Below are 57,671 nucleotides of genomic sequence, written 5' to 3'. Positions count from 1 at the left end.
TTGCTAATTGTGACAGTGATGCAACAATTCTCTTTAAAACAGCACCAAATAGAATAGCATCTGCTAATAATCCTAACGATAGCGGCCTGATAAAAACAAATGCAAATAATATATATTTTTACGTAAAATACCTTGGAAGTGGAAAAAGTAATCCTGAAAATAAAAAATTAAGTTTAAAGGATATAGGTGAAGTACAGGTGTACCTTTACCAAGATGGAGATTTAACACCAGGAGATAAATTAAAAAAAGGATTAATTTCATCTTTATCAACATATGATAATAAAGAGTTAATAAGAATCAAATATGACAAAGAAAATGTCATTGAAAATACCAGTTGTATGACATCAACACCATACCGGAAACTGGTTTTAGGCCGCCATAAAATTTCTGATTTCAATGGGAAATGGCAAGCAGCAAGTAAACGTTTTTCCTTTTATAAATAAGATTTCATAATAGTGCTACACTCATTTTTTGTCTTCCTGGTTTTTGCTGTGATGAAAACGATGCCAAAAAGGCATCAACATAATTAAGCAACTGTCACATAAATTGACAACGGTGATTTCGCGTTATTGTCTCATGGAGCGATTGCCATAACCGTTCTATTTTATTTAGCCACGGTGAATAGACGGGTAAAAACAACAGGGTAAATTTGGGATGTCGTGCCAGCCACTCCTTTACCTTCTGACTTTTATGAATACCGTAGTTATCTAAGATTAATGTGAGAGTTTCCGCATGGGGATATTGATGATTCAGTTCATCTAACATTTTGATAAATAAATCAGAGTTCTTTTTTATTCCTTTAACATAGGTGACTTGCTCTGTCTGAGCATTGAGGCAACCCGCAAGGTAATGTTTTTCATTTTTTCCCGGGGTGATAACCCGTTTTTGTTGTCCTTTGAAACACCAGTCCGCGCCGATTTTCGGGTTGAAATCAATATCCACCTCATCTTCATAGAAAACGGGATGTTTTTCTGAAATATTCGCTTTGGCTTCTGCGATCTTTGCCATTTTCTCCTCATGTTCAGGATCAGGTTGTTTTACCGTGGGCGCCGCTCTGCGCCAGACAATTCCCACCTGAGCAAAATAACGATAGAGGACACTTTGTGTCAGAGAGAGGTTGAGTAATTCATTAAGAGTATGAGTCATAAGCTCAAGGCTCCAGCGAGAGCGAAGATAGCCGAATTCTTGGGGAGATTGCTGTAATAAGAAAAGCAACAGGCTATAGAGAGGGGTGAGATCCCAGACAGCAGGTCGGCCAGCCGGTAAACTGTTGAGTCCTTCGAGTCCATATAATGTAAACCATTCAACCCAACGATTGATGGAAGAGCGTGCGGCATGAAGGGTTTTGGCGACATAAGTCACCGTCAATCCCTCATTGAGCATCAATAACGCCGTCAATCGACGGGAATAGTTCTTATCACGGGTTTTGTGGATAAGTTTTCTCATTTTCTGGCATTCATTTTGAGGTATGGGTGCTATGATAGGCATCACTCAGTCCGTGTTGAGGTTTGGGATTTTTGGCAATTGATCAGATCGCAAAAATCGGACTGAGTTCCCTTCCAGTGATCTATTATTTTGAAAATTTATTTATATCGATTGAATGCAAAGGTAATATTCTTCCTACCATAGTTTTTTCAGGAGAAACCATTGCAGAAGTACCTGACAAAGATAAGGATAGTGTTATTAGATTAAACAAATACGGTTCAGGAAAAGAAGCTAAAGGCGTTGGTGTTCAAATGATCCATAAAGGAGTACCTGTTGCTATGCGAAAACCGATTACAGTCACTCCTTCCGGTAGGATCGGGGTTTATTCTATTCCCCTTTCCGCTCATTACTATCAAACTGATGATACCATAACAGGTGGAACCGCTAATGCATCAGTGCAATTTACAATTGAATACAAATAGCTTTACAAACCATATAATTTAACTTAAATTATTAACATCACGATAACATGAGAAACAAGAGACATTTTCCTCAGTGATGTTAATAATACAGCAGAATTAAAACCTGATTTAGACACTAGATAAAGCTGCCATATTAATTTCACTAATAAATTATATCGGGAAGATAATGGCGCTACTCTCGCTTCGTTGTATTATTAATAAATCGCGTTATTAGTAAATTGCGTTGTCAGTAATTAAGAATAAATCTCAACAGGCATAGATATGAAATCTTATTTACGGTTATTAATTTCTGCTGTTTTACTGTTTAATATCAATAAAGTACATGCTGCTTGCATCTCAGAATCTACAACGAGTAGCGGCACTGTATATTTTGATTTAAATTCACTTAAATTAAACTTAAATACATCAAATACTAAAAGTATTCATGTCGCCAGATTTAGTGCTGAACAGTTAGCTAGCAGTATGGGGCTAAATATAAATGATCCTATTTTTTCATGTGATGACAACGGATATTTGGTTTTTGGTGAAAGTGTTTATCCCAGCATAGCCGGTAGTACAAAGCATGGGACCGGAAAGTTAACAACAGGCATAGATAATCTCTATTTATATTTTGTTGCTTCTACCGGTAACTTAAATAATATGAAATATCCCACAATGGATGGCAGAAGTTATATCTATTACCCGCCAGAAAAGAAAAAAATCACCTGGAAAGATATCGGTGATATTGATGTTTATCTCTATAAAGAAGGCGCAATTAAATCGGGAAGATCACTACATGCTGGAATAATTTCCCTATTACAAACATCGAACGGCATCCGTCTAATAACAATAAGAAACAAAACAAGATATCATGTTACTGCTCAAGGCTGCATGGCGCTATCTGGCGATCAAACCGTTAGATTTCATGATGTTTATAGTTCTTCGTTTAAAGGAAAAGGAACAACTGCCGGCCATGCTGATTTTAATATCGGCATTGAATGCACAGAAAAAATCGAACCTACCATTACATTTTCAGCAAGAACAATCAATGGCGCCCCAGAGAGTATTATTCAATTAAACAGCGCTAATGCAACGAATACAGCAAAAGGGGTTGGTGTGCAAATCTTATATATGGGAACACCCGTTCCTATTGGAAAACCATTTGTCGTCGGTCATTCTGACAGGAATGCTCGTTATAATTTACCTTTCAATGCCCGCTATTACCAAACCGATGATAGAATAACAGGTGGAAAAGCTAATGCAATAGCACATTTTACCGTTCAATATGAGTGATATTAAGTATAGACTGTAGGATATTTTATTATCAGGATAATCAACATGGAACAGACAGTTATACACACCAATCAAGCGCCGCTGCCAGAATATGACAACGGATTTATCACTCAAATCGAGTATGGAACGGTTGTTAATAACCCCCAAGTGCATTTCTGGCAAGCTCGTTTTGAACTTTCACATTATCACGATGAATTGTTCAATCAATTAAATCTCCCCTTCCCTGCTACATTAGCTAAAGCCGTCAAGAAGCGGCGGGCTGAATATCTGGCGGCACGTTATTGCTCCAGACAACTTTTAGCGCAATTAGGGCAACCGGAATTTAATTTGATCTCCGGTAATGATCGCGCTCCAATCTGGCCGGAAGGTATTTGCGGTTCTGTTTCTCATTCAACTCATTGTGCAATTGTGCTGGCTGCGCCGCAAATTCATAACCGATTAATTGGTGTCGATGTAGAAGCTATCGTCGATCGTCAAAATATGGATGAAATCACAAGAATGATTGTCAATGACAGGGAAATTCAACTTCTGAAACATTGTCATTTACCACTTGAACAAGCGTTTACCCTCGCTTTTTCTATAAAAGAGAGTTTATATAAAGCGCTATATCCACAAGTAAAACGGTTCTTTGGCTTTGAGGCGGCGGAGATTATTGACCTATCACTTGAAAATAATGAAATAACATTAGCGTTGCGGGAAACTCTCACTCATCATTACCCAACAGGTACAATATTTCGCGGGCAATTTATTATCTACCCACAGGAAATATTAACGTTAATTATTCAATAGGTTAAAACAATAATTTCTGATGCTGACCTTGATCTGCAATTTAACCAATGAAATCAAGAACAGTAGTAGATTAACTGATTAATTATTCTATTATCTACCAATAACTCATCGAATTGATTTACAAATAGCTAAATTTTGCGACAACATCGAAATAATAAAAGAAGATAGTTGAATTATTATAAGACCTTGCTGGATAAGGCGGGTTTATGCAGCGCCGACTGGCGCTGCAACAATGGCAACAACTAAGCGGAGGGTTGAACATCCGACCAGACTGAAATAACCGCGACAGCTCGAGCCAGCCCGCCGGCGCCGTCAGTCTTCAACAGAATCGGTACCACAGACACTTGTGTCGATGCCGTGTAGCTATCGCCCGCTTGTTTAACGTATCTTGCGTTCTCCCCTTCTCCTCGGTGCCCGGTACTGAGTGATAAGGGGTTGTTGGCCGCATCAGTAAACGCGAAAGCGACATCTTCTATTGACGAGGCCAGGGCATTCGGTTTCCCCGGCACAAAGGGTCCATCGATCCGGTAGAGCAGGCGTGAATTTTGAAAGACATCTTCATCGCCGGAACAGGTGCTGCTTATCCCTATCTGCCTGGCTGACTCTAGTGGATCTCCCGCCTGTTTACCCGCTCTTTTCACTGTTCCCCAATCCACCGATGACGGAGTAAGGACAACGGCACAGGTGGACGGTTTTTTAACGGATGAGAGGATGACAGTGGTCCACAGGGGTTTCAACATGCTGTTAGAACCGGATATTGCTGTCGGAGTCCAGCCGATCGCGCCCACGGACAAATGACTGCCGCCCGGTTTCGCATTGAAATTGCCGTCACTGTCCGGGTAAATCGCCCCGGTCACCGAGCGGACACTGATATCAACCAGACCGTTGGCATCCGGGACGCAGGGAATGCTGACGTCGGTATTCCCTTTGACCAGACTAGTTGATTGATAGGTTCCGGGTGAACCGTGCGTCTGGCAAGAGAGTGAAGATTGCCCGATATCAACCATAAAGTCGCCAGCCTTTCCTACCCGGACACTATTCGATGGAAACAAAGAGATCGATGAGCCGGTTCTCGAATCCACGGTGTAGGCCATCCGCTGCGTATCGGGGGAGACGCGACAGGTTGTCGACCAGTCAAGAGGGCCGCTGGTGGTATATCCCACTATTTCATCCCGTGAATAATCACGCTTATCTTTGTTGTTCGGCATCATGGCATAGCCGGTGACGGTTACATTGCTAACCTTATTCATCAGTTCAGTTTCGCAGTCCTGATAAGTCTCCGCCGCCTGGAGGGGTAACGCGGTCAATAAAAAGAGCAGCGACGCCCCCAGTCCCATGATAGTTGGCGCGGGGTTGGCCGCATGACCGCCCCACAAACGTTCAGTGTTTAACATCCTTCTCTCTCCAAATTACTTATCTGTTCACATTGCTCTTTCACTGCCGGGGCTAACCTCGCTTTAGGGGGCGCTCCAGATGTTAAAACGATATCGGTGATATCTCATCGGGCATACCGGTCAGGCTGCCCATATAAGGGTCACGCTTATAGACACACGGCATCGGCCTGCACCAGTTTCCCGGGGGAATCGGACGACACCTGATAACGGGTGGTGCATTGTTGATCTACCCCGTTTCCCCATTTAACTTTCACATGACCGGCGGACGGCATGCCGCTCAGATAAACCCGGCCGTTATCGCCCACAATGCCGCTGCCGGCCTGAGTTGCGTTTCCTGCCAGCGTCGCGGCGGCGCCAAAGGGCACGGGTTTGCCATGATGTGTCAGGGTCAACAGCAACTGGCTGCCCAGCCGAACCTGATAGTTGGCCAGCGTTACCGCCCCTTTGGTCGGGTAAACGTTGCGGCTGGTCTGGTCAATATCCACGCCTTCCGGCAGGGTGGACGGGTCCAGATTGATGGTGTTTTTGTGGTAGACCGATCCGCCCGGCAGCACAGCGTAGCCACGCCAGTCGGTCTGTACGTTGCCGTTGCTGACCGTCACCCCTTTCGCACCGGGGGCGCGAACCAATACCGCGGTATCCCCCAGCGAGCGTGACAGCGTTATTCCGTAAGGATGGATCAACAGGGCGCCGGAAGTGCCATAGGTCAAATGCTGACTGTCTGCATTGTCATTGTAGCCAAGATTGGCGCTTCCCTGACTGCCCTGATAGCCCAGCGACAACGCGCGACTGTTTTGCTGGCCGCTGTTCCCCCAGCCTTGCTGGAGGTTATAACTCAGGCGGTTATCCCATAACATGCCGCTGATGCCGGTCTGCTGAGAGAGGTTGCCCTGCGAGTCGCGCGAGGCGGTATAGCGGGCATAAACGCCCCGTAACGCCGACGATGACCCAAAGAGACTGAACGGGACTTGCATATTGAATGAGACCTGACGGTTCTCCGGCCAGTGACCCTCGCCCTTTATCCGAGAAATGTTATAGCTCAGGTTATAGCTGATCCCCATCAGCATCGCGTTGTAACCCAGGCTCAAGTTGTTGTCGGTACGGCCATTCCAGTAATCGTTGCGCGTCCCGGAGGCGTAAAGACTACCCCAGCGTCCCAGTGTCTGACGCAGGTTCACCTGCCAGGTGTTCTGACGCCGGTCAAGCGCCCACGGCGCCTGATATTCATTCAGGCTGTAGCCCATGCTGTTAGCATCACTGAAACTGTAGTAATGCTCAGTGGAATAGCGGTAGGCGGCCAGATCAATGCCGGTGCCGGTACTGATCAGGTTCTTGGAATATTTCACGCGATAAGACTGGCCGAATTGCCCGCCCTCTTCCTGATCCTTGCTCCCCTGCAACTGTGCGCGGGCCAGCGTCACATCCGCAGACAGTGCGCCGAACGCCCCCAACGAAATCCCCGAGCCTAATACACTTGACTGATAGTTGCCTGCGACCAATCCCCCGCCATACAGGGTGATACTGTGGGGCAAACCATAGACCAGCGTACCCATCGTAAATACCGGGGAACGGTTGCCATTGGTAAGGCTGCCGCCGTGATATTGACCGGCCGTCAATTCATATTTAACGCCCCCGGGACGCTGCATCACCGGGACAGATGAAGAGGCTATTGTCGAGACGCGGGTGCGGCCATTTTCCTCTTTGACGGTTACCGTCAGGTCGCCCGCACTCCCGGTGGTATAGAGGTCGGTGAACCGAAACGGCCCCGGCGCCACCGTAGTTTGATACACGATATTGCCATTCTGGGATACCGTCACCTGCGCATTGGAGTTCGCCACACCGGTTATCTCCGGGGCGAAACCGCGCTGACTGTCGGGTAACATCGCCTCCTCCGAAGCCAGTTTCATGCCCCGAAACGGGATGCTGTCAAAAATATCGCCGCCAGTATAGGTTTCACCCGCCGTGAACTCACTGCGCAGTGAGGGAATATCACGTTGTAGATAGGTATTGCTCACCTGCCATTGGGTCTGTGCCGGCGTGGAAAAACCGGAGGCGCCCTCATTGCGCTGACGATTGTAACTGTAAGTTTGCGTGCTGCGCAGACGCCACGGCCCCAGATTCAACCCGTTACGAAAAGAAGCAAACAGATTACGGGAACGTGATCCTTCCCCGTTTCCCTGGCGGTCATAACGTCCTTCCGAACCGTTGACAGTGTAGTTCATTAAAAAAGCCGGGATTCCAGAATCCCAGAGTGATGGGTCAACCGTTCCAGAGTAATGAGGCTGCATGGCGACCTGCGGGACACTGAGATCCAGACGCAACCGGGCGAAATCCAGAGTCGCGCTGGCGTGCGGGATCTTTTTCGCCAGATCCGTGATGAGGCTGTCGTCCGCTTTACCCTTAAAAGCCGGTAATCCGCGGGTATTGACCCCGTACCCTTCCAGTTGTGCGACGGTTAATACTGGTTGGAGATGGCCGTTAACCAGCCTGAATTCAATCTCGCGGTTGTCCACCTTATTCTGGTTCAAGTAGACATCGACCAGATAGCGTCCGGGGGCGACATAGCCCGCGTTTTCATACGCCGAGAGATCGACATGGCTGCGTTCACCGTCAGCGCCCATCAGGAATGCGGGATTAAAGTATTCCCGCGCCGAGGCGGGCAGGGCCGTTGCCGTCAGTGAACACAGCAGACATAGGTAGACCGGACGGGGCCGGAAACCGCCCGGTTGACCGGACGCGCGTTGGTTACCCGCCCGCAGTGCAGACGGAAATAAAGTGTTTATTGCCATAGCTCATCTCTGCTTCTAATTAAGCCTGTGCTTGTTGATATTGAGGTCACTCTGCCGGTACACCGTCCGCCGATGCGGCGGGGTTATAACGGGACGTGGCGATCCTGACTGTCGCCGGGAAAACGCCAGACCAGCGGTCCCGCTCCCCCGGCGGTAAACGAATAGGTTTGTATGCCTTTTGGCGGCACCATCGTCTGGCGAGTATGGTCATCTGCATGCTGTGTGCCTACTTTCAGGACCGAAAAGGTCAGAAAATAGGGCGTGGGATTTTCCACCCGCAACTGCGTTCCTTGAAGGGAAAATTTCACCTGTTTAGCCACCGTGGCGTTATCCCGGGCGGGGACGCCTTGAGGACGATAAAACAGCCGAATATTCATCTGTAAGGCGACCTGTACTTGCGAGTTTTTGCCGGTTTGGTGTTTAGAGGCTCCCATCTCCGGCACGGCGACGCCGGGGATAGCCCGCAGCGAGATCACAAAGGCCGATTCCCGATCCGGCGGTAACGACCCGCCAAGCTGGCGAATACGGAACGAAAATTTCCCACCGGCTTCGACCCGTTTTAACGGCGGCAGGACAACAAAAGGGGGAACGTGCCCGGTTTTGGTGTCAAAGCGACCGGTATCGGGGTCCATCGGGCTGACAAATCCCTGTACCAGATAGCCCTGCGCCGTGTGATTGGTCATACTGAGGGTCACGCCGCCCGGACTGTCTTTAGCCACATAAGACAACTGCATCGGGGAGAACGATAATCCCTGATTCTCAGCCGCCTGCGCCTTAAACAGGCTTCCTAGCAATAGGGCGAAACAAAAGGGAGACATCATGACCGCCCAATGCGCCCGTTTATGCCCGTTACTGACTCTCTTCACTTTCCACCTCTGGATAAAACAAGGGCGAATTTAACGCGCCACGTTGGCGGTAAACCGGTTTGAAGCCGCGCCGTAATCATTAATCATCGACCAGCTCACCGATTTTTTGTCCTGCTGTCCGGCATAGGTCACACAATCCCGTGGCGCTATCATGGAGGGATAGCGATTCAGATCGAGCGCCTGTCCGTCCAGCGTGAGGCTGTCCAGTGACAGGAAATACGGCGTGGGATTGCACGCCTTAACGCCATCGGATTGCGACTGAAAGCGGAGCTGTCCATACGCCTCTTCCGGCAACATCGGCAAGCCCTGCGGTCGCCAGAAAAACTTAATTCGCATGCCCACGCTCATCGATGCTTGATCCCGAGTATGCTCATTCGCCATCTGATGGGCGGCGGGGATAGCGTTCATCTGGACATACCCGAGCGATTCCCGATCCACCGGAAAGGGGGACCGATTAAACGTCGGCAAAATACGCAGACTGTTCTGACTGTTGGCCTCCAGCCTGAACAGCGGCGGCGTCACCACAAACGCCGGGGCGGTTTTCGCCTGATCGCCCGTGATTCTCACCTGAACCAGCCACGCCTGAGACGTGGTATTGACCACTGTCAGCATCTGCGCCCGCGCCCCCTGGGTAAAAATCACCCGGGTTTTATTCAGGCTGATACCGGCGGCCTGACAGGGTTCTGCGCTGATCACGCCTAACCCCAGCCAGAATAATAGTAGTGGCGCCAACCTGTACCGCGTTGTGCGTACCCGACCTGTTTCCACAACGCCTCCTGATACCTGAACGACACTCAGTGGTAGTCAAATTGAAATTGAATGTGCGCGGTCAGTTCACCGGGGGTGGGGACAGCCGTGCCGGATTCATGTCGCATATCCATCTGGAAGGTGATTTGACCGTCTTTAACGGCGCTACCCGGTGATGCCAAATCCACATAATCGCCATTTTTCAGGTAGCTTCCCAGTCCGCCTCCCGGTGATTGATAGCGCAGGCCAAATCCCACGTTTCCCGCCACAGAGGAAGATTTATCCCGAAATAACGTCGGGTGGTTTTCCGGTGTGGGGCCGGCTATTTTAATCGCTGGGGTACGGCCCGCTCGGGCTGATCCCGCGCAGCCTGACAATGCCAACGTAACAGGCTTGTTGTCCGCCGCTGCGATATGTTCCGTACTACGTTGCACTTCGTTAAGCGGAATGGATGAAAACTCGACACGGGATGTCTGCACGTTGAGTTCACAGGTTGGCTGTTCCAGCGTTAATGCCAGCGTCAGTTCTGCCGTGTTGGTGCTCGCACCTCCGGGCAGGGGGGCGGTACAGAGCAAACCGGCCAGGGTTGTCCGTCTGATAAAAGTCCACGATTTGCGCATTACGGTATCTCCCCTTTATAGGATGATGATCCTCCGAGGTCATTAATCACCGTCCAGCTTACTTTGGCCGGGTAATGTACCCCCTTGAGCGGGAAAGACAGGGCCGAAAACGGAGAAACCATGTTCTCTTTCTGTTGCTTTGTCATCAGCTCTTGCCCGCCTATTTTCAGGGAGGCGAAGGTGATGTAATAGGGTGACGGATTCGTGACCGTTATCCCCTCGGCTGTCGGTTTGAAGCGCAGTGAACCAAATCCTTGCTCCGAAGAAACCGGCAGCCCTGACGGGCGATACATCAATTTAATTGTGTGGGCCAGAGCAAACTGTATTCCGCCGGAAACACTCTGCCGGGAATGTTTGTCGGATTCATGGCTTAATGGGATGGCTTTCGCGGTAAACCAGAATAGGGATTCCCGGTCGGTCGGCAGGGTCTGACCAGTTTTGATGATACGCACCTGATTTTGGCTGCCTGGCTCCATACGAAACAGGGGAGGTGTTATTACAAACGGAGCGGCCTTTTTCCGCTCAGGAGCAGTACTGACTGCCACTTGCATCAGATAGACGGTCTCTTTACTGCTGTTACGCAGTGAAGCGGTGGCGGCGTGACGGTCCGCCGGGTAGATAATGCGAGTGGCATCAATACTTACCCCTCCAGCCTTCGCGGCGGTGACCGTGCCGCCTAATAGACTGGCCACCATCATTGCTGTCATGAATTTTTTCACTGAGTCACCTGAATGTGTCTGTGTTGGTGATACGTAAGCAAGAATTGGACCTCCCTGTCCAATTCCACAGCTATGTGTCCCTAGTGCCTAACGGAGTTGATTATTGATAGGCTATTGCTACAGTTAGGTTCGCAGAGGAGGTTGCTGCTGTTACCGATGTTGAACCAAGCTTGACCAGTCCTGCCTTAAGTGTGATGGTATTATCAGCAGCATCAGCTAGCGCATCGTTATTTTTTAGGTTAATTACTGCGTTTGGTTTCACTTCTGCATTACCAGCTTTCAGGCTAACCGCATAATCAGTGATTGGAGTAACACCATTTTTAAGCTGAAAGAAATCAGTATCTACTGCTGTACCGCTAACCGTCAAATTAACGTTTGAAATACCGCCATTGCTCTTCCACTGAGGGCAGTTTTTCACTTTAATCTGGACATCTTGCTCACCTACTACAGCCTTATTAACAACATTATTCAAGTCTGATGCCAGAGCCTTAAGATTGACCGGAGGCATTGCGTCAAATTCACAAGTTGGCGCGGTCACTTCTGAGTTCACTGTCAGGGTATTACCAGCACCACCAACATTAATTGCCAACGCCTGCGACATTCCCCCTAAGCACAGTGCTGCTGCCACACAAGTCTTCAAAATTTGCTTTTTCATTTCATCTATTCCTTATCTACATCTACTGAATACATTTTGCCTAAAACAACACCATGACAGATTAAACAATCGGACCGCCAAGGCGGTGCGTTTACTGGTCATTTAGAGTTATTTTGTTCGGTTATTAACTTGATGAAATATATGAATATAAATATTCACTTTATGAAATCACTTCTGACTTATGCCATTTGGTTTCAGGATTTCTGCCTTTGGCATAAGAAAATGAATATTAAATCGCTCAGAAAAAGAGCTTTTAACAGGCCACAATATTCGTAATGAAAGAAATAATTTCTATTTGAAATCAAAAAATTAAGTAATTTTTTACAAAAAAATACAAAAAATCTCTTTTAAGTGATGAAATTTTCCGTATACTGCCCCGGCGGTTGAAGATAACCGAACAAAATAACTCTAAATGTTCGGTTTTTTGTCCCATGTCAAAACCTGATGTCATTGAAAGCCACGCCACTACTTTGAGTAAGGCTTTTCCTTGCTCTTACGCTTTCTTACCCTTGCGCAGAAACACGGGTTCCCAGAATTGCAAAAGCATTACATTAATTATTCTTATTGATTTCCAGTGTTGAGGGGATTGGTTAAGCTCCGATATCAAGTTCGTTTTGAACCATCATGTTCAATCTACGCGGTATTAAAACCGTTCTGTATTGAATATATTGAGTGTTGAAGAGGTGTCCTGCGTAAATCGTATCTAGATACCTATATAATTTAAGCCTCGAATTCATCTAAAATAGAATTAATTTTCTTAAAAAATCCAAATTAATCCGCCAAATAGTGCTTCAAGTCATCCTTCATTACTTCATTAAATTTAAAAAAAATCAAATAATTATATAGCCTATAGATTTAAAGAATTCCGATAATCTAGGAAATTCCGAAAAACTCAGGAAAAAAGAATGTAACAACATATTGCTATCCAACTATTGATACAGCGGTATATCCGACTGTATTGCGGAGGATATCTCCTTATTCGGCGTTGAACTAAAACAAAATGCATAATTTTATCTTATTACGCCATTTAGAGTTTAATTTAGAAAGGAAACAACAGTTCTCTATCAATAAATAAAACCACTCTTTGGGTTTTAACCAGCGGAAATTATTGCCTTATCCCTCAAGAATAATGAAATCACATTACGATTGAGGGAAACTCTCATCTATCATTTTCAATAAAAATTCTATTTACTTAATATCCTTTTCCGTATTTATCTGTGAGTTATTGCCCACAGCAATTAATTCTTCCAACAAAGCTGAAAGCTGAACCAGTTTTTCCGGTGAAAAGGCTTTTTCAATAGCCTGATATCCCTGTTCCACCTGCTCTTTCGCCTTTTCATAAAGTTTCTGACCATCCGGGGTTAAAGAAACATAAAGTTTTCGTTGGTCATTCATCGGTTTAAGACGAAAGATCAAGCCATCACGCTCCATGCGAGTCAATATCCCAGTCAAACTTGGGCGAAGAATACAGGTCTGGCAAGATAAATCATAAAAATCGATCGACCGATTATCAGACAGTACGCGGATAATACGCCACTGCTGTTCAGTCAAATTATGACTCTTAAGGATTGGGCGGAAAAAACCCATCGCGGTTTCTCGCGCTTGAAGTAATGCAATTGTCAGAGATTCATGCATGGGTAATGAAGGCTCTTATTTAGTTAATTACTGATTTACGAGTGCTATCTCACTCTATAACCACAATAAAAAAGACTAGCACGTCCCTCAGTCAACCACAAAGAAAAAATCATAAAAATATTAATAAGTAAACAAAAATAAACTCTGAAAATCAGGTTAATAAAAGGTTAATACAGGAGCAATCACTTTATCCACAAAAAGATTAATACACTGATCAATAACGATAAAAAATAAATTTAGTAGAGATATTGTTACTGAGATCACAATTAAAATTAACAAACACATTAACATATTGCAACAGTGCGCCTTGTGGTTTATTAATATATTAATAAATGCATCTTAAAACCACCAGTTTAAGTTCATGAGGAATCGTTAATGAAAGGCACTGTCTTCGCCGTAGCCCTCAACCATCGGAGCCAGGTAGATTTCTGGCATGACTCATTTCAGCAAGCACCTTATAGCACTTTACCTAAGACACCAGTGTGGTTTATTAAACCACGGAATACCGTTATCACCTGCGGTGAAGCGATTCCCCATCCGGTAGGTGAAGAGGTTCAAAGCGGTGCGACGCTGGCATTAATAATAGGTAAAACCGCCCGCAAAGTTGCTATCGAAAACGCAGCCGAATATATCGCAGGTTATGCATTAGCTAATGAAGTCAGCCTGCCTGAAACCGCTTTTTATCGTCCGGCAATTAAAGCTAAGTGTCGTGATGGCTTTTGCCCCATAGGCCAAATGGCTCATCCTGAATCCATTGATGCGTTAGATATCATTACCGAAATCAATGGTCAGGAAGTCGATCGCTGGTCAACCGCCGATCTGGTGCGTTCAGCCACGGAATTAGTCGCAGCATTAAGTGATTTCGCAACCCTCAAAGAGGGGGATGTCATCCTGCTTGGGACGCCACACCAACGTGTCGCTATCAAACCGGGCGATAAAGTTGTTATTCGGGCAGCAGGTTTCCCATCACTGGAAAATCAGGTTGTGCAAGCGGGAGAAAAAGCATGAAACACGCAAGAGTTCACTATCAAGGTTGCGATTTGATTGTTACTGTCGATGAACAGGAAAATGTCTGTCTGACAGATGGCAGCAAAATCAGCGGCGAATCCGTCCAATGGTTGCCCCCCGCAAACGGTACCCTGTTCGCCCTCGGTTTGAATTATGCTGATCACGCCACCGAGCTGGAATTTAAGCCCCCCAAAGAACCGCTGGTTTTTATCAAGGCCGCCAATACGCTGACCGGTCATCGTCAGGTTTCCGTTCGCCCTGATAATGTGGAATACATGCATTATGAAGCTGAGCTGGTTGTTGTCATCGGCAAAGCCGCCCACAAAGTCACCAAAGAACAGGCGATGGATTACGTTGCCGGGTACACCGTCTGTAACGATTACGCAATCCGTGACTATCTGGAAAATTATTATCGCCCTAATCTCCGGGTAAAAAGCCGCGATACATTGACTCCCATCGGTCCGTGGTTCGTCGATAAAGAAGATGTACCCGATCCGCATAATCTGACACTAAGCACTTGGGTTAATGGTGAATTGCGTCAACGCGGTACAACCGCTGATCTGATCTTCAATATTCCATTCTTGATCGCTTATCTAAGTGACTTTATGACGTTGCAACCGGGAGACATGATCGCCACCGGGACGCCAAAAGGATTATCCGATGTGGCGCCGGGAGATGAAGTTATTGTTGAAGTTGAAGGTGTTGGACGTCTGGTCAACCGTATTGTCAGCCAGCAAGAGTATGAGGAGAGTCTGTAATGACCATAATTAACCATTGGATCAACGGCAAAAACGTCAGCAGCAAAACCTATTTTGAAACAACAAATCCTGCTACCGGCGAAGTGCTGGCAGAAGTCGCTGCCGGTGGTCAAGAGGAGATTGATCAAGCTGTCGCCGCCGCCAAGGAAGCATTCCCCAAATGGGCAGATCTGCCGATGAAAGAGCGTGCACGCCTGATGCGCCGTTTGGGTGAGTTGATCGATGAAAATGTGCCTGAAATCGCCGCAATGGAGACCAAAGATACCGGTCTGCCCATTCATCAAACACAAAATGTCCTGATTCCACGCGCTTCTCACAACTTCAACTTCTTTGCTGAAATTTGTCAGCAAATGAACGGCCATACCTATCCCGTTGATGACAAGATGCTCAACTATACGCTGGTGCAACCCGTTGGCGTTTGCGCGCTGATTTCTCCGTGGAACGTGCCATTTATGACCGCCACCTGGAAGGTTGCTCCCTGTTTAGCGCTAGGTAACACCGCAGTGCTGAAAATGTCAGAACTCTCCCCATTAACCGCAAACCGTTTAGGCGAATTGGCACTAGAAGCCGGTATCCCTGCCGGTGTGCTGAATGTGGTTCAGGGATATGGCGCTACCGCCGGTGACGCGCTGGTGAAACATCACGATGTACGCGCGGTTTCGTTTACCGGCGGTACCGTAACCGGCCGTCAGATTATGAAAAACGCCGGCCTGAAAAAATATTCAATGGAGCTAGGAGGAAAATCTCCGGTTCTGATCTTCGAAGATGCTGATATTGAACGGGCACTGGATGCCGCCCTGTTTACCATTTTCTCTATCAACGGTGAACGTTGTACCGCAGGTTCACGTATTTTTATTCAGCAAAGTATCTACCCTGAGTTTATTAAACGTTTTGCTGAACGCGCTAATCGTTTACGGGTAGGCGATCCACAAGATCCAAACACTCAGATCGGCGCACTTATTAGCAAACCGCATTGGGAAAAAGTCTCCGGCTATATCCGTCTGGGGATAGAAGAAGGCGCCACGTTGCTGGCTGGCGGCCCAGATAAACCGATTGACTTACCGGCGCACCTAAAAGAGGGCAATTTCCTACGCCCAACGGTTCTGGCGGATGTTGATAACCGTATGCGGGTGGCTCAGGAGGAGATCTTCGGCCCTGTCGCCTGCCTGCTGCCATTCAAAGATGAAGCAGAAGGTCTGCGCCTGGCAAATGACGTGGAGTACGGTCTAGCTTCTTATATCTGGACGCAAGATGTCAGCAAGGTATTGCGTCTGGCCCGTAATATTGAAGCCGGCATGGTATTCGTCAACACCCAGAACGTCCGTGACCTGCGTCAACCATTCGGCGGCGTGAAAGCTTCCGGCACCGGCCGTGAAGGCGGTGAATACAGCTTTGAAGTGTTTGCTGAGATGAAAAATGTCTGTATCTCTATGGGGGATCATCATATCCCGCGTTGGGGAGTCTAACCGTTTCATCAGCGTTAACCACGGCGAATTCCGGTTCGCCGTCCTGATATCAAATGAGGATTTTATGGGTAAGTTAGCGTTAGCAGCCAAAATTACACATGTACCATCCATGTATCTGTCTGAATTACCGGGAAAACATCACGGTTGCCGTCAGGGAGCCATTGATGGTCACAAAGAGATTAGCCGCCGTTGTCGCGAAATGGGGGTCGATACCATTATTGTGTTTGATACGCATTGGCTGGTGAATAGTGCCTATCACATCAATTGCGCCGACCATTTCTCCGGTATTTACACCAGTAATGAATTACCCCACTTCATCCGGGATATGAGCTATGAATATGACGGCAATCCTGAATTGGGACAAATGATCGCAGAAGAAGCACGCAATGTCGGCGTACGTGCTCAGGCGCATGAAATCCCAAGCCTGAAACTGGAATACGGCACGCTGGTACCCATGCGTTACATGAACAGTGACCGACATTTTAAAGTTGTCTCTGTCTCCGCGTTCTGCACCGTTCATGCTTTTGAAGATAGCCGTCGTCTTGGGGAAGCGATTCTGAAAGCGATTGAGAAATATGATGGCACCGTGGCGGTACTCGCCAGCGGTTCCCTTTCTCACCGTTTTATTGATGATCAGCGTGCCGAAGAGGGCATGAACAGTTACACCCGAGAATTCGACGAACAGATGGATCATCGGGTGGTTCAGCTCTGGAAAGAGGGCAAATTCAAAGAGTTCTGCAAAATGCTGCCGGAATATGCAGATTATTGTTATGGCGAAGGCAATATGCACGATACGGTGATGTTATTAGGCTTACTCGGTTGGGATAAGTATGACGGTAAAGTGGAATTTCTGACTGAACTGTTTGCCAGTTCCGGCACCGGGCAAGTCAACGCCGTATTCCCTCTACCTGATTACATCACCAATAAACCCGCTATCGCCTGATTTGGAGCAACCTATGCCACATTTTTATGCTGAATGTACAGAAAACATCCGTGAACAAGCCAATCTGCCAGAGTTGTTCGCCAAAGTGAATCAGGCGCTGGCAGATACCGGCATTTTCCCATTAGGCGGCATACGCAGCCGCGCCATCTGGCTGGATACCTGGCAAATGGCCGACGGTCAACATGATTATGCATTCGTCCATATGACACTAAAAATCGGCGCAGGACGCAGCCTTGAAAGCCGTCAACAGGTTGGTGAGATACTGTTTCCTCTGATCAAACAACATTTTGCCTCGCTGATGGCCCAACGTTACCTTGCTCTCTCTTTTACAATGGAAGAATTAGACCCGGTACTGAACTACAAACAAAACAACGTCCACGCCCTGTTTCGTAAGGAGTAGTGATGCCGAAATCTTTTCATCAGCATCCTCCTCGTTGGTTAATCCCTTTATTAGGTGCACTGGTGGCCTTCGGGCCTCTGTCGATTGATATGTACCTGCCAGCCTTGCCGGAAATGGCAAGGCAATTACAGGCAACACAAGGGCAGATGCAACATACCTTAGGCGTATTTTTCGCCGGTTTCTGTATTGGCATGCTGTTATACGGCCCACTGAGCGACCATTTAGGGCGCAGAAAACTGCTGCTTAGCGGTATCGCATTATTTGTCGTCGCCAGTGCGTTGTGCACCTTGGTGACACAAGTTGAACAGCTGATTTTACTACGCGCATTACAGGCATTCGGCAGCGGCGCCGCGGTGGTCATGGGCAGAGCTATCGCCCGTGATATCTATAGCCCACAGGAATTACCACGTGTGCTATCGCTCATGACTTTAGTGACCATGATAGCGCCACTTATCGCCCCATTACTCGGTGGCTTCTTGTTAACCTATTTCAATTGGCAGGCCATATTTACTCTATTGGGCCTGTTCGGCTGTATCAGCGGAATATTATTACTATTTTTCTTGCCAGAAACGCTGCCCGCTCAGAGTAACAATGGAAAACTTATCACCGCGTTTAAAAATTACGGCAAATTACTGACTGATGGCGAAGCTATGGCAACTATCGGCACATTGGCATTCACTTGCGCCGCCATGTTCGCATTTATCAGTGGCTCCCCTTTCGTCTATATCAATTATTTTCAGGTTCCGGCGAATTACTACGGCTTACTGTTCGCCTGTAATGCGCTAGGCATGATGGCAATAGTGCTGCTTAATGTCCGTTTACTAAAAGTCTACGATGTTTCTCGCCTGTTATTTATCCAAACCAGTGCTCAATTACTGTTCGGCATCTTGCTGGTTATCTTTTATCAGCAAAGTCTGACTGTGATCGTCATTTTGGTCGTACTGTTTATCTCGCTGGTTAATGCCATTGGTACTAACAGCCTCTCTTTATTACTTCAACATCGCGGTCAACTTGCCGGTAGCGCCAGTGCGCTCGCTATTTCTGCACAATTCGGTATGGCCGCACTCGCCAGCATTGCCGTCTCTTTACTACAAGATGAAACCCCTTTTGCTATGGCCTTTGTGATGGCAGTTTGCGCTGGATTGTGTTGGTTATGCCAGCAGCTAGTAACTTTCTACCAGCGGAAACCCCTCACACAAGTGTCTTTAGGAGAAAAAAATCATGACAAATAATGTAAATACAGAATTACTGCGTCAACAAGCTTATATCAACGGGCAATGGGTTGATGCCGACAACCAAGCAACGTTTAAGGTGACTAACCCGGCAAATGGCGAAGTTATTGCCCACGTCAGTAATATGGGAGCAACTGAAACAGAACGCGCAATTGCAGCCGCTCAACAAGCCCTGCCTGCCTGGAGAGCAATGACAGCCAAACAACGCAGCCAGATTTTGCAACGTTGGTTTCAGTTAATGATGGCAAATCAACCGGCGCTGGCTGAATTGTTGAGCCGGGAGCAAGGGAAGTCACAGGCAGAAGCTATGGGCGAGATCGCTTATGGCGCCAGTTTCATCGAATGGTTTGCGGAAGAAGGTAAACGCACCTACGGTGAAACTATCCCAAGCCCGATGCCAGGCCGACGGATCATCACGATCAAACAACCTATCGGCGTTGTGGCGGCGATCACACCGTGGAACTTCCCCAACGCCATGATCACCCGCAAGGTTGGCCCTGCGCTGGCTGCGGGCTGCACGGTGATCCTAAAACCCGCTTCAGAAACCCCACTTTCAGCTCTGGCTCTGGCCGCACTAGCGGAACAAGCAGGTATTCCCGCCGGGGTATTCAACGTGGTGACTGGCGTCGATGCAAAAACCATCGGTGGTGTTTTGACCCAAAGCCCGATTGTCCGCAAACTCTCTTTTACTGGCTCAACCCGTATCGGCAAATTATTGATGGCACAAAGTGCCGATACCGTGAAAAAGCTATCGCTAGAATTGGGCGGCAATGCGCCATTTATTATTTTTGATGATGCCGATATTGATGCCGCTGTACAGGGAGCGTTGATAGCTAAATTCCGCAACAGCGGTCAAACTTGTGTTTGCGCTAACCGAATTTTGGTTCAGGAAACCATTTATGACGCCTTCGCCGAACGTCTGGCACAAGCGGTCAATAAGTTGCAGGTCGGCCCGGCCAGCGATGCCAAATCACAACAAGGCCCACTGATCAATCAAGCCGCCGTCGATAAAGTAGAAGAACACATCAGTGACGCCGTTTCTCGTGGCGCACGCATATTGGCCGGGGGTAAACCACACGCTCTGGGCGGTCTGTTCTTCGAACCTACCGTACTGGCTGATGTCAACGAATCTATGCTTATCTCCCAAGAAGAAACATTCGGACCTATTGCTCCTCTCTTCAAATTCCGTGATGAAGCAGAAGCCATCCATCTGGCGAATGATACTGAATTTGGTCTGGCGGCTTATTTTTATTCCCGCGATATCGGCCGAATTTACCGTGTGGCAGAAGCGCTGGAGAGCGGCATGGTCGGGATCAATGAAGGTTTGATCTCTAATGAAGTCGCCCCATTTGGCGGCATTAAACAATCGGGCTTAGGACGTGAAGGTTCACGTTACGGCATCGAAGATTATCTGGAAGTGAAATACCTCTGCTTTGGCGGCATAGAGGACACAGGAGTTTAACCGCATGTTACAGAAAGAAGTCGTATCACAGGTTGCACATCGTCTGCATCAGGCAGAAAAAAGCCGTGAACAAATACGCCAGATCTCATTGGATTACCCTGAAATCACCATCGATGATGCTTATGCTATTCAGCGTCACTGGGTGGAATTGAAAATCGCCGAAGGTCGGGTACTCAAAGGCCATAAAATTGGCCTGACCTCAAAAGCGATGCAAGCCAGTTCACAAATCAGCGAGCCGGACTACGGCGCTCTGCTGGACGATATGTTTTTTCCTGATGGCAGTGATATTCCATGCGATCGCTTTATTGTGCCCCGTATTGAGGTTGAACTGGCATTTATTCTGGCAAAACCTTTGCGTGGCCCGAACTGCACCCTGTTCGATGTTTACAATGCGACCGATTACATCATTCCCGCATTGGAACTGATCGATGCCCGTTGCCATAACATCGATCCGGAAACCAAGCGTCCACGCAAAGTGTTCGATACGATTTCTGACAATGCCGCCAACGGCGGCGTCATTATGGGCGGCCGGCCGATTAAACCTGATGCATTTGATCTGCGCTGGATCAGCGCCCTGCTCTATCGCAATGGCGTGATTGAAGAGTCCGGCGTCGCGGCTGCGGTACTTAACCATCCGGCCAACGGTGTCGCATGGTTGGCAAACAAACTGGCGCCACATGGCGTTCAGCTTGAAGCAGGACAAATCATTCTCAGTGGATCGTTTACCCGCCCGGTTCCAGCCAATAAAGGGGATACCTTCCATGTGGATTACGGCCCCCTCGGCGCTATCAGTTGCCGTTTTGTTTAAGGAGGAAAAAATATGGATCGATTAACCAATAAATTTAAACAGGCATTAAAAGCAGGCCAGCCACAAATCGGTTTATGGTTGGGGCTTTGTAGCCCCTATAGCGCTGAATTAGTGGCCGGAGCCGGTTTCGACTGGCTACTTATCGATGGCGAACATGCACCGAACGATGTTCAGACGATTTTAAGCCAATTGCAAGCCATCGCCCCTTATCCAAGCCATCCCATTGTGCGCCCGCCCTGGAATGATCTGGTCATCATTAAACAACTACTGGATATCGGCGCCCAAACTTTATTAATCCCCATGATACAAAACGCCGAACAGGCTTATGAAGCGGTTCGCGCAACCCGTTATCCACCGGCGGGTATCCGTGGCGTGGGCAGCGCTCTGGCAAGAGCTTCTCACTGGAACAGAACGCCTGATTATCTACATCGCGCCAACGATGAAATCTGCGTTCTGGTGCAGGTAGAAACCCGTGAAGCACTGCGTAACCTGCCGGAGATCCTCAAAGTCGAGGGTGTGGATGGTGTTTTTATCGGCCCGGCTGATCTGAGTTCCGATATGGGCTTCACCGATAATCCGCATCACCCCGAAGTAAAAGCGGCAATTGAGCAGGCAATCAGCCAAATCAAAGAGGCGGATAAAGCGCCGGGCATTCTGATGTCAGCGCCCAATATTGCCGAACATTACCTGAAACTCGGCGCACTGTTTGTTGCCGTTGGTATTGATACCACTTTACTGGCTCGTACAGCGGAAGCGCTGGCAGCACGATTTATCAAGGATAAAGAACTGCCGACAACACCTTCATCCGGTGTTTATTAATCTCAACCAATACCACATTAACAACCGATTTACCCGACAACCTTTTGATTTGCCATGACCATGTAATACAAATAAAAAAGCAATTAAGGAAAATGACAATGAGCGATTCATCAACCGCTGCGCAACAACCGGGTAATCCCGCAGTTCAACATAAGCAACTCACGGCACAACAGCAATCCGTCATTAACAAACTATTCCGTCGCCTGATTATTTTCCTATTCGTCTTATTTGTATTCTCGTTTCTGGATCGAATCAATATCGGGTTTGCCGGTTTGACAATGGGTAAAGATCTTGGACTGAACGCAACCATGTTCGGTCTGGCGGCAACGTTGTTCTATGCTACTTATGTCATTTTCGGTATTCCCAGCAATATCATGCTCAGCATCGTCGGGGCGCGACGCTGGATAGCGACTATCATGGTGCTTTGGGGGATCTCCTCCACCGCCACCATGTTCGCCGCCGGACCAACCAGTCTGTATATCTTGCGTATGCTGGTCGGTATCGCCGAAGCAGGTTTCGTGCCGGGTATCCTGTTATATCTGACTTACTGGTTCCCGGCTTATTATCGCGCCCGCGCCAATGCGCTGTTTATGGTGGCAATGCCGGTGACAATGGCGTTTGGTTCTCTGGCTTCCGGTTATATTCTGGAAATGGATGGCCTCCTGAACCTTCACGGCTGGCAATGGTTATTCCTGTTGGAAGGTTTTCCTTCGGTGCTATTGGGAATTGTCGTTTGGTTCTATCTTGATGATTCGCCAAAACGCGCTAAGTGGCTGACAGATGAAGATAAAAAATGCTTACAAGAGATGATGGATAACGACCAGCTCGCTCAGATTCAACCGGCAAATTCATCAACTCATCAGGCCATGCAAAAACGCAGCATATGGCGTGAGATTTTCGCGCCGATCATGCTGATGTATACCCTGGCCTACTTCTGCCTAACCAATACCCTGAGTGCGATTAATATCTGGACGCCACAGATTGTGCAAAGCTTCAATCAGGGCAGCAGTAACATCATGATCGGCATTCTGACCGCTATTCCTCAGTTTTGTACCATCATCGGAATGGTTTACTGGAGTCGCCGTTCAGACCGGCTACAAGAACGTAAAACGCATACGGCGCTACCCTATCTGTTCGCCGCTGTGGGCTGGATATTGACCTCATTGACCAACCACAGCGTCATTCAGCTCATCGGGATTATTATGGCTTCAACCGGCTCATTCACCGCGATGGCGGTCTTCTGGACCACGCCGGATCAAGCTATCAGCTTACGCGCAAGAGCGATCGGCATTGCGGTTATTAGCGCCACAGGTAACATAGGTTCAGCACTTAGCCCATTATTAATCGGCTGGCTGAAAGATCAGACCGGGAGCTTTAATACCGGTCTCTATTTCGTTGCCGGGTTACTGGTCATTGGCGCAGCCATTATCTGTCTGATCCCGATGAAACACGCCAGACAGAGAACAGCGCAGCAATTTCAATAAAAATAAAAAGGAAAAACCATCATGACTGAGCCTATCATTGCCAATATTGATATCAGCAAGGATTATGATGAAACCCAAGGCACCGATGATGTGCACTATCAGACCTTTGGCCGAATGGCGGCATTTTTTGGCCGTAATATGCAGGCTCATCGTCACGATGGTTTCTTCCAACTTCATTTTTTGATCACCGGCCATATTGAATTACAGTTGGATGCTCAACACTATTCTGTACAAGCACCGCTGTTTATTCTGACTCCCCCCTCCGTTCCTCACGCTTTCTTCACTCAAGATGACAGCGACGGATATGTCCTTACTGTACGGCAAGATCTGATATTACCGTTATTAGAATCGCTCTATCCGGCCAATAAAGATATTCTTGATATTCCGGCTATTTGCTTATCTGTCGCCGATAAACCGGAAGAGCTGGCCGCTTTTAATCACTATTGGGCGTTAATCGCCCGCGAATCATCTAATAACTTTATCGGTCGAGAGCAATCGCTGACATTCCTGGCACAAGCTATATTCACACTGTTATTACGCAATATTCCTCTTGATGACCACCCAATTAATGGCGTGCGAGGAGAAATTAAATTGTTTCAGCGCTTTAACCAATTAATAGATAATTATTATCATCATCATCTTTCCGTACCGGAATATGCCCATAAGTTAGATATTACAGAATCGCGATTAAAAGATATGTGCCGTCGGTTTACCAACCGCCCACCTAAACGACTCATCTTCGACCGTCAACTACGTGAAGCCAAACGGCTATTATTATTCAGTGATTGCCCGGTATTTGAAGTTGCTTATCAGCTCGGATTTAAAGATCCAGCCTATTTTGCCCGCTTCTTTAATCGATTAGTTGGCTGCTCTCCTAGTCATTGGCGAGAAAGAAATATTCACGAACAATAAATATCCATGCTAATTATACCAATCCCGGCATTTTATTCTGCTTGTTTAGCAAATCTCATGCTATTAATTCGTGCTAAACTTACTCATTTTTATTACAAAATCTCTTCCAAGAATTAAAATTCTGAATATACTGAGACTCTGTAACCCACTGGAGCTTTGTGAAGGATAAATGATGGCAACCGGAGTGCCGGTATAAATAAATTAATTTAAGAAAAGGAAACACAACATATGCAAAATCCTTACTATATGACAGGCGAATTCGGATTCCCACCTTTTGATGTCATAGACTTCATATAATCATGAGAATTCGAGAATGAGCAAATCAGCAGTTTTAAATATCACTTATGCTATCTTTTGTGCATTATTTATATATATGATGTCATACTTAGAAGAAGAGCATTATATCGGTGGTCAGGATACAGATAATCTCTGTACTGTTTACAGAGAGCTGGTAGATGATAACCGTGATGTATTTGCTCCAACATGTTTACTGATTATGTCCCCCTTAATTTATGCAACTGTAAAAAAAAGATTCAAATCACTCTCTCTTAATATCATTACATTCGCCTTGCTAGGATACTGGATATGGCGTTTTTTCATCAGATTAATAGTATGTACTTAAAATAATCTCAGATATTCAGGTAGCGGCTACTGAGTAGCTACCTGAATGTCAGCTTACGCTATTCGATTATTACAAACATGCCATCTGGATACCGGATTTTTAATCCCCCTCTTAAATACTTTGATGCCATGTTTATAAGTATTCTGGTTTTATTATTCTATTCCCCTTACAAATGTAAATTATTCCAAATTTATAAATTTTTGGTTGACTTTTATACACACCCTACAATAGAGTCGAAAAAATTTCATTTAGGAGCAACTAACATGGCAAATATTATTTATCTAACATTGAAAGGCAAAAAACAGGGGCTGATCTCCGCTGGCTGCGGCTCCTTAAACTCTATAGGAAATAATTACCAGCACGGCCATGAGAATGAGATTTTTATTTACTCGCTTCAACATTTAATGACAAGGGAACAACACGTATCCCATCATCCGGTTATGGTAGTAAAACCCATCGATAAATCTTCGCCTTTATTGGCGCGAAGCTTCGATGATAATGAAGAACTGGAATGTTTATTTGAAAACTATCGCACATCACTAACCGGAGGATTAGAAAAAAACTATTCTATCAGGCTAGGCCACGCCTTGATATCCAGCATAAAAAGCAATTATCCGCATTCCAGAGACAGTAATGCCAGCGTACCACAGGAAATCATCTGTTTTACTTACAAAGATATCACGTGGAACAATCTTGCTTGTTCAACCGGTTCTTATAGCTTCTGGGATGACAGGATTTATTGACGATGAATAATGCCGCTTATTTAACTGATACCCCTGTTGATTCAGAATCTGAAAATGGGTTACGCATTGTTTTATCTCCGGTCCAGCTAGCGGCAATTCTGTCAGATAATACTATTACCGAGGAAGAGACCTGGAGTAATAGAATATTAGGTGGCGCGGGTTTAGCGGCAGGAGTCGTTGAACTCATTGGCGCCGGCGCTCTTTGTCTGGCGCCCGATCCTTCAACCCTAACCAAAGCTGCCTGCGTTATTATCGGCGCTCACAGTCTTGATGTAATGAATGCTTCTGCCAGTCAAGTAATTACCGGCAGAGAAACCACGACGGAAACTTATCGCGAGGCGGTAGAATTAGCAAAAGAATTTGGTGCTGATGATTATACCGCTTCTGAAATAGGACTCACCGTTGATATTGCTGTACCGTTGTCATTTGCTTCAATGGTGGGGGCCGTTAGAGTTGCCTCTGTACGAGTAGGCCGAATTAAGTTAATTGGACATGAATCGCCTACAGGTTTAAAACCCGGTGGACATACCTTGCTTAAACATGTTGGGTTATCGGAGCAGGAGTTGAGGGCAAGGCTAGCAGATATATCTAGAGCAAGTACTTTTTACAATCAAGAGGTGGCAGAGCAAGTGATTTCAGAAGCTCTAAAAGCAAATAGAATACGTTTGGAGAATTGGGCTAAATATGCTCTTCCAGAAGGAACAACCGCTCCTATTGAATATGTTTCAAGTACTTCTATTGGTTTTGGTATTGCCAGAGGATCGAAATATGTGGAAAAATTATATAAAGTCAAGGTTGTTTTAAAGTACTCTGAATACAACGGCCAACCCTATTATATATTAACTGCATTTCCAATATATTAGGGCTAAGATTATACATTCTAAAATATAAAAAGGTTTAATTAAAATGAACGGACAATATCCATTTTTAGACATCTTAGTAGGCGCTTATTTTTGCCAAGATTATGACTTATTGTATGGAAAAACTATGGATGAAGTTACAGACTGCTTTCTTAATGTTGCAACTCAGGAAATGATAAAAAGATTAATAGAAGAGATTGATTCTTTTATTAACACCTCAGAAGATATAGAGAAGGACTTTGATGCTCTCTACTATAGTGACTTTGACCCAGATTTTTGGGACACTGCCACAGCGCTTGGCTTTTTAAATTATGTATCCAAAAGAGCGCGAGATTATCTAGATAAAAATAAATAATTACAGTATTTTTAATTAAAAAATAAACAAGAAAGTTTAATAAATAAGAATATTTTATATATTCAAGTAATTCTGTTGATTTCGGTTACTAGGAGATCGCATGAAAGGCTACAATTAAAATGACCGGACAATATCCATTTCTAGATATTTTAATGCATGCTTACTTTAATCAGGACTTCGATATAATATCAGGTCCCGAGCTTGATGATGTTATCAATGATTTTCTTAATGACGCATCTCAGGGAATGAGAAAAGGGTTAATAGAAGAAATCAACGATCTTATTGACTCTTCTGAAGATGTAGAGAACACATTTGATTATCATTACCATAATGCTGACGTTCTCCCCGAAGGGTGGAATATGACAGCACTTGAATTTTTAGAACACATATCAAAAAAAGCAAAAGATTATTTAAACAAACATACTGAACAAAATGAATAGTCAACGTATTATTAAATAAAAAAATAAACAAAGAGGTTTAATTCAATGGAAAAAGAAATAGAAAGAAAATATATCGATGATTTAACGCTGACTTATTTTCATCAAGATTATCAGTTATTTGGTGAAACAATAGATGAAATAGCAACTGATTATCTAAACTACCCAATAACTATAATAAATTTAATAAGAGAGATTAATAATTTCAGCCGTAATTCTAATGACGTAGAAAAAGACTTTCATAGCTTGAATTACCATGAGTTTGTTCCTGAATTATGGGAAACCACGGCATTAGATTTTCTAAATCATGTATCCAAATTAGCACAAGAATATTTGGATAAAGATGACTAATCATAGTAATTTTTAATGTGATAGCAAATAAAGAGGTTAAATATAATGGATATGAGAGAAAAATTGCTGTACATAGATAAGATGAAAAATGCTGTTGATAAGAATGATTATGAATCATTTCAAAAAATATTCAATGAGCTGCAAGGAAATTATCTTAATATTGCACCACTAATGTTATTAAAAAATATTAATAATCTTATCCTTAGTGCTAAAAATATAAGAGGATGTTTTAGAACTCATTATTATGGCTCAGCTAATCCACAGTTATGGGAAACTATTTCCGCCGTATTAGAACATCTGTATGAATCATCTAAAATAATGCAAAATTATATGAATAAACACCATGAAAAGGATAAATAAATCAACCTTGAATCCATAAGATATTCAAATAAAAAACGCTTTTGAAGGTGATTAATTATATATTACACTTCAAAGGCGTCATTTATTAACCAAACCTTAAAAACATTAATTACAAACAAATTCATTTTATCGTCAACAAAAACAAAAATATATAATATTGTTTTCTCATGATTCCCACTATTATAATTATAAAAAGTCAATTTCTATCTTTATAAAAATATTCCCACAATACCCATAACATAGCAATTAGATTATTTCATTCTTAACTAAAAAATTATATAAATAATAATAAAGACATTGGAAATATTCCCATGACATATGCAATAATTTGATTTTTATTCAGTTTTACTTTACTAATACTGGTTTGTTTGATATTTAATTTCTTAATATAAAATTGTAAATGTGAACATTATGCAAAAAATTACATTAATTACCGGTGGATCGCGTGGTATTGGCCGTGCAACCGCTTTTTATCTGGCAGAGAAAGGGCATCATATTGGTATCGGTTATCACTCCAATCAAGATCAAGCGCTGGAAGTCATCGAAATTATCCGTCAAATAGATGGTAAAGCTATCGCCATTCAGGTCGATGTCGCTGATGAAAAACAAGTTGTAGAACTCTTCCAGAGAACCGATGCCGAACTCGGATGCATTACCGGTTTGGTAAATAACGCCGGGATATTAAAACCACAAGCATCGATTGAACAATTAACCGCTCATCGCCTGAATGATATTTTTGCCACCAATGTTGTAGGCAGTTTTCTCTGTGCGCGGGAAGCAGTTAAAAGAATGTCTTTCCGACATGGTGGTCACGGTGGATCAATCGTCAATGTTTCATCAGCAGCATCTCGACTGGGATCACCGCACGAATATATAGATTATGCCGCATCGAAAGGGGCGATCGATACTTTGACTATTGGCCTGTCTCTGGAAGTGGCAGATCAGGGAATTCGAGTTAATGCCGTTCGCCCCGGATTTATTTATACCAATATGCATAGCGATGGCGGCGAGCCAAATCGAGTTGATCGGGTGAAGAATTCCTTACCAATGAAACGCGGCGGACAACCGAAAGAAGTGGCACAGGCTATCTCCTGGTTGCTGTCGGATGAAGCTTCATATGTAACAGGAAATTTTATCGATCTGGCCGGAGGGAAATAACGTTTAAAACAAGTATAAATTAAGCTGAATTTACCAATACATAAAGTAAGGAGATCAGAAAATAAAAGGCGTTCCATATTTTCAGTCATTTTAAATCACTATTTAGCATCTATCATTAATTAGGTGAATTAGCATATCCATAGCAGTGATGATCACTGTTATCGATGTCAAAACACCTATTCAGCTTAATACAGATAAAGCTGTGATGACAGAAATTCTTAAATATAACAAAGAGGTAAATCATGAAAAACATTGACCCAAAACTTTATCAACATACGCCCACCGTTAACGTCTACGATAACCGTGGCCTGACCATTCGTAACATCGACTTTCACCGTGACGTCGCGGGAGGCGATACAGATACTCGTATTACCCGCCACCAATATGATACCCGAGGACACTTGAGCCAAAGCATTGATCCACGGCTGTATGACGCCAAACAAACCAATAACTCGACAAACCCCAACTTCCTCTGGCAATACAATCTCACCGGCGACACTTTGCGGACAGAAAGTGTCGATGCCGGCCGTACCATTGCCCTTAATGATATTGAAGGCCGTCAAGTGTTGATTGTAACCGCAACCGGCGCCATTCAGACCCGACAATATGAAGCCAATACCCTGCCCGGTCGTCTATTATCCGTAAGTGAACAAGCCCCCGGAGAACAGACTCCCCGCGTTACTGAGCATTTTATTTGGGCTGGTAATACACAGGCGGAGAAAGATCATAATCTTGCCGGCCAGTATGTGCGCCACTACGACACAGCAGGAGTGACGCAACTGGAAAGCCTGTCATTGACAGAAAACATCTTATCTCAATCCCGTCAGTTATTAGCCGACGGTCAGGAAGCAGACTGGACAGGTAACGATGAAACCCTCTGGCAGACCAAACTCAATAGCGAAACTTACACGACACAAAGCACCTTTGATGCTACCGGCGCTTTGCTGACCCAAACCGATGCAAAAGGCAACATGCAACGTCTGGCTTACAATGTGGCAGGACAATTACAAGGTAGCTGGCTGACATTGAAAAACCAAAGTGAGCAAGTCATTGTCAAATCCCTGACCTATTCCGCCGCAGGCCAGAAATTGCGTGAAGAACACGGTAATGGCGTTATCACTGAATACAGCTATGAACCGGAAACTCTACGATTGATCGGTACCACTACTCGCCGTCAATCAGATAGCAAGGTGTTACAAGATCTACGCTATGAACATGATCCTGTAGGGAATATTATTAGTGTCCGTAATGATGCAGAAGCCACCCGCTTCTGGCGCAATCAGAAAATAGTCCCTGAAAATACCTACACCTACGATTCCCTGTATCAGCTTATCAGTGCAACAGGACGTGAGATGGCTAACATCGGCCAGCAAAGCAACCAACTTCCTTCGCCAATCATCCCTCTTCCTACTGATGAAAACTCATATACCAACTATACTCGCAGCTATAATTACGATCGCGGCGGCAATTTGGTTCAAATCCGGCACAGTTCCCCCGCCGCCCAAAATAACTACACCACAGATATTACCGTTTCGAATCGCAGTAATCGGGCAGTGCTGAGTTCGCTAACCTCAGACCCAACACAGGTGGAGGCACTGTTTGATGCCGGCGGACATCAAACAAAATTGTTACCGGGGCAAGAGCTGAGTTGGAATACACGAGGTGAACTAAAACAGGTAACGCCAGTCAGTCGCGAGAGCGCCAGCGATCGGGAATGGTATCGTTACGGCAACGACGGCATGCGACAGTTAAAAGTCAGTGAGCAGCAGACTGGCAACAGCACGCAGCAGCAACGAGTAACTTATCTTCCCGGTCTGGAGCTACGTACAACGCAAAATGGGACCACTACATCAGAAGACCTGCATGCTATTACCGTGGGAGCAGCAGGCCACGCACAAGTGCGAGTTCTACACTGGGAAACTACGCCACCAGCCGGTATCAATAACAATCAGCTTCGCTATAGCTATGATAATTTGATTGGTTCCAGTCAACTTGAACTGGATAACGCAGGACAAATTATCAGTCAGGAAGAGTATTATCCATTTGGCGGCACAGCATTATGGGCAGCAAGAAATCAAATAGAAGCCAGCTACAAAATCCTCCGTTACTCAGGTAAAGAACGCGATGCTACCGGGCTCTATTATTACGGCTACCGCTATTATCAGCCGTGGGTTGGTAGGTGGTTAAGCGCCGATCCGGCTGGAACAATCGATGGACTGAATCTATACCGGATGGTGAGAAATAATCCGTCAACACTGGTTGATATTTCTGGGCTTGCACCTACGAAATACAATATTCCCGGATTTGACTTTGATGTAGAAATAGATGAGCAAAAAAGATCTAAATTAAAACCAACGTTGATAAGAATCAAAGATGAATTTTTACATTATGGTCCTGTAGATAAGCTGTTAGAAGAAAAAAAACCCGGCCTCAATGTACCAGAGGAGCTATTTGATAGAGGTCCATCCGAGAATGGAATGTCAACATTAACTTTCAAAAAAGACCTACCGATAAGTTGTATTAGCAACACAGAATATACCCTTGATATCTTATACAACAAACATGAGACTAAACCATTCCCTTACGAAAATGAAGCAACAGTTGGAGCGGATCTGGGAGTAATAATGTCCGTGGAGTTTGGAAATAAATCAATAGGTAATGCATCTGACGAAGATTTAAAAGAAGAACATCTCCCATTAGGAAAATCCACAATGGATAAAACAGACCTGCCAGATTTAAAACAAGGGCTAATGATCGCGGAGAAGATAAAAAGTGGAAAAGGGGCATATCCTTTTCATTTTGGTGCTGCAATAGCTGTTGTATATGGTGAGGATAAAAAAGTAGCCGCTTCAATTCTGACAGATTTATCTGAACCTAAAAGAGACGAAGGCGAGTATTTGCAAAGTACGAGAAAGGTAAGCGCAATGTTTATCACAAACGTCAATGAATTTCGCGGCCATGATTACCCAAAAAGTAAATATAGTATCGGATTAGTTACAGCTGAAAAACGTCAGCCAGTAATAAGCAAAAAGCGTGCAAACCCGGAAGAGGCCCCTTCATCATCCAGAAATAAAAAATTGCATGTACATTAATCTCTGTGCCTTAATCAAGGCTCCGGTACATAAACTCATATATACCCTATGGATTTCAAGATGCATCGCGACGGCAAGGGAATGAATCCCCGGGAGCATAGCAAACTATGTGACCGGGGTGAGCGAGTGCAACCAACAAAGAGGCAACTTGAAAGATAACGGGTATAACTATATATCCCACTAAAGGTGACCGTATAAACGGTCACCAAAATATCGCCCAGATCACACTTTAAATAACAAATCGTTCTTTCCAACGAAAAGTACCAGCGAACCTTCCAAAAATCTATTCAAGAAACGCCGTTCTAAAGCTTCAATTAAGAAACACAAAACAAACATTAAATTAACATTTCCGTGCCAATATTGATTATCTTATATCAAGACCGGCGCCTTTTATGACGACTGTGAGGTAGACATGAAACCAGAAGATTTTCGCGCCGACAAAAAACGTCCTTTCACCGGAGAAGAGTACCTGAAAAGCCTTCAAGATGGCCGCGAAATTTATATTTATGGCGAACGCGTAAAAGATGTCACCACACATCCCGCATTCCGTAATTCTGCTGCTTCAATCGGTCAGTTGTACGATGCCCTGCACGCCCCGGAAACTCATGATGTCCTGTGCTGGAATACCGATACCGGCAATGGCGGGTACACCCACAAATTCTTCCGCTTTGCTACCAGTGCGGACGATCTGCGCCAACAACGTGATGCTATTGCTGAGTGGTCGCGTCAAACCTATGGCTGGATGGGTCGCTCACCTGACTATAAAGCGGCTTTCGGTAACGTGCTCGGCGCATTTCCTGAATATTATGGTCAATTCGCTGATAATGCCCGTACCTGGTACAAACGTATTCAGGAAACAGGCGTTTACTTTAACCATGCTATTGTTAATCCACCAATCGATCGTCATAAACCCGCTGATGAGACACGTGATGTCTATATTAAGCTAGAAAAAGAGACTGATGCCGGTATCATTGTCAGCGGCGCAAAAGTGGTAGCCACTAACTCAGCCCTGACCCACTATAACTTTATCGGTTTTGGCTCCGCACAAGTCATGGGGGATAACCCTGATTTCGCCCTGATGTTTGTCGCGCCAATGGATGCGGAAGGCGTGAAACTGATCTCCCGCGGTTCCTATGAATTGGTAGCAGGAGCAACAGGTTCCCCATTCGATTATCCTTTATCCAGCCGTTTTGATGAAAACGATGCAATTCTGGTGATGGATAAGGTACTTATCCCTTGGGAAAATGTCCTGATTTACCGTGATTTCGACCGTGCGCGCAACTGGGCGATTCAAGCGGGTTTCACCAGCCTGTTCCCATTACAGGCTTGTATACGGCTGGCGGTGAAACTGGATTTTATTACTGCTCTGCTACAAAGGAGCCTGGAATGTACCGGCGTGATCGAATTCCGGGGTGTTCAGGCTAACCTGGGCGAAGTGGTTGCCTGGCGTAACCTGTTTTGGTCACTGAGCGACGCGATGTGGGCAGAAGCCAAACCGTGGAAAGGCGGCGCTTATATGCCGGATACTCAGGCAATACAAACTTATCGCGTTATGGCGCCAATGGCCTACACTAAGATTAAGAATATTATTGAAAGTAACGTCACCAGCGGCCTAATTTATCTACCATCTAGTGTACGTGATATGAACAACCCTGAAATTGATAAATATCTGGCCCGGTATGTTCGGGGTTCCAACGGTATCGATCACGTTGAACGTATCAAGATTTTAAAACTGATGTGGGACGCCATTGGCAGTGAATTTGGCGGCCGTCACGAGTTGTACGAAATCAACTATGCCGGTAGTCAGGATGAAATTCGGATGCAATGTCTGCGCCATGCTCATGGCTCCGGCAATATGAAAAAAATGATGGATATGGTTGATCGTTGCCTTGCTGATTATGATCAGCATGGTTGGCGTAGACCACACTTATACAATAATAGCGATATCAACCAGTTAGATAAGCTGCTGAAATAATCGGTAGCAGGAGGCCAATATGTCTGTAGAAAATGAACATCGCCTGCGTTTCAGGGATGCGATGGCGAGTCTGTCAGCAGCGGTGAATATCGTCACCACCGATGGCCGCGCGGGATGCTGTGGTATCACTGCCACAGCGGTATGCTCGATCACCGATACGCCACCCACGCTGATGGTATGCATTAACCGAAACAGTGCTATGAATACCGTTTTTCAGGAAAATGGCCGCCTGTGTGTAAATATTTTAAACCACGAACAAGAATTGATGGCACGCCACTTTGCCGGTATGACCGGAGTCAGCATGGAAGAGCGTTTTCGCTGGAATATCTGGCAGACAGGGGTATTAGGTCAACCAGTGTTAACCGGCACCCTCGCGAGTCTTGAAGGTGAAATTGAACAGGTTCAAGAAGTGGGGACGCATAACGTGTATCTGGTTCAGATTAGACATATCACGGTAAGCGAACAAGGCCACGGCCTCATCTATTTCAAGCGTAATTTCCGTCCAGTTATGTTGGAAATTGAAGCTGCCGCAGTTTAACTGTCTCTCCTCCTGGCAGTCATTGTTCTTCCACTATTCAGGCCCTGAACGGCCTGAATAGCATTCCTTTGTCAATGCCTCTATTCAGCTCTTTTCCTGATCATTTTTAGCATTCACTTGATGAATATACTATTAAATTCAATATAAATATCTTTATGTTAGTGTGATCGGCCACCAGGAACATATTTTAACCATATAATAATCTACTGCCCTCCGATCACTTGAATAAAGTACATAAGAAAACCACTTTAGCGACAAATCATGTCACTGAACGTCACTGTACATTTACCGAGTGTATTTCAACCAATCAGAGGCAATTAACTATGAATAAACCCGTATCCATCGGTTTATTACAACAACCCAAGCCGTTCTTTATGATTTTCTTCGTCGAGCTTTGGGAACGATTCGGCTACTACGGCGTACAAGGGGTTCTCACTGTCTATTTTGTACAAAAATTGGGATTTTCCCAGGAACAAGCGTTTATTACCTTCGGTGCATTTGCCGCGTTGGTTTTTGGTTTGATCTCTATTGGCGGCTATGTAGGCGACCACTTACTGGGAACTAAACGAACCATTGTGTTAGGCGCCATTGTGCTGGCAATCGGCTACTTTATGACTGGCCTTTCTATCCTGCACCCTAATTTAATTTTCTACGCATTGGGAACGATCGCCGTTGGTAACGGCTTGTTCAAAGCCAACCCAGCCAGCCTGTTGTCTAAATGCTATCCCCCCAAAGATCCTCGTCTGGACGGGGCTTTTACGCTATTTTACATGTCAATCAACCTCGGCTCGCTGTTCTCACTCGCTCTCGCTCCCGTTATTGCGGAAAAATTTAGCTACGCCGTTACCTACAATATCTGTGGTATTGGTCTGATTATCGCGTTGTTGGTCTATATTTTCTGTCGCAATACCGTGCGTAATATTGGTTCCGAACCCGACCATCAACGAATCAACTACACAAACCTATTTCTGGTCGTGGCAGGAAGTGTTGTGATGGTTTACGTCTGTGCATGGCTGATGCACAACGTGAAAATAGCCAATATTATGCTGATTACCCTATCTGTCATCGTAGTGTTTATCTTTTTCCGGGAAGCACTCAAACAGGATAAAATTGGCCGTAACAAAATGTTTGTTGCTTTCATTTTGATGCTTCAAGCTATTGTGTTCTTCATCCTATATGCTCAGATGCCGACTTCTCTCAACTTCTTCGCCATCCACAACGTTCACCATCAGTTGCTTGGTTTTAATATCAATCCGGTCAGTTTCCAGGCCCTTAACCCATTCTGGATCGTTGTCGCCAGCCCGATACTCGCCGCGCTATACACTCACTGGGGCGCTAAAGGTAAGGACCTGACGATGCCAGCCAAATTTGCGGTTGGTATGTTCCTATGCTCTTTAGGTTTCCTGACCGCCGCTGCTGCCGGTTTGTGGTTTGCAGATGAACAAGGTTTAACTTCCGCCTGGTTTATTGTTCTGGTTTATCTCTTCCAGGGCGTCGGTGAATTGATGATCGGTGCGTTGGGCATGGCAATGATTGCGGCTCTCGTTCCTCAGTACCTGATGGGTTTTATTCTGGGGATGTGGTATTTAACTCAAGCGACTTCCTCCTTACTCGGCGGCTATGTCGCAGCCCTTACCGCCGCACCGAAAGGTATTACGGACCCATTGCAAACATTGCCAGTCTATACCAGCGTATTCGGCAAAATCGGTATTGCCACCTTTATCGTCGCAATCATTATGGCGGCCACCGTGCCGTTGCTGAACCGTATGATGCAGGAAAAATAAAAAATATGATTTGATCTAAAATAAAAAACCTCGTCAAAGGAGGAAATACCGCTCGTTTAAACATTTTTATTCGAGCGGGGTATATTTTTATTTCTCCGTAATTGTTTAATATTCTGACGGAGGAAATTACCGAAGAAAATGCCAAAGATCTTTACAAGAAAAACTTTAGTAAGATCAAACCTGCTTCATTGGCAATGCCAGCATATCTTATAAGTTATTATAATTTAAGCAAGGGAAAACCCGTACCGGCTGGTTTTATGGCTTTTTTCCCCTCATTAAAAGAGCGAGAAACAGTAAATGAATGAAAAAGAGGCGCAGGAAGAAAAGGATTCGCTGGAGTGCCGGTTTTTCAGTGAAACTCTCTCAGATCTACTTACTTTTCATCTTCGAAACTAGTCATGTGGAATCCCTCACTGACATTTTTGTCATAAGCAAGGAATTCCATCGGTCAGATATGAAGCATCTAGTATTTAGTGGCTTTGAACATAGCGAAAGGTGGGTAACATCGTAGACCGTCAGTATCTTTTAAAACATCCTCGTCACTGTGTTCAAAAAGCTCAATAGTGTTAAACCCAGCCTCGTTCAAGATTTTGTAATATGTATCTTTATGCCAATGCGTATCTGAAATCTTAAAAATAGTTCCATTCGGCAGCTCTAAATACACTGGCTTGATTTCTCCATCATTGTATTTTTTATTTAGATCACCGCTCATAAAAGAACTGAACTTAATCCCAGCAGAATCCGGATTGGTATCCAATACGTAAAAAATGCCGCCAGGTTTTAATGTCCTATGAATTTCCTTAGCGATTTTTAAAAGATCAGACTTTTTACCAGTACTGATGAACACATAACAGCATATAGCTGCGTCGAAAGTATTATCATTGAAGTCAAGGACATCGGTTTTGATTTGATGATAAGAACTATTGCCACGATTGATGTTGCTGGAAGCTTTGTCCACCATAGTTTGTGAGATATCTACTCCCGTTACCGTCTTTATGCCTCCAGCAATTAGCCGACGTGACACTTTCCCACCACCACAACCGTAATCAAGAACCGATATGTTTTGCCCCAAACTCTCCTTAAGGTTCTCAATCAACGGCGTGTACCCAAGTCTCTCCTCCAAATAATCATCATATTGATCGAATAAGTTTGAAACCTCTTCATTCATCCAGTCAGTATTCATTTGTCATCTCATATTCATGTGTGTGTAGTAATAACCCAAAAAGGACTAGACCCGTTATCTTTCAAGTTGCCTCTTTGTTAGCGGCACTCGCTCGCCTCAGCCACATTGCAATCAATTTTAAAGATACAAGGGCTTACGGCGATTTTTGCTAAGAAAAAACATAACTGAGTTAAATAAACCAGTCTAACAGGACTTAAAATAATAAATTGATTTTTGCAATGCCTAAATCATATTTAGCAATATTGTTTTTTCTTTAAATTGATCACACTCCTCCAAAATCCCATTATGAAAAAAATTCAACATCAACATGACACAAATACAACTATGTGTATATGAGTATTATCTATATATTGAGTCCAGTCACAATATTCTTTTTTTACAGGAAATTTATTGTATATACTTGAATCCTGCATTTTAAAATTAATTTGGTATATTATCATTCTAAAAATAATTTTAAAAAATAATAACCACATTCATTGAAAATCACTACTTTATACAGACTAATATATAGTCGAAATAATGTCTTTTCTAATTATCCTCTTCGCTCATCACAAAATATTAATCACTTTACTTTCCATAAAACACCATTCAAAACAATAGCAATTATTTCATAAACTTATCATTAATCAAATTAACTATTATTTATGTTATTATAAATTTTATTATTGCATTACTACAGACATTTAGAGAAACAATAGATAATAACGTTATGAAATAGTTAATGGCCGAATGATACCGCTTTATCTACCCGTTACTTTCAGCCTATTTCAACCCGTTATCAGACGCCATATTTGCTGCCTTATTTTAATGAATATCAATAACTTTTTTATTGTATCCATGACACGCAGGGCAGCATAACTACCTTATTTATTTAACATTTAAAAGGAATAAACATGAGCACAATCACGCCAGAACACCCTGAAATGGCACAACAGGCACAAAAAGCAAACCGACTGCATGAGGCGAGTATCCTCAAACGTGCTAACCCCCAATTACAAAATGCGGTACATCTTGCTTTAACCACACCCCATGCTGACCAGCAAGGTTATAACAGTAAATTTGGTGGCCGCGCCAGCCAGTATGTCGCTCCCGGCGCAGTTGCTTCTATGTTCTCTCCCGCCGCTTATCTGACTGAACTTTATCGTCAGGCACGGGATTTACATGCAGAAAGTTCCATTTACCATCTGGATAAACGCCGCCCAGATCTAAAATTACTGACACTCAGCCAGCAAAATATGGATGATGAAGTTTCTACACTTTCTCTATCTAATAAAGTGTTGCTGGAAGGGATTAAGGAGCAGGCTGGACCGGAAGGCCATACTCATGTGATGAAAGCGCTATCAACCTTTCGCCCTACTGGTTCGATACCGTATCACGATGCTTACGAAAATGTACGTAAGGTTATTCAGTTACAGGCTCCGGTATTTGAGCAATTCAATACTTCCCCAGAAACAACCATCGCCAATCTGACATATCAAGCTTCCCTGCTGGGAATTAATGCTTCTGTCTTGCCTGAATTGTTTAAGACTCTGACAGAAGAGATCACCGAAGTTAATGCAAATGAGAAGTTTAAGAAAAACTTTGGGGATAGAGAGCCATCAGAACTTCTCACTCTGGATGCCTTGAAACACTATTACAATTTAACCAATGAAGAATTAGAACAGTTTTTAAATCACGTATTAATAGAAAGTAACTCTACTTACACAAATAACCAACTTATTAATATAAGCATTGATACATCAGGTAAAATACAATTGAGTCGCATAACACGAACACCTGACTCAAATTATAACAACCTCAATTACATGAAATTATATCCTATTCAAAACAGACGTTTTTATGTTGATATTAGCTATAAGAAAAAAGCTGGGCAAGTTAGTATTAGACTCAGCAAGCCCCAGTCTAAATATCTCACAGGTATATATAAAGCGACCATAGAAAACACGAACTATTCTTCCCCAACATTTGAATTAACCGACAAAGATATTCAAAAAGAATTTACTCTTCTAAGTTATCGTTATAAAGAAAATAGTGATTCGAATATATCTGACTCATCTTATGCCAAGTTCAAAATTCAGGATTATTCACCTGCAATTTTTCTGTTAAAACTTAATAAAACCATTCGTTTGTCCCACGCAACAAAACTTCTGCCAACAGTACTGGAAAAAATTGTCTTCAATATCAATCAGAAACTAGATATCAATGCAGAAATATTAAAGAAAATATTTCGCGTTAAATACTATATGCAACGTTACGGTATTGATGCTGAGACTGCATTGGTACTGTGCAAAGTATCAACTAATATAATTAATCCTTCTAGTTCCGATCTAATCAAATTACTAGCAAATATTCATCAGTTAACTGTTAATGAGCTGAATTTACTGCTGGTTGCCATAGGTGAAGGATCAACCAATCTATCTGAGCTCAGTGATAACAATCTATCTGTTCTGATTGATAAACTTTATAGCATTACCCAGTGGTTGCGTACACGGAAATGGAATATGTACCTGCTGTTTATGATGACTACCACCGACTATAACCAAACCCTGACGCCGGAAATTCAGAACCTGCTAGATGCTGTTTACAATGGTTTGCAAAACTTTAACAGTAAAAACGAAGCAAATCTTCTGTTGAAGATCTCGCCTTACATCGCCGCCGCTCTGCAATTGCCGTCTGAAAATACCGCTTATTATATACTCAACTGGGCAGATCAACTAAAACCTGGCTCTGGTGCAATGACAGCAACAAAATTCTGGGAATGGTTGCAAGCTTCACATAATCCAGAGCAATCAACCGCTATAACAGAAGAACAAGCAGTCCAATATTGCCAATGCCTGGCACAATTGGCACTGATTTATCGTTCCACCGGCCTTAGCGAAAGCACTTTACGTCTGTTTGTCACAAAACCACAACTCTTTGGCTTTACCGAAGGAACAGCGTCAACACACAATGCATTATCACTGATAAAGCTGACACGTTTTACTGACTGGGTTAACTCTCTGGGTGAAAAAGCCTCTTCTGTACTGACCGAATTTGAGAAGGGAACATTAACAGCAGAACTATTGGCTAACGCCCTGAGTCTTGATAAAAATCTACTGGAGCAAGCCAGTAATCAAGCACAAGTTAATTTCACCGACTGGCCGTCTATCGATACCATCCAGCAATGGATTAACATTGCGCGTCAATTGAATATCTCTCCACAAGACGTTTCTGCACTAGCGCAAGTACTCACCACAGAATCCTCCGATAACTATGCCGAATGGGAAAACGTCGCGGCGACATTAACCGCCGGACTGGACACCCAAAAAGCCAACGCCCTGCACACCTTTCTGGATGAATCTCGTAGTGCTGCATTAAGCGAGTACTATATCCGTAAAGTCGCTAACGCAGGTGCAAAAGTTAAAAACCATGATGATCTGTACCAGTATTTATTGATTGATAACCAAGTTTCCGCCGCCATCAAAACCACCCCGATTGCAGAAGCTATCGCCAGCATCCAACTGTATATTAACCGGGCACTGAAAAATATGGAGGAAAACGCGGTTTCGCAGGTCGTCACTCGACCATTCTTTACCGATTGGGACAAATACAATAAACGCTACAGCACCTGGGCCAGCATTGCTAAACTCATTTACTACCCTGAGAATTACATCGATCCGACAATACGCATCGGGCGAACAAAAATGATGGATACATTGCTGCAATCCATCAGCCAGAGTCAATTAAATACCGATACGGTAGAAGACGCCTTTATGTCTTATCTGACGTCGTTCGAACAGATAGCTAATCTGGAAGTCGTCAGCGCCTATCATGACAATGCCAAAGATGATCAAAGATTAACCTATTTTATCGGGCACAGTAAAACCGAAGTTAATCAATATTACTGGCGTAACGTGGATCACAATAAATTCAGCGACGATAAATTCCCTGCCAATGCCTGGAGTGAGTGGCACAAAATTGATTGTCCAATAAATCCCTATCAGGGCACTATCCATCCGGTAATTTTCCAATCCCGACTGTATCTGATCTGGTTGGAGCAGAAGAAAATTGCTAAACAGGCAGATAATAATCAAACCGTTGAAGATTATTATTATGAACTAAAACTAGCACATATCCGTTATGACGGTACTTGGAATACACCAGTAGCCTTTAATATCAATGACAAAGTATCTGCTGTTTTAAAAATGTCAAATCCACCAGCAACTTCGGAATTATTAGAGTCACCAGAGTCATTAAAACTAGGATTCTATTGTACAAATCATCAAGACAATAAATTGCTGGTAATGTTTTATCGCAAACGAGATGAACTGGATGAATATAAGAGAACATTAAAAGAGTTAGCAGAAGCAGAAAAAAAGGTAAAAGAAATAGCAAAAAAAATTGATCGCGAAGATGGAATATCAGTACCTGATCATCAAGAAAAACAAACAGCAGAAAAGAAATTAAAAGAATTAATACAAGAGTTAATGCAAGGAGTGTATATCTCCTCCAATATGTTATTGGAAAATATAGAATCTGAACAGTACAAAACTATTTATGAACTCACCTATAGTAAATTTGATATTAACAATATCATAAAGGTGAATAGCTGGAATCCTGTTACCGATGAGGTTAACGACGATAATATCCTGACTGTTCACAATGATACAAACGGGGCGCAATATATGCAGTCGGGAGGTTATCGTACTCGCCTTAATACGCTGTTTGCCCGTAAATTAATTAGTCGCGCCACGGCCGGGATCGATACTATTTTAAGTATAAAAACGCAGAAACTGCCAGAACCTCAGTTAGGGGAAGGATTTTTTACTAATCTCATTCTTCCTAAATATGATCAAACCGTACATGGCAATGAGCGCTGGTTTAAAATTCACACAAGAAATGACAATAGACTGATGAACTTATATCACAAGGGAACACTGACTGATACCGAAACAAACGTCACTCTTTTTATCCCTTGGACTAATACACAAAAACGCGTCGAAATAGCAGTAGAATATAATAAGAAGTTCTATCAGGATCAACAAAACTGGGAAACTGCTTTATTTCATTTTAATGAAACTAATCAGAAATTTATGTTGGTTAATGATGCTGATAATAAGCAAGTAGTAATAAACGATACTGATGCAATCGTCAATAAATATAAAGGCTTTCTTGATGTTTCCATTCTTATCGATCAGCACACGGAACCGATGGATTTCAACGGTGCTAATAGCCTCTATTTCTGGGAACTGTTCTATTATGCCCCAATGTTAATTGCTCAACGCCTGCTACACGAACAAAACTTCGATGAAGCTAATCGCTGGCTAAAATATATCTGGAATCCGTCTGGTTATATTAAACATGGTCAGATTCATCATGACCACTGGAATGTTCGCCCATTATTGGAAGATATCAGTTGGAACGATGATCCACTGAATTCGGTCGATCCCGATGCCATAGCACAATATGATCCAATGCACTATAAAGTCGTTACTTTTATGCGCACCCTTGATCTGTTGCTGGACCGTGGAGATTACGCCTATCGTCAATTAGAACGAGATACGCTTAACGAAGCTAAGATGTGGTATATGCAAGCACTGCATCTGTTAGGCGATAAACCTCATCTATCGTTCAGTTCAACGTGGCGTAAACCGAGTTTAGGTGACGCTGCCAGAACGGAAAAACAGGAGGAACACGCCCAGGCAATGACTGCCCTGCGACAAGGTGATATTAGTCGGCACAACCACCCGACAGATCTTTTCTTGCCACAGGTCAATGAAGTGATGCAAAACTACTGGCAGAAACTGGAGCAACGGCTGTACAACCTGCGCCATAATCTCTCTATCGACGGCCAACTGCTACATCTGCCTATTTACGCCACACCGGCAGATCCAAAAGCGTTACTCAGTGCCGCTGTTGCTAGCTCACAAGGCGGAAGCAAGTTACCAACGTCATTTATGTCACTGTGGCGTTTCCCACAGATGTTGGAAAACGCGCGCGGTATGGTAAGCCAGTTAACACAGTTCGGCTCCACGTTACAAAATATTATCGAACGTCAGGATGCGGAAGCCTTAAACACGCTATTGCAGAATCAAGCGGCAGAACTGATATTGACCAATCTCAGCATACAGGACAAAACCCTGGAAGAGCTGGATGCGGAAAAAATCGTACTGGAGAAATCCAAAGCTGGAGCGCAATCACGCTTTAACAGCTACAAAAAGCTATACGATGAAAATATCAATGCAGGTGAAAACCGGGTAATAACATTGCATTCCTCCGTTGCTGGCCTTAGCACTGCCCTGCAAGCATCGCGTCTGGCAGGCGCTGCCCTTGATCTGGCGCCCAACATTTTCGGCTTCGCTGATGGCGGCAGCCGTTGGGGGGCAATTGCCGAAGCGACAGGTAATGTCATGGAATTCTCCGCAAATGTTATGAACACCGAAGCGGATAAAATCAGCCAATCTGAAGCCTATCGCCGTCGCCGTCAGGAGTGGAAAATCCAACGTAACAATGCCGAAGCAGAGATAAAACAGATCGATGCCCAACTTCAATCGCTGGCAGTACGCCGTGAAGCTGCGGTGTTGCAGAAAACCAGCCTAAAAACCCAACAGGAACAGACTCAGGCGCAATTGACTTTCCTGCAACGTAAATTCAGTAATCAAACGTTGTACCACTGGTTACGTGGTCGGCTAGCTGCTATTTACTTCCAATTTTACGATTTGGCTGTAGCTCGTTGTCTGATGGCTGAAATGGCTTACCGCTGGGAAACTCATGACACCGCGGCAAGATTTATCAAACCCGGCGCCTGGCAGGGGACGCACGCTGGTCTGCTCGCCGGTGAAACCTTGATGCTGAATCTGGCGCAAATGGAGGATGCCTATTTGAAATGGGATCAACGCGCTCTGGAAGTGGAACGTACTATTTCACTGGCACAACTCTATGGAACACTACCAGAAAAATCATTTAATTTGGCAACACATATTTCTGCTCTGCTAGCAGGTAGTACAACTGAACCCGTTGAGGAGCATCCCGTTACATTAGAAAAAGGCCAACTTAGCGCCAAAATCTCTCTGTCAGGTCTGTCACTACATAATGACTACCCAGAAGGCAATGGCGTAGGCAACATTCGACGTATTAAACAGATCAGTGTCACCCTGCCAGCCCTGTTAGGGCCATACCAAGATGTACAAGCCATTTTGGCCTACAGTGGAAATGAAACCGGATTAGCTGAGAGCTGTAAATCACTGGCAATTTCTCATGGGGTTAATGACAGTGGTCAATTCCAGTTGGATTTCAACAATGGTAAATTCCTGCCGTTTGAAGGGATAGCGATTAACGATACCGGCACATTAACACTCAATTTCCCGAATGCGACCAGCAAACAGCAAGCCATGTTACAAGCATTGAGCGATATTATTCTGCATATTCGCTACACCATCCGCCAATAACTATCTCAATCAAATAGTAAAAACAGGCTCCTAAACGGGGCCTGAACCTTTCATGAATATACAAATCTGCCCTCTTAACCTGTCCAGCGCTGGTTATAACAGAGATATTTCCTTTTCTCGTGCGTCCGATTGCCTACTATAAAATATCAACCCTCTTCTTTTTCATAGTATGCCATATGTAACAAAGACAATTATTTCATTTGGTTATTGTCAATCAATTATATTACTTGTGATGTAATTATAATTTTTGTTATTGCATCACAACAGCCATTTAAATAAATAATAACGTTACGAAATAGTTGATAGTTAAATGGTGTTTTTCATTTGACTGTTATTTTCAACCTAATTTCAAACCGCTATCAGACGTTACCTGTGTTGTCTTTGTTTTGATAGAGATAAATAACCTTATTTATCTCCACAATACTCAGGCCAGCGTAAATGTTTTATTGACTCAACAGTTAAAAGGAATAAGCATGAACACACTCAAGCCCGAATATCAACAAGCGTTAGGTGCAAGTTTTAATAATCTAACCGATATTTGCCATCTCTCTTTTGACGAACTTCGCAAAAAAGTGAAGGATAAACTCTCATGGTCACAGACCCAGAGCTTATATCTTGAAGCACAGCAGGTGCAAAAGGATAACCTTCTGCATGAAGCCCGTATTCTGAAACGTGCCAATCCTCAATTGCAAAGTGCGGTCCATCTTGCCCTGACAACACCTCATACTGACCAACAAGGTTATAATAGCCGATTTGGCAATCGCGCTAGTCAATATGCAGCCCCTGGCGCGATTTCTTCCATGTTTTCTCCCGCGGCTTATCTGGCTGAACTTTATCGTCAGGCACGAAATTTACATGCCGAAGATTCTATTTATCATCTGGATAAACGCCGTCCAGATCTAAAATCATTGGTACTCAGCCAGAAAAATATGAATACGGAGATTTCCACACTTTCTCTGTCTAATAACATATTGCTGAACAACATTAAGACTCAGCCTCAATTAGGCCAAAATACTGACGTAATGGCAATACTACCAACTTTCCACCATTCTGGTTCGATGCCATATAACGATGCCTATGAACGTGTGCGTAAGGTTATTCAGTTACAAGCCCCAGTATTTGAGCAATCAAGTATATTCCCAGGAACAACCGTTGCTAAAATAAAGTATCAAACATCTCTCTTGGATATTAATGCTTCTGTCTCACCTGATTTATTTAATATTCTGACAAACACAACTACAGAAGACAACGTTCAAAACCTTTATCTGCTGAGCTTTGGTGATATTAAGCCCTCTTTAATGATCAGACCGGAAAAGTTGAAAAACTATTATCATTTGACGGATCAAGAAGCCAACCAATTTATTAAGAAGGAAGAAATCGCACGAGTACATCAACTGATGGACAGTGAAGAAAGTGAAGAATCAGCTAAATACTATCTGCTAAGACTCAACAAAATTATTCGTCTCTCCCGGATAACAAAACTTCCCCTTACCATTCTTCGAAGCATTATTCTTAGTAGTACCAATAAATATCAACCGGGAGGATCTAAAGATGATGAAATATATGACATCATAGAAGCTCCGGCCCTTCCACAATACAATGAATTTCGTGACAAACCGGATATTAATACAGAAGTATTAAAGAAAGCATTCCGTGTTAAATACTATATGCAACGTTACGGTATTGATGCCGGTACTACATTGAAATTGTGCAAAATATCAATTTTAGAAGATGATAATATTACCCTTTCTCCTTCTCCTGATCTAACCAAATTACTGGCAGATACCCATCAATTAACTATTAATGAGTTGGGTTTACTACTGGTTGCCATAGGCAAAGGAACAATAACCGATTTACCTGAGATCAATGAAACTGACCTAATCACGCTAATTGATGAACTCTATGCCGTTACCAATTGGCTGCGTACACGAAAATGGAGTGTATATCAGCTATTTATGATGACCACCACCAACTATGACAAAACCCTGACACCAGAAATCCAAAACTTACTGGATACTATATATAACGGTCTGCAAGATTTTGACAAGAAAATACTAAAAGCCAAAGAGGAGCTAAAAAAAGCGGAAGAAAACCAGCCAAAATCGGAAGAAAATTTAAACAAAGCCAAAAAGAATCTGCAAGAGGTTGAGGAGAATCTGAAAAAAACACTATCTCATTATATCTCCGCAGCTCTGCAATTACCGTCTGAGAATGTTGCTCTCTCCGTGCTGAACTGGGCAGATAAACTAAACTCTGGCAAAGCAGACAAAATGACAGCAGACACACTCTGGGACTGGTTGCGGAAAAATCCCTTTGGAACTCAATCATCGGAACCAACAGGAACAACTGCATCAGATAACTCAATCCAACAAGCTGTCCAGTATTGCCAGTGTCTAGCACAACTAGCACTGATTTACCGTTCTACTGGCCTTAGCGAAAGCACCTTGCGTCTGTTTGTGACAAAGCCGCAACACTTTGTTATTAAAACCAAAGCAACTGAAACAACCGGGACAATACCGGCACATGACGTATCAACACTCATGTCACTAATGCGTTTTGCTGACTGGATTAACTCACTAGATAAAAATGCCCCTTCTGTACTGACCGAACTTGAAAAAGGAACATTAACAGCAGAACTATTGGCTAACGCCATGAGTCTTGATAAAAATCTACTAGAACAAGCCAAGACCCAGGCAAAAACTGGTTTATCCAACTGGTCATCTATCGACAGCCTATTGCAATGGATTAACATCTCGCGTCAATTGAACATCTCTCCACAAGGCGTTTCTGAACTGGCGAAAATATTAGACATAGAATCTTCTGCTAATTATGCCCAATGGGAAAATGTCGCTTCAATATTAACCGCCGGACTAGATACCCAAAAAGCCAATGCCCTGTATGCGTCTTTGGATGAGTCTCGCAGCGACGCGTTAAGTACATACTATATTTATTCTCATAACCAAAAAGATCGAGAAGAAAGAAAACATACGGTAATTAAAGACCGTGATGATCTATATCAATACCTATTAATCGATAACCAAGTTTCCTCAGCCATCAAAACCACGGAGATTGCGGAAGCTATCGCCAGTATCCAACTGTATATTAACCGCGCGTTGAAAAATATGGAGGGAGATACCGACACAAGTGTCACTAGCCGTTTATTCTTCACTAACTGGGATAAATACAACAAACGCTACAGCACCTGGGCTGGTATTACTAAGCTCCTTTACTACCCTGAAAACTACATCGATCCAACACTGCGGATCGGCCAGACAAAAATGATAGATGCGCTACTGCAATCTATCAGCCAAAGTCAATTGAATACCGATACCGTAGAAGATGCTTTTAAATCTTATCTGACATCATTCGAACAAGTGGCTAATCTAGAAGTAGTCAGCGCCTATCATGACAACATTAATAATGACCAAGGATTAACTTACTTTATCGGGCACAGCAAAACAGAAGTGAATCAATATTATTGGCGCAGTGTGGATCACAATAAATTCAGCGAAGGTAAATTCTCCGCTAATGCCTGGAGCGAGTGGCACAAAATTGACTGCCCAATTAACCCCTATAAAGATACTATCCGACCTGTAGTCTACCAATCCCGCCTATATATCACTTGGCTGGAACAGAAGAAGGTAACTCATCGAGCAGAAGGAGACACTGTCAAACAAGAAGACAAAACAACCGCAAGCTATCATTATGAACTAAAATTGGCACATATTCGTTATGACGGTACCTGGAATACACCTATCACTTTTGATGTAAATAAACAAATATCTGCTTTAAAGCTAGAAGAGAATAAAGTGTTAGGACTTTATTGTGCAAGTTATCAAGGCAAAGATAAATTACTAGTAATATTTTATCAAAAACGGCCAGAACAAGCGGATTACAAACTTGATATTGTGACCATGCAAGGGTTATATATCTCCTCCAATATGTCACAAGAAGAGATGAACCCTGGTAATTATAAACTTAATATCTATAAACAACTTGATACCCGTACTGATACTAATAGCGTTATAAGAGTCAATAACCAATATACGGAAGGTTATGAAATCCCTTCATCAATAAACAGTAATAACGGTTATGATTGGGGAGAAGGCTACCTGAGTATGGTATACGGCGGGAATATTCTGATTACCCGTTCCCAACTAAATGGTTCAAAAATCCAAATTTCACCAAAGTTAAGAATTATTCATAATGGATATGAGGGCCGTCAGCGTAATCAATGTAATCTGATGAAAAAATACGGCAAGCTCGGTGATAAATTTATTATTTATACCACGCTAGGTATTAACCCGAATAATTTATCAAATAAAAAACTTATCTACCCTGTTTATCAATATGGAGACACCCCCGAAAAAGGGAAGCTACTGTTTTATCGAGATAGTACCATTAACTTTACAAGAGCCTGGTTTCCGAACCTTCCCTCTGGTTCTCAAGAAATGTCCACATCCACTGGTGGTAGTATCAGTGGTAATTATGGTTATATTGATAATAAGCATAATAAAGACGATCCATTCAAAGAATATTTCTATATGGACGACCACGGAGGTATTGATACCGATGTTTCTGGACCAATATTTATTAATACAAATATTCAGCCTTCAAACGTTAAAATCACAGTGAAAACAATGAAGGAGAATGGAGAATTAAACAGTAAACTATATACCGCGAACGATAGAGTTTCTGTTAAACCACCACTCAACTTCGAAGAAATGTGTTACCAGTTTAATGATCTCGAAGAAATAGATATCTCCACGCTAGTATTTAAAAATAATGAGGCAAGTATTGATATCACCTTTACAGCATTTTCTGATGCATTTGAAAGTGGTCAGAAAGAACGTAATCTAGGCGAAGAACATTTTAGTATTCGTGTTATCAAAAAAGCGAAAACTGATAATGTCCTATCCCTTCATAGCGATCCTCGCGGGGCACAATATATGCAATGGGGAGCCTATCGTACTCGCCTTAATACTCTGTTTGCCCGTAAATTAATTAGCCGTGCCAATGCGGGGATCGACACTATTTTGAGTATGGAAACTCAGAATATTCAAGAGCCACAATTAGGCAAAGGCTTTTATGTTAATTTCACTCTTCCTAAATATGATCAAAACACACATGGCAATGAACGCCAATTTAAGATTCATATAGGGAATATTGCTGGTGATAATACAATGCGGCCATATTACCAAGGAATATTGGCTGACACCGAAACCAGTGTCGTTCTTTTTGTCCCTTATGAGAAACAATCTTATACCAATGAAGGTGTTAGATTAGGAGTTGAATACAAGAAAGTATCCTATCAAGGCAACTGGGAACCCGCTTTCTTCTATTTCAATGAAACTCAACAGAAGTTTATTCTGATTAATGACACTAATCATGCCTCAGCAATGGCTGAATCTGGTGAAATAAAAGAAATTAAAAAATACAAAGGCTTTTCTGATGTTTCTATTCTATCCAATCATACAGAACCAATGGACTTCAACGGCGCTAACAGCCTCTATTTCTGGGAGCTGTTCTACTACACCCCGATGTTGATCGCTCAACGTTTGCTGCACGAGCAAAACTTCGATGAGGCTAACCGTTGGTTGAAATATGTCTGGAACCCATCCGGTTATATTGTCAATGGTCAAATGCAGCATTACCGCTGGAATGTCCGCCCATTACAAGAAGACACCAGTTGGAACGATGATCCGTTGGATACATTTGATCCCGATGCCATAGCTCAACATGATCCGATGCACTACAAAGTCGCCACCTTTATGCGCGCCCTTGATCTATTGATCGAACAGGGAGATTACGCCTATCGCCAATTGGAGCGGGACACACTCGCCGAAGCCAAAATGTGGTATATGCAGGCACTGCATCTATTAGGCGATAAACCTCATCTACTACTCAGTTCAACATGGAATGAGCCAGAGCTAAAAGAAGCCGCAGATCTTGAAAAACAAAAAGCGCATGCCGAAGCAATAGCAGATTTACGACAAGGCCAGTCTACAGATGGAAGCAACACAGATCTTTTCCTGCCACAGGTCAACGAAGTGATGTTGAGCTATTGGCAGAAACTGGAACAACGGCTGTATAACCTGCGCCATAACCTCTCTATTGATGGTCAGCCTTTACATTTACCTATTTTCGCAACACCGGCAGATCCAAAAGCGCTGCTCAGCGCCGCTGTCGCCAGTTCACAAGGTGGAAATAATCTTCCGTCAGCGTTTATATCAGTTTGGCGTTTCCCACATATGCTGGAAAACGCCCGCAGTATGGTCAGTCAGCTCACCCAATTCGGCTCCACATTACAAAATATTATCGAACGTCAGGATGCGGAGGCATTAAACACGCTGTTGCAGAATCAGGCGGCGGAACTGATATTGACCAATCTCAGCATACAGGACAAAACCATTGAAGAGCTGGATGTTGAAAAAACTGTGCTAGAAAAAACCCGCGCCGGAGCCAAATCGCGCTTTGATAGCTACAGCAAATTCTACGATGAAGATATCAACGCGGGTGAAAAACAGGCGATGGCGTTGCGAGCTTCCGTCGCAGGTCTCTCTACTGCCCTTCAAACATCACATCTGGCGGGCGCAGCACTTGATCTGGCTCCCAACATCTTCGGCTTCGCTGATGGCGGTAGCCATTGGGGGGCAATCGCCCAAGCCACAGGCAATGTCATGGAATTCTCCGCCAGTGTCATGAGCACCGAAGCGGATAAAATCAGCCAGTCTGAAGCCTACCGTCGGCGTCGACAGGAGTGGAAAATCCAGCGTAACAACGCTGATGCAGAGTTGAAACAAATCGATGCTCAACTTCAATCATTAGTCGTACGCCGTGAAGCCGCCGTGTTGCAGAAAACCAGCCTGAAAACCCAACAAGAGCAGACGCACGCACAACTGACTTTCCTGCAACATAAGTTCAGCAATCAGGCATTATACAACTGGCTGCGTGGTCGGCTGTCCGCCATTTACTTCCAGTTCTATGATTTAACAGTAGCTCGCTGTTTGATGGCTGAAATGGCCTATCGTTGGGAGACTAACGATGCCGCAGCACGCTTTATCAAGCCCGGTGCCTGGCAGGGAACCCATGCCGGTCTGCTGGCGGGAGAAACCTTAATGCTGAATCTGGCACAAATGGAAGATGCCCACCTGAAACAGGAGCAACGCGTACTGGAGGTAGAACGTACCGTTTCACTAGCAGAAGTTTATAAAGAGAAAGGCCAATTTTCTCTGACCGAGAAAATTGCAGAACTGGTGAATAAGAAACCAGACACTACCAGTAGCAGAAATAACACACCGAGCTTTGGTACCGGAAATAACACCCTGAAGTTTGGTACAGGAAATGCTCAAACTTCTCTGCAAGCATCTATTTCGTTAGCTGACTTACAAATTCGTAACGATTACCCAAAAAGCAGTGGAGCCGGTAACGTTCGCCGGATTAAACAGATCAGTGTCACCCTGCCGGCACTGTTAGGACCTTATCAGGATGTGCAAGCGATTCTGTCTTATGGCGGAGATGCCACCGGGTTAGCCAAAGGTTGTAAAGCGCTGGCAGTTTCTCACGGAATGAATGACAGCGGTCAGTTCCAGTTGGATTTCAACGATGGCAAATTCCTGCCGTTTGAAGGAATCGAAATCGATAAAGGTACGCTGACATTAAGCTTCCCGAATGCAACCGAAAAACAAAAAACCATGCTGGAGAGTCTAAGCGACATCATTCTGCATATTCGCTACACCATTCGCCAATAACGATTTCAATTAAGTGCTAAAACAGGCCCCTAAGCGGGGCCTGCAAAGGAGTCTTTCATGCAAAATTCACAAGATTTTAGTATTACGGAACTGTCACTGCCCAAAGGGGGGGGCGCTATCACGGGAATGGGTGAAGCATTAACCCCCACTGGCCCGGATGGTATGGCCGCGCTATCTCTACCATTGCCTATTTCTGCCGGGCGCGGTTATGCTCCCGCACTCACACTGAATTACAACAGCGGCGCCGGTAACAGCCCATTTGGTCTGGGATGGGATTGCAACGTTATGACTATTCGCCGCCGCACCCATTTTGGCGTTCCCTATTATGACGAAACCGATACCTTTTTGGGGCCAGAAGGCGAAGTGCTGGTGGTAGCGGATCAATCCCGCGACGAATCCACATTACAGGGTATCAATTTAGGCGCCACCTTTACTGTCACCGGCTACCGTTCCCGTCTGGAAAGCCATTTCAGCCGATTAGAATATTGGCAGCCCAAGACAACCGGCAAAACAGATTTTTGGTTGATATATAGCCCAGATGGGCAGATGCATCTACTGGGTAAATCACCGCAAGCGCGGATTAGCAACCCGTCCCAAACGACACAAACTACACAAACTACACAAACTACACAAACTACACAAACAGCACAATGGCTGCTGGAAGCCTCTGTATCATCACGTGGCGAACAAATTTATTATCAATATCGCGCCGAAGATGACACAGGTTGCGAAGCAGATGAAATTACGCACCATTTACAGGCTACAGCGCAACGTTATTTACACATCGTGTATTACGGCAACCGTACAGCCTGCGAAACGTTACCCGGTCTGGATGGCAGCGCCCCATCACAAGCAGATTGGTTATTCTATCTGGTATTTGATTACGGCGAACGCAGTAACAACCTGAAAACGCCACCAGCATTTTCGACTACAGGTAGCTGGCTTTGTCGTCAGGACCGTTTTTCCCGTTATGAATATGGCTTTGAGATTCGTACCCGCCGCTTATGCCGTCAGGTATTGATGTACCATCACCTGCAAGCACTGGATAGTAAGATAACAGAACACAACGGACCAACGCTGGTTTCACGCCTGATACTCAATTACGACGAAAGCGCGATAGCCAGCACGCTAGTATTCGTTCGTCGAGTGGGACACGAGCAAGATGGTAATGTCGTCACCCTGCCGCCATTAGAATTGGCATATCAGGATTTTTCACCGCGACATAACGCTCACTGGCAACCGATGGATGTACTGGCAAACTTCAATGCCATTCAGAGCTGGCAACTGGTTGATCTAAAAGGCGAAGGATTACCGGGCCTGCTATATCAGGATAAAGGCGCCTGGTGGTACCGTTCTGCACAGCGTCAGGCAGAAAGTACCCCAGATGCTGTCACTTGGGAAAAGATGCAACCTTTATCGGTTATCCCTTCCTTACAAAGTAACGCCTCGCTGATAGATATCAACGGAGACGGCCAACTTGATTGGGTTATCACCGGACCAGGATTACGGGGATATCATAGCCAACGCCCAGATGGCAGTTGGACACGTTTTACCCCACTCAACGCTCTGCCGGTGGAATATACCCATCCGCGCGCACAACTCGCCGATTTAATGGGAGCCGGGCTATCCGATTTGGTGCTGATCGGCCCTAAGAGCGTGCGTTTATATGCCAATACCCGCGACGGCTTTGCCAAAGGGAAAGATGTGGTGCAATCCGGTGATGTCACACTGCCAGTGCCGGGCACCGATCCGCGTAAGTTAGTGGCGTTTAGTGATGTATTGGGTTCCGGTCAGGCGCATCTGGTTGAAGTGAGCGCGGCTAAAGTCACCTGCTGGCCTAATCTGGGGCACGGACGTTTTGGTCAACCCATTACCTTACCGGGATTCAGCCAGCCAGCAACCGAGTTTAACCCGGCTCAAGTTTATCTGGCCGATCTGGATGGCAGCGGTCCAACGGATCTGATTTATGTTCATACAAACCGTCTGGATATCTTCCTGAACAAAAGTGGCAATGGCTTTGCTGAACCAGTGACATTACGCTTCCCGGAAGGTCTGCGTTTTGATCATACCTGTCAGTTACAAATGGCCGATGTACAAGGATTAGGCGTCGCCAGCCTGATACTGAGCGTGCCGCATATGTCTCCCCATCACTGGCGCTGCGATCTGACCAACATGAAGCCGTGGTTACTCAATGAAATGAACAACAATATGGGGGTCCATCACACCTTGCGTTACCGCAGTTCCTCCCAATTCTGGCTGGATGAAAAAGCCGCGGCGCTGACTGCCGGACAAACACCGGTTTGCTATCTCCCCTTCCCGGTCCACACCCTATGGCAAACGGAAACAGAAGATGAAATCAGCGGCAACAAATTAGTCACAACACTGCGTTATGCTCGTGGCGCATGGGACGGACGCGAGCGGGAATTTCGCGGATTTGGTTATGTAGAGCAGACAGACAGCCATCAACTGGCTCAAGGCAACGCGCCAGAACGCACGCCACCGGCGCTGACCAAAAACTGGTATGCCACCGGACTGCCGGTGATAGATAACGCATTATCAACTGAGTATTGGCGTGGTGATGATCAAGCTTTCGTCGGTTTCTCACCACGCTTTACTACCTGGCAAGATGGCAAAGATATTCTGTTAACACCGGAAGATGATAACAGCCAGTATTGGCTAAACCGGGCATTGAAAGGCCAATTGCTACGTAGTGAACTGTACGGATTGGACGACAGTACAAATAAACACGTTCCCTATACTGTCACTGAATTTCGTTCACAGGTACGTCGATTACAGCATACCGACAGCCGATACCCTGTACTTTGGTCATCTGTAGTTGAAAGCCGCAACTATCACTACGAACGTATCGCCGGCGACCCGCAATGCAGTCAAAATATTACGCTATCCAGTGATCTATTTGGTCAGCCGCTAAAACAGGTTTCAGTACAATATCCACGCCGCCAGCAACCAGCAATCAATCCGTATCCTGATACATTGCCTGATAAGTTGTTAGCCAACAGCTATGATGACCAACAACGCCAATTACGGCTCACCTATCAACAATCCAGTTGGCATCATCTGACCGATAATACCGTTCGAGTATTGGGATTACCGGATAGTACCCGCAGTGATATCTTTACTTATGGCGCTGAAAATGTTCCTGCTGGTGGTTTAAATCTGGAACTTCTGAGTGATAAAAATAGCCTGATCGCGGACGATAAACCACGTGAATACCTCGGTCAGCAAAAAACCGCTTATACCGATGGACAAAATACAACGCCGTTGCAAACACCAACACGGCAAGCCCTGATTGCCTTTACCGAAACAACGGTATTCAACCAGTCCACATTATCAGCGTTTAACGGAAGCATCCCGCCCAATAAATTACCAACGACGCTGGAGCAAGCCGGATATCAGCAAACAAATTATCTATTCCCTCGCACTGGAGAAGATAAAGTTTGGGTAGCCCATCACGGCTATACCGATTACGGTACAGCGGCACAGTTCTGGCACCCGCAAAAACAGAGCAACACCCAACTCACCGGTAAAATCACCCTCACCTGGGATACAAACTATTGCGTTGTGATACAAACCCGGGATGCTGCTGGACTGACAACCTCAGCCAGATATGACTGGCGTTTTCTGACCCCGGTGCAACTCACGGATATCAATGACAATCAGCACCTTATCACACTGGATGCATTGGGCCGACCAATCACATTGCGCTTTTGGGGAACTGAAAACGGCAAGATGACAGGTTACTCATCACCGGAAAAAGTATCATTTTCTCCACCATCCGATGTTAATACCGCTATTGAGTTAAAAAAACCGCTCCCTGTAGCACAGTGTCAGGTCTACGCACCAGAAAGTTGGATGCCAGTATTAAGTCAGAAGACCCTCAATAGACTGGCAGAGCAAGACCGGCAAAAGTTATATAACGCCCGAATCATCACCGAAGATGGACGCCTGTGCCCACTGGCTTATCGCCGCTGGGTACAAAGCCAAAAGGCAACCCATCAGCAATTTAACTTGTTGAACGACAATTCCCGTTTACCTCCTCACAACCTGACATTGACTACGGATCGTTATGATCACGATCCTGGGCAACAGATCCGTCAACAGGTGGTATTCAGTGATGGCTTTGGCCGCTTGCTGCAAGCCGCTGCCCGACATGAGGCAGGCATGGCCTGGCAACGCAATCAAGACGGCTCTTTGATTATAAATCTCCAGCATACTGAGAACCGTTGGGCAGTGACTGGACGAACGGAATATGACAATAAGGGGCAACCGATACGTACCTATCAGCCCTATTTCCTCAATGACTGGCGATACGTCAGCAATGATAGTGCC

40 protein-coding genes and 1 pseudogene (2 of these 41 running past the window's edge) are annotated in these 57,671 nt (G+C 44.4%); 31 read left to right on the top strand and 10 right to left on the bottom strand.

Features of this window, described 5'->3' with window-relative positions:
* A protein-coding gene (locus B0X70_RS05365) for a hypothetical protein (protein ID WP_217471069.1) crosses the window boundary here: on the top strand, nt 1-443 show its 3' portion. It extends 226 nt beyond the left edge of the window; 443 of the gene's 669 nt are visible here — the last part of the coding sequence; the start codon falls outside the window, past its left edge; it ends in the stop codon at nt 441-443.
* Nucleotides 444-447: 4 nt separating this feature from the next.
* Here B0X70_RS05365 and B0X70_RS05360 read toward each other — a convergent pair.
* A pseudogene (locus B0X70_RS05360) lies at nt 448-1,488 on the bottom strand (IS630 family transposase).
* Between the two features lie 29 nt (nt 1,489-1,517).
* On the opposite strand from B0X70_RS05360, the gene B0X70_RS05355 reads away from it, so the two are divergent.
* The 3 genes from B0X70_RS05355 (at nt 1,518) to B0X70_RS05345 (ending at nt 3,968) form a co-directional block, all read left to right on the top strand.
* Entirely contained in the window at nt 1,518-1,907 is a 390-nt protein-coding gene (locus B0X70_RS05355; RefSeq protein WP_217471068.1) for a fimbrial protein, read from the top strand.
* A gap of 261 nt (nt 1,908-2,168) precedes the next feature.
* Complete coding sequence (locus B0X70_RS05350) at nt 2,169-3,179, top strand: fimbrial protein (RefSeq protein WP_217471067.1); 1,011 nt, start codon at nt 2,169-2,171, stop codon at nt 3,177-3,179.
* 45 nt (nt 3,180-3,224) lie between these two features.
* Nucleotides 3,225-3,968 carry a 4'-phosphopantetheinyl transferase family protein gene (locus tag B0X70_RS05345; RefSeq protein WP_217471066.1) on the top strand — a complete coding sequence of 248 codons (744 nt, stop codon included), beginning with the start codon at nt 3,225-3,227 and terminating at the stop codon, nt 3,966-3,968.
* 242 nt (nt 3,969-4,210) lie between these two features.
* Here the strand turns inward: B0X70_RS05345 and B0X70_RS05340 are convergent, their stop codons facing one another.
* The 3 genes from B0X70_RS05340 to B0X70_RS05330 all read right to left on the bottom strand — a co-directional run bounded on the left by B0X70_RS05340 (nt 4,211) and on the right by B0X70_RS05330 (nt 8,807).
* Nucleotides 4,211-5,275, bottom strand: a complete 1,065-nt coding sequence (locus tag B0X70_RS05340) for a hypothetical protein (protein WP_246593439.1) — start codon at nt 5,273-5,275, stop codon at nt 4,211-4,213.
* 233 nt (nt 5,276-5,508) lie between these two features.
* Complete coding sequence (locus tag B0X70_RS05335) at nt 5,509-8,151, bottom strand: fimbria/pilus outer membrane usher protein (protein ID WP_217471065.1); 2,643 nt, start codon at nt 8,149-8,151, stop codon at nt 5,509-5,511.
* Nucleotides 8,152-8,234: 83 nt separating this feature from the next.
* On the bottom strand, nt 8,235-8,807 hold the full coding sequence (locus B0X70_RS05330; protein ID WP_246593521.1) for a fimbrial biogenesis chaperone: 573 nt from the start codon (nt 8,805-8,807) through the stop codon (nt 8,235-8,237).
* Between B0X70_RS05330 and B0X70_RS24995 the strand changes: the two genes are divergently transcribed.
* A complete protein-coding gene (locus tag B0X70_RS24995) occupies nt 8,742-8,900 on the top strand; it encodes a hypothetical protein (protein ID WP_246593556.1) in 159 nt (52 codons plus the stop codon). The two genes, B0X70_RS05330 and B0X70_RS24995, sit on opposite strands and share 66 nt — an antisense overlap.
* 147 nt (nt 8,901-9,047) lie before the next feature.
* On the opposite strand, the gene B0X70_RS05325 is transcribed toward B0X70_RS24995, so the two are convergent.
* The 5 genes from B0X70_RS05325 to hpaR all read right to left on the bottom strand — a co-directional run bounded on the left by B0X70_RS05325 (nt 9,048) and on the right by hpaR (nt 13,393).
* Entirely contained in the window at nt 9,048-9,713 is a 666-nt protein-coding gene (locus B0X70_RS05325) for a fimbrial biogenesis chaperone (protein WP_246593438.1), read from the bottom strand.
* Between the two features lie 98 nt (nt 9,714-9,811).
* A complete protein-coding gene (locus tag B0X70_RS05320; protein WP_217471062.1) occupies nt 9,812-10,384 on the bottom strand; it encodes a fimbrial protein in 573 nt (190 codons plus the stop codon).
* Entirely contained in the window at nt 10,384-11,103 is a 720-nt protein-coding gene (locus B0X70_RS05315) for a fimbrial biogenesis chaperone (RefSeq protein WP_217471061.1), read from the bottom strand. Before B0X70_RS05315 ends, B0X70_RS05320 begins: the two co-directional genes overlap by 1 nt.
* Before the next feature lie 100 nt (nt 11,104-11,203).
* Entirely contained in the window at nt 11,204-11,758 is a 555-nt protein-coding gene (locus B0X70_RS05310) for a fimbrial protein (RefSeq protein ID WP_217471060.1), read from the bottom strand.
* Nucleotides 11,759-12,946: 1,188 nt separating this feature from the next.
* Nucleotides 12,947-13,393, bottom strand: coding sequence for a homoprotocatechuate degradation operon regulator HpaR (gene hpaR / locus B0X70_RS05305; RefSeq protein ID WP_036779317.1), 447 nt, complete (start codon nt 13,391-13,393; stop codon nt 12,947-12,949).
* A gap of 375 nt (nt 13,394-13,768) precedes the next feature.
* Here hpaR and B0X70_RS05300 point away from each other — a divergent pair, with 375 nt between their 5' ends.
* From B0X70_RS05300 to dtpB, 23 genes are all read left to right on the top strand, one after another.
* Nucleotides 13,769-14,401, top strand: a complete 633-nt coding sequence (locus B0X70_RS05300; RefSeq protein ID WP_217471059.1) for a fumarylacetoacetate hydrolase family protein — start codon at nt 13,769-13,771, stop codon at nt 14,399-14,401.
* Nucleotides 14,398-15,159, top strand: a complete 762-nt coding sequence (locus B0X70_RS05295; RefSeq protein WP_036779313.1) for a fumarylacetoacetate hydrolase family protein — start codon at nt 14,398-14,400, stop codon at nt 15,157-15,159. Before B0X70_RS05300 ends, B0X70_RS05295 begins: the two co-directional genes overlap by 4 nt.
* Nucleotides 15,159-16,625, top strand: coding sequence for a 5-carboxymethyl-2-hydroxymuconate semialdehyde dehydrogenase (hpaE, locus tag B0X70_RS05290; RefSeq protein ID WP_036807976.1), 1,467 nt, complete (start codon nt 15,159-15,161; stop codon nt 16,623-16,625). The genes B0X70_RS05295 and hpaE overlap by 1 nt, the downstream gene beginning before the upstream one ends.
* A gap of 64 nt (nt 16,626-16,689) precedes the next feature.
* Complete coding sequence (gene hpaD / locus B0X70_RS05285) at nt 16,690-17,568, top strand: 3,4-dihydroxyphenylacetate 2,3-dioxygenase (RefSeq protein WP_036807978.1); 879 nt, start codon at nt 16,690-16,692, stop codon at nt 17,566-17,568.
* A 13-nt stretch (nt 17,569-17,581) separates the two neighbouring features.
* Entirely contained in the window at nt 17,582-17,968 is a 387-nt protein-coding gene (locus tag B0X70_RS05280) for a 5-carboxymethyl-2-hydroxymuconate Delta-isomerase (protein ID WP_065391252.1), read from the top strand.
* 2 nt (nt 17,969-17,970) lie between these two features.
* Complete coding sequence (locus B0X70_RS05275; protein WP_217471058.1) at nt 17,971-19,200, top strand: Bcr/CflA family multidrug efflux MFS transporter; 1,230 nt, start codon at nt 17,971-17,973, stop codon at nt 19,198-19,200.
* Nucleotides 19,190-20,662: an NAD-dependent succinate-semialdehyde dehydrogenase gene (locus B0X70_RS05270; protein ID WP_217471057.1), complete on the top strand. Its 1,473-nt coding sequence runs from the start codon at nt 19,190-19,192 to the stop codon at nt 20,660-20,662. Before B0X70_RS05275 ends, B0X70_RS05270 begins: the two co-directional genes overlap by 11 nt.
* Nucleotides 20,663-20,666: 4 nt before the next feature.
* Complete coding sequence (hpaH, locus tag B0X70_RS05265; RefSeq protein WP_046396111.1) at nt 20,667-21,470, top strand: 2-oxo-hept-4-ene-1,7-dioate hydratase; 804 nt, start codon at nt 20,667-20,669, stop codon at nt 21,468-21,470.
* A 12-nt stretch (nt 21,471-21,482) separates the two neighbouring features.
* Nucleotides 21,483-22,289, top strand: a complete 807-nt coding sequence (hpaI, locus tag B0X70_RS05260) for a 4-hydroxy-2-oxoheptanedioate aldolase (protein ID WP_217471056.1) — start codon at nt 21,483-21,485, stop codon at nt 22,287-22,289.
* A gap of 98 nt (nt 22,290-22,387) precedes the next feature.
* Nucleotides 22,388-23,773, top strand: a complete 1,386-nt coding sequence (gene hpaX, locus B0X70_RS05255) for a 4-hydroxyphenylacetate permease (RefSeq protein WP_217471055.1) — start codon at nt 22,388-22,390, stop codon at nt 23,771-23,773.
* A 21-nt stretch (nt 23,774-23,794) separates the two neighbouring features.
* On the top strand, nt 23,795-24,685 hold the full coding sequence (gene hpaA / locus B0X70_RS05250; RefSeq protein WP_036807998.1) for a 4-hydroxyphenylacetate catabolism regulatory protein HpaA: 891 nt from the start codon (nt 23,795-23,797) through the stop codon (nt 24,683-24,685).
* A 313-nt stretch (nt 24,686-24,998) separates the two neighbouring features.
* Nucleotides 24,999-25,307: a YjeO family protein gene (locus tag B0X70_RS05245; RefSeq protein WP_217471054.1), complete on the top strand. Its 309-nt coding sequence runs from the start codon at nt 24,999-25,001 to the stop codon at nt 25,305-25,307.
* Between the two features lie 263 nt (nt 25,308-25,570).
* Nucleotides 25,571-26,050, top strand: coding sequence for an Hcp family type VI secretion system effector (locus B0X70_RS05240; protein ID WP_036779293.1), 480 nt, complete (start codon nt 25,571-25,573; stop codon nt 26,048-26,050).
* 2 nt (nt 26,051-26,052) lie between these two features.
* Entirely contained in the window at nt 26,053-26,913 is an 861-nt protein-coding gene (locus B0X70_RS05235; RefSeq protein ID WP_217471053.1) for an RNase A-like domain-containing protein, read from the top strand.
* Nucleotides 26,914-26,956: 43 nt separating this feature from the next.
* On the top strand, nt 26,957-27,265 hold the full coding sequence (locus B0X70_RS05230; protein WP_040150273.1) for a contact-dependent growth inhibition system immunity protein: 309 nt from the start codon (nt 26,957-26,959) through the stop codon (nt 27,263-27,265).
* A gap of 119 nt (nt 27,266-27,384) precedes the next feature.
* On the top strand, nt 27,385-27,705 hold the full coding sequence (locus tag B0X70_RS05225; protein WP_217471052.1) for a contact-dependent growth inhibition system immunity protein: 321 nt from the start codon (nt 27,385-27,387) through the stop codon (nt 27,703-27,705).
* A 45-nt stretch (nt 27,706-27,750) separates the two neighbouring features.
* Nucleotides 27,751-28,053: a contact-dependent growth inhibition system immunity protein gene (locus tag B0X70_RS05220; protein WP_046396120.1), complete on the top strand. Its 303-nt coding sequence runs from the start codon at nt 27,751-27,753 to the stop codon at nt 28,051-28,053.
* 45 nt (nt 28,054-28,098) lie between these two features.
* A complete protein-coding gene (locus tag B0X70_RS05215; protein WP_217471051.1) occupies nt 28,099-28,413 on the top strand; it encodes a hypothetical protein in 315 nt (104 codons plus the stop codon).
* Between the two features lie 411 nt (nt 28,414-28,824).
* Entirely contained in the window at nt 28,825-29,571 is a 747-nt protein-coding gene (locus B0X70_RS05210; RefSeq protein ID WP_217471050.1) for an SDR family oxidoreductase, read from the top strand.
* 242 nt (nt 29,572-29,813) lie between these two features.
* Nucleotides 29,814-32,663: an RHS repeat protein gene (locus B0X70_RS05205; protein ID WP_246593437.1), complete on the top strand. Its 2,850-nt coding sequence runs from the start codon at nt 29,814-29,816 to the stop codon at nt 32,661-32,663.
* Nucleotides 32,664-33,075: 412 nt separating this feature from the next.
* Nucleotides 33,076-34,638 (top strand): 4-hydroxyphenylacetate 3-monooxygenase, oxygenase component, encoded by a 1,563-nt coding sequence (hpaB, locus tag B0X70_RS05200; RefSeq protein WP_036808023.1) that lies wholly within the window; start codon nt 33,076-33,078, stop codon nt 34,636-34,638.
* Nucleotides 34,639-34,657: 19 nt separating this feature from the next.
* Complete coding sequence (hpaC, locus tag B0X70_RS05195; RefSeq protein ID WP_036808028.1) at nt 34,658-35,176, top strand: 4-hydroxyphenylacetate 3-monooxygenase, reductase component; 519 nt, start codon at nt 34,658-34,660, stop codon at nt 35,174-35,176.
* A 323-nt stretch (nt 35,177-35,499) separates the two neighbouring features.
* Nucleotides 35,500-36,960: a dipeptide/tripeptide permease DtpB gene (gene dtpB, locus B0X70_RS05190; protein ID WP_217471049.1), complete on the top strand. Its 1,461-nt coding sequence runs from the start codon at nt 35,500-35,502 to the stop codon at nt 36,958-36,960.
* A gap of 463 nt (nt 36,961-37,423) precedes the next feature.
* Here the strand turns inward: dtpB and B0X70_RS05185 are convergent, their stop codons facing one another.
* Nucleotides 37,424-38,143, bottom strand: coding sequence for a class I SAM-dependent methyltransferase (locus tag B0X70_RS05185; RefSeq protein WP_036808035.1), 720 nt, complete (start codon nt 38,141-38,143; stop codon nt 37,424-37,426).
* An 893-nt stretch (nt 38,144-39,036) separates the two neighbouring features.
* Here B0X70_RS05185 and B0X70_RS05180 point away from each other — a divergent pair.
* The 3 genes from B0X70_RS05180 to B0X70_RS05170 form a co-directional block, all read left to right on the top strand.
* Nucleotides 39,037-45,570 carry a Tc toxin subunit A-related protein gene (locus B0X70_RS05180; protein WP_217471048.1) on the top strand — a complete coding sequence of 2,178 codons (6,534 nt, stop codon included), beginning with the start codon at nt 39,037-39,039 and terminating at the stop codon, nt 45,568-45,570.
* A gap of 473 nt (nt 45,571-46,043) precedes the next feature.
* The gene (locus B0X70_RS05175) at nt 46,044-53,321 is read left to right on the top strand and encodes a Tc toxin subunit A-related protein (RefSeq protein ID WP_217471047.1); all 7,278 of its coding nucleotides are present in this window, start codon (nt 46,044-46,046) and stop codon (nt 53,319-53,321) included.
* Between the two features lie 57 nt (nt 53,322-53,378).
* Nucleotides 53,379-57,671, top strand: partial view of a SpvB/TcaC N-terminal domain-containing protein gene (locus B0X70_RS05170; RefSeq protein ID WP_217471046.1) — the 5' portion only. 171 nt of this gene lie beyond the right edge of the window; 4,293 of the gene's 4,464 nt are visible here — the first part of the coding sequence; it begins with the start codon at nt 53,379-53,381; its stop codon lies beyond the right edge, outside the window.

Origin of the sequence: Photorhabdus akhurstii (assembly GCF_019090985.1) — a bacterium.
Taxonomy (GTDB): domain Bacteria; phylum Pseudomonadota; class Gammaproteobacteria; order Enterobacterales; family Enterobacteriaceae; genus Photorhabdus; species Photorhabdus akhurstii.
This window is presented reverse-complemented; position numbering and strand designations above follow the sequence as displayed.

What these genes read in the sequence shown, in the direction of transcription:
- B0X70_RS05350 (WP_217471067.1), top strand. Translation starts at nt 2,169, where the DNA reads ATGAAATCTTATTTACGGTTATTAATTTCTGCTGTTTTACTGTTTAAT.
- B0X70_RS05345 (WP_217471066.1), top strand. Translation starts at nt 3,225, where the DNA reads ATGGAACAGACAGTTATACACACCAATCAAGCGCCGCTGCCAGAATAT.
- B0X70_RS05335 (WP_217471065.1), bottom strand. Translation starts at nt 8,151, where the DNA reads ATGGCAATAAACACTTTATTTCCGTCTGCACTGCGGGCGGGTAACCAA.
- B0X70_RS05320 (WP_217471062.1), bottom strand. Translation starts at nt 10,384, where the DNA reads ATGCGCAAATCGTGGACTTTTATCAGACGGACAACCCTGGCCGGTTTG.
- B0X70_RS05310 (WP_217471060.1), bottom strand. Translation starts at nt 11,758, where the DNA reads ATGAAAAAGCAAATTTTGAAGACTTGTGTGGCAGCAGCACTGTGCTTA.
- hpaR (WP_036779317.1), bottom strand. Translation starts at nt 13,393, where the DNA reads ATGCATGAATCTCTGACAATTGCATTACTTCAAGCGCGAGAAACCGCG.
- B0X70_RS05300 (WP_217471059.1), top strand. Translation starts at nt 13,769, where the DNA reads ATGAAAGGCACTGTCTTCGCCGTAGCCCTCAACCATCGGAGCCAGGTA.
- B0X70_RS05295 (WP_036779313.1), top strand. Translation starts at nt 14,398, where the DNA reads ATGAAACACGCAAGAGTTCACTATCAAGGTTGCGATTTGATTGTTACT.
- hpaE (WP_036807976.1), top strand. Translation starts at nt 15,159, where the DNA reads ATGACCATAATTAACCATTGGATCAACGGCAAAAACGTCAGCAGCAAA.
- hpaD (WP_036807978.1), top strand. Translation starts at nt 16,690, where the DNA reads ATGGGTAAGTTAGCGTTAGCAGCCAAAATTACACATGTACCATCCATG.
- B0X70_RS05280 (WP_065391252.1), top strand. Translation starts at nt 17,582, where the DNA reads ATGCCACATTTTTATGCTGAATGTACAGAAAACATCCGTGAACAAGCC.
- B0X70_RS05275 (WP_217471058.1), top strand. Translation starts at nt 17,971, where the DNA reads ATGCCGAAATCTTTTCATCAGCATCCTCCTCGTTGGTTAATCCCTTTA.
- B0X70_RS05270 (WP_217471057.1), top strand. Translation starts at nt 19,190, where the DNA reads ATGACAAATAATGTAAATACAGAATTACTGCGTCAACAAGCTTATATC.
- hpaH (WP_046396111.1), top strand. Translation starts at nt 20,667, where the DNA reads ATGTTACAGAAAGAAGTCGTATCACAGGTTGCACATCGTCTGCATCAG.
- hpaI (WP_217471056.1), top strand. Translation starts at nt 21,483, where the DNA reads ATGGATCGATTAACCAATAAATTTAAACAGGCATTAAAAGCAGGCCAG.
- hpaX (WP_217471055.1), top strand. Translation starts at nt 22,388, where the DNA reads ATGAGCGATTCATCAACCGCTGCGCAACAACCGGGTAATCCCGCAGTT.
- hpaA (WP_036807998.1), top strand. Translation starts at nt 23,795, where the DNA reads ATGACTGAGCCTATCATTGCCAATATTGATATCAGCAAGGATTATGAT.
- B0X70_RS05245 (WP_217471054.1), top strand. Translation starts at nt 24,999, where the DNA reads ATGAGCAAATCAGCAGTTTTAAATATCACTTATGCTATCTTTTGTGCA.
- B0X70_RS05240 (WP_036779293.1), top strand. Translation starts at nt 25,571, where the DNA reads ATGGCAAATATTATTTATCTAACATTGAAAGGCAAAAAACAGGGGCTG.
- B0X70_RS05235 (WP_217471053.1), top strand. Translation starts at nt 26,053, where the DNA reads ATGAATAATGCCGCTTATTTAACTGATACCCCTGTTGATTCAGAATCT.
- B0X70_RS05230 (WP_040150273.1), top strand. Translation starts at nt 26,957, where the DNA reads ATGAACGGACAATATCCATTTTTAGACATCTTAGTAGGCGCTTATTTT.
- B0X70_RS05225 (WP_217471052.1), top strand. Translation starts at nt 27,385, where the DNA reads ATGACCGGACAATATCCATTTCTAGATATTTTAATGCATGCTTACTTT.
- B0X70_RS05220 (WP_046396120.1), top strand. Translation starts at nt 27,751, where the DNA reads ATGGAAAAAGAAATAGAAAGAAAATATATCGATGATTTAACGCTGACT.
- B0X70_RS05215 (WP_217471051.1), top strand. Translation starts at nt 28,099, where the DNA reads ATGGATATGAGAGAAAAATTGCTGTACATAGATAAGATGAAAAATGCT.
- B0X70_RS05210 (WP_217471050.1), top strand. Translation starts at nt 28,825, where the DNA reads ATGCAAAAAATTACATTAATTACCGGTGGATCGCGTGGTATTGGCCGT.
- B0X70_RS05205 (WP_246593437.1), top strand. Translation starts at nt 29,814, where the DNA reads ATGAAAAACATTGACCCAAAACTTTATCAACATACGCCCACCGTTAAC.
- hpaB (WP_036808023.1), top strand. Translation starts at nt 33,076, where the DNA reads ATGAAACCAGAAGATTTTCGCGCCGACAAAAAACGTCCTTTCACCGGA.
- hpaC (WP_036808028.1), top strand. Translation starts at nt 34,658, where the DNA reads ATGTCTGTAGAAAATGAACATCGCCTGCGTTTCAGGGATGCGATGGCG.
- dtpB (WP_217471049.1), top strand. Translation starts at nt 35,500, where the DNA reads ATGAATAAACCCGTATCCATCGGTTTATTACAACAACCCAAGCCGTTC.
- B0X70_RS05185 (WP_036808035.1), bottom strand. Translation starts at nt 38,143, where the DNA reads ATGAATACTGACTGGATGAATGAAGAGGTTTCAAACTTATTCGATCAA.
- B0X70_RS05180 (WP_217471048.1), top strand. Translation starts at nt 39,037, where the DNA reads ATGAGCACAATCACGCCAGAACACCCTGAAATGGCACAACAGGCACAA.
- B0X70_RS05175 (WP_217471047.1), top strand. Translation starts at nt 46,044, where the DNA reads ATGAACACACTCAAGCCCGAATATCAACAAGCGTTAGGTGCAAGTTTT.